We start from the raw sequence: 52978 nt of genomic DNA, 5'->3' as shown, positions 1-52978 counted from the left end.
TTACTATTTAAACGCATAAAAATCCCCCTAAAGTAGTTTTACTTTTTTAAGTGTCTACTTTAGGGGGAGCATATCAAAAGCTACATTAAGAAACCTTTTTTTATAAAAAAATATGTGGTGGGCTTGCAACTAATTTTTCTCCATTATTTTGGAATGAATTCACAATATTAAATGTCCATAGAACCCCATTTCAATTTTTGGGATTGAGTTTCAGGGTAATGGACACTAAACATTGTAATAGTTGCTAAACAGCTGATTTTTTTCCGCAATGTACATAAACGAATATAAAGATCTCCATTAGTTTTTTGTTTTCAAAAGAATTACCCCAAGCTTTCCCATGCTGCGTGCATTCCAGCTACTCTTCCAGTGACAAGGGCTGCCGTAATGTTATATCCACCTGTATAACCGTGGATATCTAAAACCTCTCCACAAAAATAAAGTCCATTCATTAGCTTTGATTGCATGGTACTAGGGACAATTTCTTTAATGGAGACACCTCCACCTGTAACGAATGCTTTTTCAAGAGGTAGACTCCCATGTACATCAAACCGAAAATCTTTCAGATCATTTACTATGGAAATTACCATTTCCCGGGAAATGTTACCAGTATTCAACTGTGGTTCAAGGTTATTTTTGTTTAAGATAAAATCTAAATATCTTTCTGGCACAATACCTTTTAGCAAATTTTTAACACTTCTTTTAGGGTTTTCTTGAATTTTTAAGAGAATTTCATTAAGTAATTTTTCTTTGCCTTCTTCAGGAATAGCATCAATCGATACTTGAACTTTTTCTAAGCCAGATCGGAGTAGTTTTACAATAAATTGTGAACATCTTAAAGTAGCCGGACCTGAAATTCCAAAATGGGTAAACAGCATATCCATTTGGTGTGAGATCACCTTCTTTCTATTAGCATCATATACAGATAACTCTACATTTCTCAAGGAGAGTCCTTGTAGAGTTTTGGATCGTATAAATGACTCATTAGAAAGAATAGGGACTTCAGTCGGATACAAATCTGTTACCGTATGTCCAGCTTTTTTAGCCCAAGGAAATGCATCTCCTGTCGAACCGGTATGTGGAACTGCCTTTCCACCTGCAGCAATGACTATAGACTTTGTTTCGATTTTCTCCCCATTTTCTAAAATAACTCGATGGTTGGAATCTCCATAATCTATCGCTTGAACAGCCGTTTTCTTGCGTATAGTCACTTCGTATTTTCGTAATTCGTTTAGTAGCGCATTGACGACGTCCATTGCTTTATTACTGACAGGAAACATCCTTCCATGGTCTTCCTCTTTTAATGCAACACCTAAGCCTTCAAAATATTCAATAATGTCATAATTATCGAAAATAGAGAAAGGACTATATAAGAATTTTCCGTTACCTGGAATATGTTTAATCACTTCTTCTTTTGGTAGCCGGTTTGTAACATTGCACCTGCCCCCACCAGAGATAGCCAGTTTTTTCCCTAACTTATTTCCTTTTTCAATTAATAAGGTGCTTGCTCCCTGTTCAGCTGCAGCAATTGCTGCCATTAAGCCGGAAGGACCTCCACCAATAACGGTAACCTGATATGTCATACAAGATAACCTACTTTCTAATGTGAATCTCATTACCTAATCATAAACTAATTTACTTCAGTAGTAAATGTCAACTTCTTATAGAGCTAAACCATTACTAATGCCTTATTTCGTCATGAATCGATACCATTCACTAAGTAGTTTATGATAGAATAAAAATGTTAGACGAATTTGTAGAATTTAGGTGAAAAAATGTCAAGCTCGAATTTTATACGAGGAACGATGTTGTTAACTGCAGCAAGTTTTCTCTCTAAATTTTTAGGGATGATTTATGTTATACCCTTCACTAACATTGTTGGAGAAACGGGAATGACTTTATATGGATTTGCGTATACACCATATAGCATATTAATTAGTGTATCGACAGTTGGGGTACCTTTAGCTGTTTCTAAGTTTGTATCGAAATATAATTCATTAGATGATTATTATACAAGTATGCGAATATTTAAACTTGGTACGGTATTAATGTTCATAACAGGTATAGTAGCCTTCTTCATTATGTACTTTGGTGCGGATGTCATTGCTAAATTATTTTTAGCTGAAGAAAAAAAGGAAATTTCTTTAGAAGATGCAGCCCATGTTATACAAATGGTAAGCTTTGCTTTAATTATAATCCCGAGCATGTCGATCATGCGGGGCTTTTTTCAAGGGAATCAGTCCATGGGACCGACTGCTGTATCACAAGTAATTGAACAGATTGCAAGAATTACCTTTTTACTAATTGGTGTATTTTTAATTAAGGTGGTATGGGATGGTTCTAATTCTACCGCTGTCGGGTTGGCGACATTTTCCGCCTTTGTAGGTGCCATTGCTTCATGGGTCGTATTATTAATGTACTGGAAAAATAGAAAAAGATTTCTATCTGAAAAACTAGATCAACAAAAGAAAAAAGTAAGGATACCTAGATCAAAGCTATTAAAGGAATTATTCCAGTATGCTGGACCATTTGTTTTAGTCGGAATTGCAACCTCACTGTATCAATTGGTCGATTTAATTACTTTCGATAAGGCAATGGTTGCTATTGGAAAAGGGGATATTTCCACAATCGCTTATTCTGTTTTCAATGTGCAAGGTCATAAAGTAATTTTAATTCCTGTAACCATTGCTACAGGACTTTCATTGGCATTGATTCCTGAAATAACTAAATCCTTTAATCTAAACCAGGTCGATCGGTTAAATAAACAGATTAATCAATCATTGCAAATAATTATGTTCTTTGTCTTACCAGCGGTTGCAGGGTTAGTCATTTTATCACATGAAATCTATGGGGGATTGTTTGGCATTGATAATATTTCGATTGCTGGACCTTTATTTGCTTGGTATGCCCCGACTGCATTAACCTTTGCCTTCTTCACCGTAACCTGTTCTATTTTACAAGGAATTGAACAACAAAAATTCACATTGATTAGTCTATCAGCAGGTATATTAATAAAAATCCTTTTAAACTCTTTAATGATTCAATTACTTGCTGAAAAAGGAGCAGTTATTACGACATTACTGGCAACAAGTGTTGCTGTTTTCTTAAACTTGTGGAGAATCAAAACTTCACTCAAATTCAGCTATCGAAGATTTCGAAAATTATCGCTATTAATGCTAATCTTTACCATTGTTATGGCGATATTGTTATTGCTTGTAAAATGGTTGTTTGGATTCTTTATTTCCTACAATGATGGGCAATTGATTGCTTTTGTCATTACAATAATTGCCGTATTTATAGGTGGAACATTCTATATGTACTTCGGTTATATGTCTACGCTTTTTGAACGAATAGTCGGTAAACGAATACCGATCTTAGATCGAATCTTCAGACGATGATTATATTGGGGGACAATTAAAATGCGTCTTGATAAGCTATTGGCTAATATGGGGATTGGAAGTAGAAAAGAAGTGAAAGAGCTGATCAAGAAGAAATCAGTCTCTGTTAATGGGAAAATAATAAAATCAAATCTTTCGATTGACCCAGAATTTGATAGAATTGAATGTAATGGTCAGGTAGTGGAGTACCAAAAATATGTTTATTTTATGCTCCATAAGCCTTCAGGTTACCTCTCAGCTACAAGAGATCAAGAACAAAAGACAGTGTTAGACCTTTTGAAGACAGAGGACCAGGCCCGTTCACCATTTCCAGTTGGTAGGTTGGACAAGAATACGGAAGGATTATTATTATTAACAAATGATGGGCAATTGGCTCATGAGCTCTTATCACCAAAAAAACATGTAGACAAAACCTATTTTGCGAAAATCTCTGGATTTGTCACAGAAAATGATGTAGCAGAATTTTTACAAGGAGTGGATATTGGTGATTATATTACAAAGCCAGCCAAACTGAAGATTCTTAAGGCAAAAGAAGTTTCGGAAATAGAAGTTACGATAACAGAAGGAAAGTTTCACCAAGTAAAACGAATGTTTGAAGCTGTTGGTAAAGAAGTGTTGTATTTAAAAAGGTTAACGATGGGATCACTGGAACTTGACTCAACCTTAAAATTGGGGCAGTATCGTGCTCTCACTGATCAGGAGATACAAAATATTTTAGAGGAAACGAAGGGATAGGTTAGTAGTATTCAATTAATGTAGATCGGTCATCCCTGATTGAATGCTGCTTACGACCATTGATTTAGCATGATGATAAAAAAACCAGCATTCTTTATATGCTGGTTTAAAATTGAATTTTATTATATATATATTTAAAATTTTACGATATCTTTACTTTTTTCTTTGTGATTTCCCAACGTCCCCGATTTGGGCTATTGACAAGCCCGTTATAAGCTAATAAGTGTAAATCTCGCTGTACAGTACGGTCTGTAATACCAAACTCTTCTGCTATTTCGTTTGTGGTTACACATCCATTCTCTTTAATAAAAAGATAGACTGATTTAACACGAGATAGCATACGGGTGGTTGATTGACTCAAAGAATCACTCCTTAAAAGTTATCGAATCCAATTACTATCATTCTATTCATGTTGCCTAACCTTATTTTACACTTATCGAAGAAATATTTCTAGCGTAATTGTGAATATTTACAGATAATTAAAAGATGAAAGGTGGTTGCACGATGTATTTAATAAGAAAATTTTTAACGAAGGTTGTTCATATCTCAAATTTAGCCATTTTCATCGTTAGCTTGCTACTTATTGTTTCGACAGCTTGGTTAATTATGCTAGTCGAGCGTGAAACCTTTCCGACCTTTTTTGACGGGCTATGGTGGGTGATGACGACTGTTACAACAGTTGGCTATGGAGATTTTTATCCAGTGTCGATTGGAGGTCGACTTATTGGGGTATTTTTGTACCTTTTTGGTATCGCACTTATAGGATTGGTATTAGGGAAGATTATCGAAGCATTTGCAATCTACCGTAAAAGAAGAGAAGAAGGTGAAATAATGTATAAAGGAAAGAATCATTATATTATTATCGGATGGTCTCAAAAAGCAAAATATGCGATAAGAGAAATGATTAATACAGACAAAAATATTGAAATTATTATCATTGATGAACTGGAAAAAGCACCGATATTAGATCACAATATTCATTATATTCAGGGGAATGCTTCTGAAAGAAACGTCTTAGAAAAGCCAATATAAAAGAAGCGAATACAGTCTTAGTTTTTGCAGATGATAAAATCGAAAACGGCCAATTAGCAGATGGAAAAACACTCTTGATTGCTTCTACCATTGAGTCGATAGCGCCAGAGGTATATACGATAGTGGAAATTATGGAAGAAATTCATATGAAAAATTTTAAATATATGAATGTGGATGAATTTATCCTTTCACATGAAACGATTTCTTCTTTATTTGTTAGGTCCGCCTTTAGAAAAGGAATATCTAATATTTTTTCTCAACTATTAAAACACGCTGAAGGTGACGACTTATACTATATTCCCACTCATTCTAAATGGAAAACCTATCGAGATGCGTTTGATGCATTACTTGAAAAAGGTGCGACTTTAGTAGCAGATCGTGACCAGTTAAACATAAATCGAATGCTCGATCATACTATTCCTAAAGATGCAGAGCTATATGTAATTTGTGATTCAGAATCACATCAACGGATTCTGGAGGAGGTGTAATATGTCTTTCCATTATTTTATTGCAATGAAGCTGGATCATTCCACTAAAGAATGGCTCGATTCATGGAAACCCGATATCAATAAATATCATCTGCCTTATAAAACATGGGTACATAAGCAAGATTATCATATTACACTTCAATTTTTGGGGGGAATCAAGGAAGAAAAGCGGAACCAATTGATGGACCTTCTAAATCGCGTTGAAAAGCTACCAGCATTCGCTACGCAAATTACAGGTTTGGACTATTTTGGACGTGAGGATAGACCGAAAGTTTTATACGCAAGTGTTGATAAAGCACAAGAATTAGAAAAACTATATTTAGCCATAAAGGCGATTTGTAAAGAGATCGAAATCCCAGTAGATAGTAGAGAGTATCATCCACATATCACTATAGCGAAAAAGTGGACAGGAAAGACCGAAAAGATAGATAAGAATATATTTAATCTTAAACTGAACAAATTAATTTATCTTTCTGAAGTCGCCTTATATCAGATAAATCCACAAAAAGAGATAAAATATCAACCTATAAAGGTCATCCCATTACAGAGAGGGTGTTGAACTTGGCGCAATTAATTAAATTAAAAAACTATATTTCTCGATACGAAAAAGATATGTACCATTATCCTAGTCAATACAGTCGTCTAAAAATGGAAAATTGGAATCGACTAAGGGAGCTTTGGCAGGAACAAAAGAATGATCAACCAGTGGAGATTTTAGAGGAGAAAGAGAAACACAATACCAAATGGCCTACTCTTTTTAAAGGGAAGGAAGAGGAAATGGTTAAGGAGGAACAGGCTCGGAAATTGGACCTACCAGAGGGTGAAAAGGAATTGAAGCAATATTTCCTTGATAAGTTATTGCCATTTCAACTAAAATGGGCATCTTCTACTACACATGAAATGTCATTCTTGGAGAAGGATTTTTACCATGATGAACGATTGAAATACTTTCTACAACGGATACCTGATACCTTTTTAATCCTTTATTCCCCCATTTTTAAATTGAAAAATCATTTATTGGATGGGGAAATTATCTTGATTAGTCCTGTTGGAATTGAGGTGATCACACTTTTAGAAAAATCCTACGATAGAAGAATTACAGCAAAGGATAATCGTTTTTGGTACATAGAGGAGAATAATGTTCAGGCAAAGATGCTAAGTCCACTCATTTCCTTGCAAAGAATGGAAAGAATTATTCGAGCAATTTTAGCAAAGCATGACGTTGAATTTCCGATAAAAAAAGTCGTCCTCTCTAGAACGAATGTATTCGAATACCTCACAGAGCCTTATCAAACAGAATATGTAGGTAAAGAGGAACATGAGGATTGGTTAATAGCAAAACAGAAGTTCATTTCACCCTTTAAGCATAATCAATTGAAAGCTGCTGATTTAATTGTAAAATATTGCGAAACAAAATCGTTTAAAAGACCGGAGTGGCAGCAGGAAGAAGAAAAAAATAATGACATGAACAGACATAATTTCTTATAAATTTAGAAAAAATCTCATTTTTTACTTGAAAAGTTGTCTACTTTTGCGGTAATCTATTATTACTATTCCCTATTTTTCGGAATAATAAATAGACAGATTTTTGTGAGAGGAATTGAGGGTGACTGCTGTGGAACATATATTGGGAGAAAACTGGAAAATCGTATCTGCAGGTGGTTCTACTGGTGCAGCATACTACGCTCATTCGGAACAAAAGCAATTGTTTCTTAAACGCAACTCATCCCCATTTTTAGCAGTATTGTCAGCACAAGGCATTGTCCCGAAGCTTGTCTGGACAAAGCGTTTAGAAAATGGAGATGTTGTTACGGCACAGCAATGGTTAGACGGTAAAGCATTAAATAATGAAGAAATGCAACACCCTAAAGTAGCCAAATTGCTTAGTAAAATACATCATTCCTCTGAATTATTGGATATGCTTTTAAGGATTGAAAAAACAGAAGTAACCCCTGAAAATAGTCTGAAAACAGTGAAAGAACTTATTCAAAATAATTCAATTCAAACATTAGTCCTTTATAAGGCATATAAATACTTAGAAAGCCGCCTACCTTATATTCATATCGATCATCAAGTTGTTTGTCACTGCGATTTAGATCATCACAATTGGATGCTTTCTGAGAACGGAGAGCTCTATTTAATTGATTGGGACAATGCGCGTGTTGGTGATCCAGCAATGGACATTGGTCGAATTCTCCAGTCCTATATTCCGATGGAGGATTGGAACCAATGGTTAGCTTATTATGGTGTAGAAAATAGTACACATTTGATGCAACGGATGCATTGGTACCTTATAATTGATGCAATTATCGGTTACGTTTGGAATTATCAGCATCGAAAAGAAAAAGAAGCCCATCAACATTTAATGGAACTAAATCAGCTTCTTTATCAAGTTAATAATTGGAATCTTTAATCGTTTCTAACCATCCCTGAATAGATGTTTGATTGTTTATGATGTGCTGATCTAAATCTTCTGAATTGGCACCATCTGTACCGTATTGATAAATACCGGTGAAGTTTTCCATTAGTTTAGAATGTGGTAGGTCTGTTTTTTGCTGGAGTGATTCCACTAATCGAGCGATTTGCTCACATTCGGAAGAACTACCACAGCCTTCTTCGGCATGTAGGCTTAATAAATCATGCAATAAATCCAATTGATGTTGTGTATTTAACGTCATAAATATCCCACCTTTATCCTTAGCTTATACAAAAGTTATGGATTTATTCTATCGATAGAATAGCTTTTTTTTAAAGGAGAACACTTAAATGAGAGCAAGACATAAGCCTTGGGCGGATGAATATTTGAACAAGAATAAAGATATCATCGAGCCTGAACCAAAACAATTCAAAGGAAACTGGAAAAGTTTATTTGAAAGTGAGAAGCCTATTCATTTAGAAATAGGTACAGGAAAAGGTCAATTTATTGTAGGAATGGCAAAACAATATCCGGAAATTAATTTTATCGGATTAGAAGTAGTCAAAAGTATTATTGTGTCTGCTGTTGAAAAGGTAAAAGAAACTGATATTCATAATGTTCGTTTATTAAATGAAAATGCTGAAAACTTATCCGAGTTGTTTGCAGAAGGCGAGATTGACACACTATATTTGAATTTCTCTGATCCTTGGCCGAAAAATCGTCATGAAAAACGTCGATTAACGTTTCCAGCTTTTTTAGAACAATATAAAGCTATTATGAAAAAAAGTGGCCAGATTATATTAAAAACAGACAACAGAGGGTTGTTTGAATATTCACTAACTAGCTTTTCAAAATTCGGCTTTGTGTTAGAGGATGTTACGTTAGATCTTCATGCAGAAGATGATCCAAATAATATAAAAACAGAGTATGAAGAGAAATTTTCAGCAAAAGGACTACCGATTTATCGTTGTGTCGCTAAACTTAAGAGCTAGATGTCCGTACATTACTTTAAATAAAAAAAGAGCTAAGCTTAGACTTAGCTCTTTTTTTTGATCTAACTGCGCTCTTCGCACCTAGGAGATGTCCGTGTGGTCGAATATACTCACTCTGTTTTTGTTTGAATAACTGATCCTGTTTTAGCATCGACAAAAAACTCTAAAGAAATATGTTGCCCGTCTACATGCTTGGTAATTCCACCATGGTATACATCATAGGTTAGCCCATGGATTTGATATTGCTCAGGTTTCATATAAATCCACGAACCACTTACATCATATTGTTGCTGAAATTTTTGTTTGGCCATTTTAAGAGCATTTTCTGGCTTAATCCACTGATTAGTTTTCTTCTGAATGGTATAACCTAGTATAAACCCAACTACAACTGCCAGTATCCATTTATTTGTTTTCACAGTATCCTCCTACATTATGACAATGATAGATGTTTGCACTTTCCTTTAGTGTAAATAGAAATATTAAAAAAATGCAAGTATTTTAATGAAAATAAAAAAAGTGTTATAGTTAAGAAAATGATAAAAGAGGGTGCTTGTTTGTGAATCAAGAAACAATACAATTATTTCGTGAATTAACAGAGTTACCTGGAGCATCGGGTAATGAACACCAAGTGCGTGATTTTATGCGCAAAGAGCTTGAAAAATATGCGGATGAAATTATCCAAGATAAATTGGGCGGTATATTTGGTCTGAAGCATGGTAAGGGACCTAAGGTTATGGTTGCAGGTCATATGGATGAAGTAGCCTTTATGGTGACACAAATAACCGAAAATGGGATGATTAGATTTCAACCACTTGGTGGGTGGTGGTCCCAGGTTTTATTATCTCAAAGAGTAGAAATTATGACAGAGCATGATAAAGTAGTTGGGGTAGTTGGATCGATTCCACCACATCTCCTCACAGCAGAAGAAAGAAAAAAACCGATGGAACAGAAAAACATGTTAATTGATGTCGGAGCAGATGACAAAGAAGATGCTAAAAAAATGGGAATTAAACCAGGACAATCGATCATACCTGTATCTTCTTTTACCCCGATGGCTAATCGTAAAAAAATATTAGCCAAGGCTTGGGATAATCGCTATGGCTGTGGTTTAGCGATTGAGCTATTAAAGGAATTAAAGGGAGAAAGTTTACCAAATCAGCTTTATTCGGGAGCAACTGTCCAAGAAGAGGTAGGACTAAGAGGTGCAAAAGTAGCAGCGAATATGATCGAACCAGATATTTTTTATGCACTAGATGCATCGCCTGCAAATGATATGTCAGGTGATAAAAAAGAATTTGGTCAGCTAGGAAAGGGGGCTTTACTTAGAATCTTCGATCGTTCCATGATTACACATAAAGGAATTCGTGAGTTTGTTTTAGATACTGCAGAATCACATAACATTCCATATCAGTATTTTGTATCACAAGGTGGGACAGATGCTGGTGCGGTACATTTGTCTAATCAAGGTGTACCATCCGCTGTTATTGGCATTTGTTCACGCTATATTCATACACATGCTTCCATCATTCACGTAGATGATTATCAAGCAGCGAAAGAATTACTCGTTCATCTCGTTAAAACAACAAACCAAAATACAGTAGACCAAATAAGGAAGTATTAAAAAAAATGAACATGATTGTTGGTTCTTTTAATAAAGCAAAAGTAAATGCAGTAAAACGAGTTTTTACAGAAGCTAGCGTGGAAAGTAAAGAGGTTTCCTCACAGGTTAGTGGACAGCCTAGGAGCGAGGAAGAAACATTAGAAGGGGCGATTAATCGAGCAAGAGCGTGTCGGAATGATACATCATTTGGGATCGGATTAGAAGGTGGCGTTACTTATCTTAACAACCAGCTTTTTCTTTGCAATTGGGGTGCATTAGTAACACCATCAGATGAATTATTTATAGCCAGTGGGGCTAAAATACCCTTACCGGAAATAATAGAACAAAAATTAGTAAAGGGTTTGGAGTTAAGTGAAATAATGGCTAATCTAACACACGAAGAAGATATTCGTCATCATTTAGGTGCAATCGGTGTGTTTACAAATGGAGAGGTATCAAGAGAAGAGATGTTTGTACATGTATCCTTACTTTTGAAAGGACAGTATCAATCATCGCATATAGGAAAAAAGAATTAAAAAATTCCTCTTGTTTAGATAAAGAAAAAAAAGTATGATTATAATGGGGAATATAGGACTATATGATCAGGAGGATCTCTATGAAGGTAAATGCGCCAGGATTGGCAGTAATTTGTGTATTACTAGTTTGTGTCGTAGCAATTAGTATCTTGAGCATAGAGCCAACAGAGGAAGTCTTATCAGAGGCAATTAAGGTAGCGGAAGAGAATTTTGATAATACAACTGTTGAGCCCAATGAGGAAACAGATCGTTTTTCCTTTTATTTACCGGAAGAATATGACATTGAAAAACAAACGAAAAATAACCTTATTTTAATTAGGGATGATCAAACGTACATTTTGTTTTACAATGCCTTAGAGGATAGAATGAGCCGTTTAAATTATGAGGCTGCGAAGGAAAGCGATTATACAGTGCTCGAATCGTTTGAAAAAAAGGATCGTTTCGGTTATATTCATATTTTAGAGGATGAAGAAGAGATGCTACAGCTCCAGATTGGAGTAGGTGGTGTCAAAATTACTACAATTAGTGAGAAGGGTCGGTTAGCGGAGGATGCTAAACAAATGATGCTTATCGCTAATTCCATTGCCTATGAAAATCATCAATAATTGGAGGTTTATACATTGCAGCCATTACAATCAGAACAACAATTTAACGAATTGATCCAAGGGGAAAGAGTCATCTTTCTATTTACAGCTGGTTGGTGCCCAGATTGTCGTATCATCGAACCAGTCTTACCGGAAATAGAAGAAAAATTTAATACGTATCAATTTGTTTCCGTTGATCGAGATCAATTTATCGATATTTGTGCAGAATATGATATATTCGGCATTCCAAGCTTTTTAGCATTCGACAAAGGTCAAGAAGTTGATCGGTTCGTAAGTAAAGATCGCAAAACACAGGAAGAAATTGAAACTTTTTTAACAGATTTATTTTAATTAATCGATGAAAAGGGCTTATCATAAAGATAGGCTCTTTTTATGTCTAATGAAATCTTAACGGAAATTAGCAGTGGTGTACTTGCTAGAATCTTAAGCAGATCAATCATTCGCTCATTTTCTTGATTCCATGAAGTTCTACATGCTAAAATGAAGATTGGTTGTTTTCTTCCTAGAAGGAGGATGCTAAAAATGAAGATGACTACATTAAAAATGAAAAAAAAATTAGACGAGCTTTTTATAAATGAAGCATGGCGTGTATCCTTTTTAAGAGATAAAGATATTTATCGAGTAGAGTGGAAGGACACGAAGCAAGGTGTTTCGATCCAAATTCCCAATGTGATTACAAAATATGAACAAAGAGGAAACAAAGCATTAGACGAGCTTCAGTTTCATGTATCGGAATCTTTAAAAATGATGCATGAAGAGCATGAGTTAGATGGAAAGGAAAAGAATATCTTTCCAGTAATTCGTGCAACTTCATTTCCAAAGAAGACAAAGGCGGGTATCAAGTTAGTTTATTCCGAACATACTGCGGAAACGAATATTTATTATGCCCTTGATCTTGGAACAACCTACCAACTAATTGATGAAAAAATGTTAGAGGAACAAGGCTGGACGAAGGAAAGGTTAAGAGAGATATCGATATTTAATCTACGATCTTTAGACATAGATAGTAAAAAAGACACAGTTGCTGGAAATGATTATTACTTTATTGCAACTCAAGATGGCTATGATGCCAGCCGTATATTAAATGAATCCTACTTGGAGGAAATGAAAGCTAACGCACTTGGGGAATTAGTTGTCGCCGTTCCTCATCAGGATGTACTGATTGTTGCAGATATCCAAAACGAAACCGGTTATGATATTATCGCACAGATGAATATGAAATTCTTTGCTGAAGGACGAGTTCCTATTACTTCATTGCCATTCGTTTATGACAACAAGCATTTAGAACCTATATTTATTCTGGCAAAAAACAAACCAAAAAAATAAACCGAAGGGAAGAACGAAGAAATGTATGCTTTTTATAATAAACAAGGTATTGGAGATGTGTTACTTTTTCCGATTAAATCAACCAATGACAAAATTGATTTTGAAAGAAAACAAGACATTGTGAAAATAATGGATAGAGAAACTAATCAAATTATTGGCTATAATATTTTCCAAGCATCCACTTATTTTGCTTCTTTGGAACAAGGAAAATTAAAAGTAACTGAATCTCTTTTAAGTGAAATAAAACATGCATTTCAACAAAATGGAGTGGAGGATGATTTAGAGCTTGATCTTTCCCCTAAATTTGTGGTGGGGCATGTTCAATCGACTGCACTACATGAAAATGCCGATAAACTAAAGGTATGTAAAGTAGATGTTGGTACGGAAACACTACAAATCGTATGTGGTGCCCCCAACGTGCAGGAAGGACAAAAAGTAGTCGTAGCAAAGGTTGGGGCGATTATGCCTAGCGGTATGGAAATTAAGGAGTCAAATCTTAGAGGAATAGATTCATTTGGTATGATCTGTTCTCAGAAAGAATTGGGCATTCCTAACGCTCCAAAAGAAAAAGGAATCTACGTATTAAATGAAAACATGAAAATAGGAGAAGAATTTCAGCTATAAGCCTTTGTCCATGAACAAAGGTTTTCTTTTTCCTTATAATTTATGGAGAAAAATTCTTGAAGTTATGGAGGATTTTAGAATTTTTCAATCTTTTGAAAAGTTAAGTTTCATCAGCTGCTATTCATTAACAATGATTCATGCTAAAATAGTTAGGATGGAAACTTATCGTACCAATTTGAGGAAGTGAGTGAACGTACGATGTGGAAGGAATTTAAGAATAAGTGGAATAATTTGTTCGATGAGGAATTAGAGAAAACCGAAAAAAATACCGATCATCGACAGATAAGAAGCTTTGGACATAAAACAATAGAATCAAAAATATCTTATCAATATCCTAAAAATAAGCATAATCAACCGAAGGCTATAGAACCAAATACAAAAAAGGTACAAAAAACAAAAGAGCATAACGAGGAAAGAGATAAACCGTTTCAAGAGAGAACACAGCCATTTAAAGCAAGTGATGTTCCTTCTCCAGTCCATGGCTTCCGTGGTTATAAGCAAACGGAGCCAAGCACGATAGATAGAAGAGATGTGCCAAAGGAAATGGGAAAGGAGGAGCCTAAAGCCAATGCACCTGCTCAAGAAGTACATACTAAGGCTATACAAGAGCTACAGACAGAGAAGGTTTTAGAGAATACTCATCGAGCCCTTGGAACAGATGAGATGCCGAACGAAAACAAACAAGATGAATCTGTTAGTAGGTCATTCGATGAAAGAGAAACTCATTTATCTAATCATCAGCCTGAAAGAACGATCGAAGCACAACCCTTATCACACCAGAAATTAAACAAGGAAAGGTCATTTTCGAAAAAGCCAATCAATGTCATGATGACACCGAGAGATAAAAAGGTGTTAGCCGATAGACAGAGGAATATGCCGAATAGACCAAATCAGATGTCAAATAATATCGTGAAAAAGGTACCATTACATTTACTGAATGATGCTTCTGATCATGAAGAGGTGAATCATGAGGAATGGGTGAGGAAGCAGGCGGAAATTTTACAAACAACATTACGGTATTTTCATATCAAGGCGAAGGTAGTAGGTGCTACACAAGGACCTTCTGTTACGAGATTTGAAATTCAACCAGAGCCTGGCGTGAAGGTAAGTAAAATAAAGAATTTATCGGATGACATCAAATTAAATCTTGCAGCAAAGGATATTCGAATGGAAGCTCCCATTCCAGGTAAAAATACCATCGGAATTGAGGTGCCTAATGCAAAGTCTGAACCAGTATTCCTACAACGCATGCTAGAATCGAAAGAATTTCAGGATCAACCCTCTCCACTTACGGTTGCACTAGGGGCTGATATCGAGGGGAATGCGGTAGTAACAGATTTGCAGAAAATGCCACACGGCCTGATTGCAGGGGCTACGGGTTCAGGAAAAAGTGTTTGTATTAACACGATATTAATTAGTATGCTTTACAAGGCGAATCATGAAGAAGTGAAATTTTTATTAATAGATCCGAAAATGGTAGAGCTGACACCATATAATGAGATTCCCCATTTAGTAGCACCAGTAATTACTGATGTAAAAGCGGCAACTTCCTCGCTTAAATGGGCTGTTAGTGAGATGGAGAACCGGTATCAATTGTTTGTCGAAGAACGGGTACGGGATTTAACACGATATAATGAAAAAATGGTCCAGCAAAATCGCACCACTGAAAAATTACCTTATATTGTCATTGTAATAGATGAGCTTGCTGATCTAATGATGACATCACCTCAGGATGTAGAAGATGCTATTTGTCGAATTGCGCAAAAAGCTAGAGCGTGTGGAATACATTTATTAATCGCTACTCAAAGACCTTCGGTGGATGTCATCACTGGTTTGATTAAAGCCAATATACCGACGAGAATAGCTTTTAGTGTTTCATCACAAGTTGATTCGAGAACGATTCTAGATGTAGCTGGAGCCGAGAAGCTACTTGGAAAAGGGGACATGTTATTTATTGAAAATGGCTCTGGTGAAACAAGGAGAATACAAGGCGCTTTCGTATCTGACGAGGAAATTGAAAGAATTACTCACTATGTTAAACAAATGGCATCACCTAATTATCTATTCGAACAGGAGCAATTGATTCAACAAATTGATTCATCTGAGGAGCGTGATGAATTGTATTCGGAAGCGATAGAATTTGTTTTGGATCATAATGGCGCTAGTGCTTCATTACTTCAACGGCGTTTTAAAATTGGTTACAACAGAGCGGCACGTTTGATTGACTCGCTAGAACAGGACGGCATAATTTCTGGACAAAATGGTAGTAAGCCCCGAGAAGTGTTAGTGAGTAAAAGTGAAATCTTTGAGCAATAGATGCATTGAATAAGGAAAGACTTGTCGAATAGATGGGATTGTTTTATGATAGATCTATTGGATTTTTAGTCTAGATGAACGTCAGCTAGGCAAATTGTATATAATATGACAACAGACAAATGAAACATAACGATGCCCTTACTATTTAATGAATTTATACGTAAGGATTTCATAAATAATAAGATAACAAAAAATTAATCCATTTATTCGACTGGGCGTTTTCGAAAAGCCATTCTAGGTTTCGCAGTCAAATAACAAGAAGAGAATTCTCTTCGCCATTGAAGGAAGAAGGGAAAAATTAAGAAGGTCAGTTTGTCTGAATGATCAGCCGAACTTACGAGAGATTACAGATGTTGGAGGTTCATTTTATGGGAATTTACCATTTTGTTGGTATAAAAGGAACTGGTATGAGTTCACTTGCGCAAATTTTATCTGATACAGGGATGCAAGTACAAGGTTCTGATATTGATCAATATATTTTTACACAAGACCAATTAGAAAAAAGAGATATACCAATCCTGTCTTTTTCAAAAGAAAATATTAAAGAAGGACTTATTATTATTGCAGGTAATGCATTTAAAGAGGATCATGAGGAAATCAAAGAGGCAAAACGGCTGGGTTTACCCTTTTATCGTTATCATGAATTTTTGGGAGAATGGCTCGGGAAATATACGAGTATTGCAGTTACTGGAGCTCACGGCAAAACCTCTACCACAGGTTTATTAGCACACGTATTGGAAGCATCCTTCCCTATCTCTTATTTAATTGGTGATGGTACAGGTAAGGGAGCACCTGAAAGTAAGTATTTTGTTTTTGAAGCTTGTGAGTATAGACGCCATTTCTTGGCGTATCAGCCAGATTACGCAATTATGACAAATATTGATTTTGACCATCCGGACTATTTTAAGGATATTGAGGATGTCTATTCTGCTTTTCAAGAGATGGCAGAAAACGTCAAAAAAGGAATTATCGCTTGTGGTGATGATGAATATCTTCAATCTATTCAAGCAAAAGTTCCCGTATTATATTATGGTTTAAACGATAACAATGATTTTCAAGCAAAAAGTATTCGAATAGAGAATCAAAGAACAGTTTTTGATGTCTATGTTCGAAATACTTTTTATGATACCTTTGAAATTAATACATTCGGTACACATAATATTTTAAATGCATTAGCTGTGATTGCAATTTGTCATTATGAAGAGATGAATCCAGCACAAATTAAAGAGATAGTGTCTTTCACTGGTGTTAAAAGGCGCTTTTCAGAAAAAAAATGGAACAAACAAGTATTGGTGGATGATTATGCCCATCATCCGAAAGAAATTGAAGCAACAATCGAAGCAGCAAGAAAAAAATATCCAGACAAAGAAATTGTCGCTATTTTTCAACCACATACGTTCTCAAGAACAAAGACATTCTTAAAAGAATTTGGAGATTCTTTATCTGCGGCAGACGCTATTTATCTTTGCGATATTTTTGGCTCAGCAAGAGAAACAAAGGCTGATTTAAGTATTGAAGATTTAAAGGAGCTTATCCCAAATAGTAAAGTATTGGAATTAGATGAAGTAGAAAAACTCAATAATCATGCTAGTGGAGTATTAGTATTTATGGGGGCAGGAGATATTCAAAAATATCAAGATGCTTATGAAAGAATTTTCATTTAAAAAAAAGCAGGAAAATGAATAATTCTTGTAGAATAAAGTAAGGAAAGAAGATTTTTTTCGCTTCTTTCTTTCTTTTTTGTTTAGAAATCTTGTCTTCGGGTATACCATAATTATAATAAACTTTCTAACTAATCGATAATTACATAAAGAGGAGTGAGCTTATGGAAATACTAGGATACCTTGCTGCGATTATAGCTGCAATTGCCTTTGCTGTTCTTGTTGTTTACCTTGTAAAAGTTTTAAAAGAAACACAAAGGACGATGGCAAATGTTGCAGATACTTTAGAAGGCCTAGAGAAACAGATGGAAGGTATTACACTCGAAACAACTGCTTTATTAAACAAAACCAATAAATTGGCAGAGGATATTAATGACAAGGCAACTAGACTAAATACCCTTGTCGATGGAGTAAAGAACATTGGTGACAGTGTAAAAGAATTTACACAGTCGATTAAAAATGTTTCCAAATCAGTGAACCGAGTAGCTGAGGAGAATAAAGAAACGACTGCACAAGCTATTAAGTGGAGTACTGTAGTATTAGAGATGTTTAAAAAAAATAAAACTAGATAATATAGGAGGAATTGGAAATGACAAATCAATCAAACAATTATGAAGACAACAAAAACATTAATAGTAAGGATTTTTTAATTGGCTCTCTGATTGGGGGAATTGTCGGAGCATCATTAGCACTAATTTTTGCACCGAAATCAGGTAAAGAGCTACGTGGGGATTTAAATCAAGGTGCGCATTATGTAAAAGAACGTGCAAACGAATTAAAAGGTGTAGCCTATGAAAAAGGAAATGAATGGAAGAGTTATGCAAAAGATCAATCAGAGAGTATAGGAAGAGTAGTATCTGAGAAGTCACAAGACATTACGAAAAAATTAAAAGAAACAAAAGCTACGATCCAAGATAAAATGAAAAATGAAGATGATCCAGAAAAAGCTGCTGAAGAGGTAGCTCAAGCTATTGATGAAGCAGCGCGAGAAATAGAATCAGAAGAGAATGCAACAAACATTTAAGAAATAGACTTTTATAAATAGTTACCCGGACTTTATCTAAGTCCGGGATATTTTTTGGTTTATACGTTAGTGCAGTAAGTAATGTGATGATGTGAAAATTTTGAGTCTAAAGTATAAGAAAAGCTAACGCATCCGCTAAAGGAGGAGCGAATGGAAGAAGTTCTATCCTGATTAGTCCAATATTATTTCTATTTCATCATTGGCTTTTAATTCATCTAAAAAGGAAACTTTTTCTCCATTTTTTCTCAATATGACTTTGCCTTTTACATTGGCTAAGTCAAGGGATATGTGGCGGAAAATATCTTGAAATAGAAAGGGCTCTTCCTTTAATTCTGTAACTTCTAACTTGTCTTGATCATTTATCCTAGCATTTTTTTCAATTGCCTTTCCATTTCGACTCACTTTAATGAACGATTTCGTTAGAACCAGAGGCTCATGATTATAAGTAACAGTAATCGTTTTCTCTGTTGGAATATTTAATTTCAAGAGAATATCCTCTAACAGTGGATGATCGTTAGAGATCAAATCGATTCGATCACCATTTTTAATCGATTGCTCTTTACTAGCAGGCTTTCCATTAATAACTAGCTTCTTACTATAATCTTTTAAGAGCATTTGTTCATTATTCACCCAAATAATGAAGGAATTATTAATGTCTTTGTCTATCCTATTATCCTTTAGGACATCTTGTACCTTAAACTGTTGTTTGAAACTCACTTGATCCCCATCCTGGAGCAGATAATCCGCACCAACTTTTTTCTGATTTACAAAGATTCGCGGGGATAGGTGTTGTTCTTTCTGATTGAAATAAATAGTGATAGGAGTTGGTTGGCCAATAAACTCGCCTATTGTCATTTCAGGGCTTGTCCCGTCCACTCCCTTTGTTATCGTAATATTGTCACCATCATGGATGATCGTATCAATGGTTGCTTTCTGTTGATTAACATAAATAGTTGGGCCTTGTCCAAAGCTTCCCGGTAGCGTCATCTGTTTGCCGTTAAAATCAATCATATATGCCATTCCTGGTCGACCGTAAAGTTTTTGAACCTGAATGCCTGCAGCAAGTAAGGAATCTGCGACAGTTAATTGCTTCATCTCAAAAAGCCGTATGGTACGATCATTTACTGTAAGAGTAACATAATGAACTGGGTTCTGTTTAGCTGCGATCGCTATGCCGATTGGCGTAATAAATTCAGGGCCAATCGGCATATCATCATTTTGTTTTAGTAGAGTAATCGCATCTACTCCTCTAATTGCTACTCGATTGGAAGGGAGCTTCAATTTATTGGCTAGTCGAATAGCAAGCTCCGGCGTCTGACTTCCACCACCGACAAGCATAACAGCCTTAGGTGGCGTTCCGTTTAATGTGAGCATTTCTTCCGCTAGTGCATTTGTCAGATTGTCTACAGCAGGACTTATAACCTCTGCTAAATCTTTGTAGCTTACCTCTTGTTCAAAGCCTAGAATATCTTGTACCTTTGCCGTTTTATGCTTCGTTATTTCCTTTTTGAAAACTTCTGCCTGGTTGAAATCGAGCAAATAATGATCACTAATCGCTTCCGTGATTTCATCACCAGCCTTTGGAACCATGCCATAAGCGGTAACTGCACCTTCAGACGTAAGAGCAATATCACTTGTCCCTGCGCCAATATCCACCAATGCTACATTTAATCGACGCATTGACGGAGGGATTAACACATGTATGGCAGCGATTGGCTCTAGAGTTAAAGCCTCTAATTGAAGATTAGCGCGATGCAATGCAGAAAGCAATGATTCCACCACAATTCTCGGTAAAAATGTAGCAATAATTTCTACCATTGCCTCATCGCCTTGTTGATCAATTAAGGAGCCAATCTCTTCTTGATCAATGTAATATTTCAAAACAGAATAACCGACACAATAGTAATCATTTTCTTTATCCGTAGACTTTTCCTCTGCTAATTGATATTGAGCCTTTTGAACCGCATCGAGTTCTAAAAATAATACATCCTCTTCATTTAATAAAGGCTGTTTCACAATATTTTTTGTGGTATGTGTTCTTTTTGTTTTTAAGGCTCTTCCGGCTGCGGCAACACAAGCCTTGTTTAGTGTTATACCATGCTTTTGTTCCAGGTGTGATTTTACTCGTTGTATGACATTAGATACAGATACGATATCATGGATTTGGCCATCTAGCATGGACCGTTCTTCATGTTCAATGACATAATAATCTAGTAATTGGTATTGATTATCCACTTTCTCCATCAATAATCCAACTACAGATCTTGTTCCAATATCAAGTGCAAACATTTGATCAGACATAGACGTTTTTCCTCTCTGTTATGTAAAAAATTTTAAATTATCTAAAAATATTATAACTAACTGGTGACAAGACGAAAAATTTTAGCTATAATTATCCCTAATTATATAAAAATTATAACATAGTAATTTATAATAGAAGTAGGGGGATTTATAATGAGTAATGAACAATTGGATCAGCTGCGAACAAAGCTTGATGAAATAAACTTAGAAATACTAGAGTTAATTAATAAACGTGCTGAACTAGTGAAAGAAACTGGTCAAGTAAAGGAAAAACAAGGGGCAAATCGTAGCTATGACCCAGTCCGTGAGCGAGATATGCTAAATCTAATTACTAAAAATAATAATGGACCATTTGAAAATTCAACAATTGTTCATTTGTTCAAAGAGATCTTTAAAGCTGGTTTAGAATTACAAGAGGATGACCATTCAAAGGCATTGCTTGTTTCCCGTAAAAAGAAAGCAGAAGATACTGTTATTGATATAAATGGCGACAAATTTGGTGATGGTAATCAACATTTCATCTTCGGACCATGTGCGGTAGAAAGCTACGAACAAGTTGCGGAAGTAGCTAGCGCCATTAAAGAAGAGGGTTTGAAGTTGATCCGAGGTGGAGCATTTAAACCTAGAACCTCCCCATATGATTTCCAAGGGTTAGGATTTGAGGGCTTAGAAATATTAAAACGCGTATCAGACGAATATGGTTTAGCGGTCGTAAGTGAAATTGTCAATCCTGCTCATATCGAAGAAGCCATTAATTATATTGACGTAATTCAAATTGGTGCTCGTAACATGCAAAACTTTGAATTATTGAAAGCGGCAGGAGAGACCAATAAGCCCGTATTATTAAAACGCGGAATGTCCGCTACGATTTCTGATTTTATTAATGCTGCGGAATATATTAATTCTAAAGGGAATGGACAAATTATTCTTTGTGAGCGTGGTATAAGAACATATGAAAAAGCAACAAGAAATACTTTAGATATAACAGCAGTACCTATTCTAAAACAAGAGACACATTTACCAGTAATGGTGGATGTTACACACTCTACAGGTAGAAGAGACTTATTGCTGCCAGCAGCAAAAGCAGCGCTTGCGATTGGTGCTGATGGTGTGATGGCAGAGGTGCATCCTGATCCTGCTGTTGCTCTATCTGATTCCGCACAGCAAATGGATATTCCAACATTCCATAACTTTATGAATGAGTTATTGCAAAGAAAATAAACGATTTGCATCTGCATGAAAAAGTTCATCTTCTATTTACGTGATACTTGAATTTAAGACAGAGCAAAACCTCTTGCATGAATAAGACTGCAAGAGGTTTTTCAATGCATGTAAAGTATAAAAGCTTTAAGCATTGTAGTTAAAGATACGAATGTTGGTAGGAAGCTAAGTATATAACAATAATGACATATATTTGCGTATTTTGATACTTATTGTCGTATAGTTTGGATAGGATCGTGTATACTGGAAATTAACAGTATATCCTTTAAAATTTTTGCATTCATAGGTTTTGATAACGAGCTTTAGGGAAATAATTTATTTATAGGATACTTGTTTTTTTGAGAAATTCATCATACTTTAAGCTAGAATAATATGAAAAAAAATCGAATTTTATGCGAAATATTGTAAATTAATCTATGAGTTTTGTTATAATAGTAATGATATACTATCCTTTTTGGACTGGTTTTAATTCGTGGAATAAATACTAGTAATGGATGATGAAAAAATATACTAATGAAACTAATAATTTTTGGAGGTTTAGAAAATGAATGTAACCATTTATGATGTAGCAAGAGAAGCAAATGTGTCTATGGCTACAGTATCAAGAGTAGTGAATGGTAATCCGAATGTGAAACCGGCTACTCGTAAAAAAGTATTGAATACGATTGAACGGCTAGGATATCGTCCAAATGCCGTAGCAAGAGGTTTAGCAAGTAAAAAGACAACAACGGTTGGAGTTATTATCCCTGACATCTCAAGTATCTTTTTCTCTGAGTTAGCACGAGGAATTGATGATATTGCTACAATGTACAAGTATAATATTATTTTAAGTAACTCTGACCAAAATAAAGATAAAGAGCTTCGATTAATCAATACAATGTTTGAAAAACAAGTAGATGGTCTCATATATATGGGAGCAACCATTTCAGAAGAGCATGTGCAACAACTAAAAACATCACCTGTTCCAGTTGCTCTTGCGGCTACAATTGATGCGACAGAGACTATTCCATCGGTTAATATTGATTATGAACAAGCGGCATTTGAAGCGACATCCCACTTAATCAATAATGGGACAAAGCATCCTATTTACGTAACTGGGGAGGAAGAATCGGTCGTTAATGAGCTTAAATATAAAGGTTATGAACGAGCGATTACCGAAGCAAAACAAGCGGTTAATGAAGATTATGTAATAAAAGGTGAATTTTCTTATGAATTTGGAGTACAAGCAGCAAACCAAATTATTCAATTAAAGGATTATCCAAAGGCTGTTTTTGCGGCAACTGATGAGATTGCTTTAGGAATTATACACGGGTTACAAGACAATGGGGTAAAAGTCCCAGAGGATGTAGAAGTATTTGGTTTTGATAATACGAGACTTGCGACAATGGTTCGACCAACATTAACAACAGTTGTTCAGCCAATGTATGATATCGGTGCTGTTGCTATGCGTTTACTTACTAAATTTATGAACAAAGAAAATGTAGATGAACAAAATGTCGTTTTACCACATCAAATTGTCAAAAGAAACTCAACAAAACAAAATTAATGCCGATACTATTGGTGTAATGTAATTTTCCTTTTTTAGTGAGATATTTTAATGCTTTTCATAGTTTAGGGAGAGAAAAAAATGAAAAAGAGAGACATTTTTACACCAATTGGTATTACGGTAGGATTTATGATGATCATGTTCGGAATTGTATCAAGTGGAGGAATGGGAGGCTTTGTTGGTTTTATTCACGGGTCTTCCGTTCTTATCGTTCTTGGAGGATTAGTTGCTGCACTTTTGGTTAATTTTAATATTAAACAAATCAAAACAACGAAAGATGTTCTTCAAGAAACCTTCAGACGAAATGACCATGATCTTGCAGAATTAATTACACTATTTGAAAGATTGTCAGAAAGAGCTAGAAGAGAAGGGCTTCTAGCATTAGAAAATGAATTAGAAGAAGTAGAAGATCCATTTATTAAAAAAGGGGTTCTACTAGCGATTGATGGAATTGAGCCAGAAGTGATCAATGACATTATGAATGCAGAAATTGATGCAATGGAAGATAGACATTATCGTGGAAGATTAATCATTGAAAAGGCGGGCGAATACGCGCCAGCATGGGGAATGATTGGTACATTAATTGGCTTAATTTTAATGCTACAAAATTTACAAGACCCAGAAACCCTTGGCCCGAGCATGGCAGTTTCCCTTATTACGACTTTCTATGGATCTGTATTAGCTAATCTTGTATTTTTGCCAATGGCAGGTAAATTAGAAGAAAAGACAAATGAAGAAGTTTTTATCAAACAGGTGATCATCGAAGGTGTTATCGGTGTCCAATCTGGACAGAATCCTAGAATTTTAAATGAGAAATTGAGTGCATTTCTATCTGATAAAGTAAAAAATAAAAAAGAAGATGTGGAAGAGTTAGTAGAGGAGTCTTTCAATGAGGCGTAATAGAGAAAGACGTAAATCTGTTGACAAAGGTGCCCCAAAATGGATGGTTACGTATTCTGATATGGTCACTTTAATTCTAGTCTTCTTTATCTTATTATTTACTATGTCCCAAATTGATGCTGAAAAATTCAAAAAGGTTGCCGAAGCATTAAGAGCTGAAAATATTTTTGATTCCATGCCATCCATTGTTGAAAAAGAAAATGCGATGAATGAGGTTAAAGGTCTAAATGATGAAATGGAAGAAAAGAATGATGTGACCGATCAACCGAAGGAAACACCAGAGGTACATAATGCAGAGATAACGGAAAATAAAGATACATTAGATGAATTGTTAGCTGAGGTCGAGAGATTCTTAAATGAAAACAATTTGAATGATGTTATTTCCGCTTCTAGAACAGATCAAGGTGTTGTTCTTGTTCTACAGGAGAATGTGTTGTTCGAAACAGGGGAAGCAGATGTTCTTGAGCCTGCCAAACCTTTTCTCGATAAAGTTTCTACCTTAATTTCCAATATTCCTAACGAAGTAAGAGTGGAGGGTCATACGGATGATCGACCTATCTCTAACTATCGTTACCCTTCTAACTGGGAATTATCGGTTGCAAGGGCAAGTAGTGTAATACGCTATATCTTAGCGAATAATAACTTTGACTCCTCTCGATTTATCGCAGCCGGTTTTGGTGACACTCGCCCTGTTGTTCCAAATAATTCTCCAGAGAATTGGAGTAAAAATAGAAGGGTAGAAATGGTGATCTTAGAATTAGATGCGAAAGAGTAAGGATGCTTAGAGCATCCTTTTTTAGTTTTTGGCGTTTTCCACAAATTTCAAGACTTGCTCTAACACTTGTCGATTAAATTCGCTAATTTCCTTTCTTCGTGGAATTGCTTTATAATTCTCCAATGAGTCATGCCAAGTAGTAGGTAAAGTGACTGGACTTTCTTTTTGCCATTCTTCAATCCAATCAGATGAGATGGCACCAGAAAATGAAGTGTTTGTCTGCATAATATTCCATAGCTGTGCCCAAGCTCGTGGAACAACTCGCCAAATATCATACCCTCCACCACCAAGCGCTACCCACTTCCCACCACAATATTGTTGAGCAAGCTGATGGATTTTTTTCGGTATTGTTTCATAGATTTTCATAGTAGTATGCATATGTGTTAAAGGATCTAGATAATGAGTATCTGTTCCGTGCTGACTCACGATAATATCAGGCTGAAAATAACTAGCAATTTTGTCGATCGATTCGTTAAACGTATGTAAATAGGAATCATCTTCTGTGAATGCATCTAATGGAAAATTAAAGCTATATCCAAAGCCTTTTTTTATCCCACGTTCACTAATCTTCCCTGTCCCTGGATATAAATATCTGCCAGTTTCGTGAAAGGAAACGGTACAGACGTTAGGATCATCATAGAAACAGTGCTGTACCCCGTCACCGTGATGGGCGTCTATATCAATATATAAAACTTTAAGGTGATAATGTTGACGAATATATTGAATGGTGATAGCAATATCATTTAATATACAAAATCCAGATGCATGTGTCGGAAAGCCATGGTGAAGTCCTCCCGCTAAATTCAAGGCATGATCTACTTGGTTTGTTAGAACAAGGTTAGCAGCTTCTATACTACCACCAACTATTCGTCTAGCGGCATCATACATATTCTGAAACATAGGGGTATCTGTTGTCCCTATTCCATAAATCTCTTGATTAGCTACAGGCTCGAGTTTACTAGCATGTTTCACTGCATGGATATATTCTGGAGAATGAATGGATAAAATGTCTTCTTCCTCTGCCACAGGAGGAGTAATCACTTGATCTATAGTAAGGGCATGGTGATTTTCTAATAATTTTTTGGTCAAGAGAATTCTCTTTTGATTAAAGGGATGATTTTCATGGAAAGAATAGGCTAGAAAATCATCTGAGTAAACAAATGCTGCCTTACAAGCGTTCATTCGTTATCCTCCCTCATTGGTGTCACAACTTCAAATTCCTTACTCTGTTTGATATCATGGATCACATTCATTGGGTTCATTGTTTGAATCCGAAACACCAGTATTTTAAAGCCCGATTGCTGTGGAGTAGGATAGGTGTACACAGAAACAATTTTAATATTGCGCTTGGAGAAGAAAGTGCTTACATCTGAAAGTATACCCACTCGATCCGGTACCCTTATTTCTAAACGTGTACTTGGTCCTTGTGTTCCGGTTAATTGTATAAAGGCATAGAGCAAGTCTTTTTCTGTGACCATTCCAATTAATTTCTTTTGATGGACAACTGGGACACACGCAAATTCCTTTTCGTAAAAAATATTTGCCACCTCTTCAAACAGTTCATCAGGGTGTGTGGTAACAACAGGTGATGACATAATTTGATCAATGGTGTGGTCTAATAATGCTTGATTAATCTCAGAGTCAAGTATAGAGGGACTAGCATCACGGATATCACGATCTGATACGATTCCTATCAAATGTTGATCGTCATCTACGATTGGAATATGACGAATGTGATGCTTGTGTAATAAAGACAATGCATCTGCAATGGTATTATGCTTCTTGAGACTGATTACCTTTTTCTTCATAATTTCTTTGACAAACATGGCTACCATCCTTTCTATGCATTTAAAAATCTTAATTGATCGAATAGCTTCCTATCTTTTTCTGTTACGTTTTTTCCAATACGAACCATTAAACAGTTGGCAGGATGTGCCATGATTTCTGGATCATTAGTAGGGGCCGGGGTTAGCCCACCAGCAAACATCATTTTCTCCATAATCTTACGATAATCCCACACACTTAGCTTTGAATTGTTCAAATCCCAATGCCAATAATATTCTGTGGAAATAATGATGTAATTTTCCATAAATGGATCAGTAACAGATAGCTCAATTAGCTTGGATCCCAATCCTATTCCACGATAAGAAGGAGCTATTTCAATCGCTCCTAATTCTAATAAATTTTCCATATAAAAGGTAGACCATCTTTCAATAGGGTCGGGGTGTAAAAATGTCACATAACCAATAATTACTTTTTCCGATATGGCAACGTTCACTCGGCCTTCCTCAAGATTAGCAATTTCGATGAGTGCTTGATGCTGTTGATTAGCCTTACGAAAGGAATCAAGTCGTGAATGCAATGGGTATTGCTTCAATTCTTCTTCTGTCATTGGTCCTTTTAGCTGAATTTCTCCTAATGATGTTGATAAATGGCTGGAGAATGTTTTTTTGGAATGGATCAATGGAAGTATCACCTCTTTGTACTCTAGTACCTTTATTATACAAAAGAAACCCCTGATCATCAAAAGTCGATCAGGGGCAGGATGGATCATTCTTCTTGTTTCTTGTCTTCTTTTTTCGCAGATTCTTTTTTCTCTTCTTTCTTTACATCCTTTGAAGAGCTTGTCTCTTTTTCACTTTTTCCTTCTTCTTTTTTCTTCTTTTCTTCCACTTTCGTATCACCATAGACGACACTTTTAGATGGTCGTGATTCTAGACCTGAATAATCAACTGCTCGTATGTGATATACCGCATTATTGTCAGGAACTTTAAAGCTAGTGGACGTTGTGCTACCAACCCGTTGAAATTTATCACTGGAGCTACTTGAGCGATAAATTCGGTAGCCAACAACGTCACTGCTACTTGAGTCATTCCACTTTAATGTTTGACCTGAAACCTGAAGTGTAGATGGTGGGTTAGGATTTTCCCCATTTGTTTTTAACGTTCCACTATTAGGGAAGGTTAGTTTTAACCATCCACCAGATGCGTTTCTAGGTATCAATTGCTTGATATTTGATAATTTGTCATAACCCTTTTCTTTCAACCATTCAGGGTTAAAAATGGCACCTTCCTCTTTCGTAAATTCACTTGGTGTCTTATCACTTGCTAGTACAGCCTTGTCACCAACCATTACATAATTTTCGCGAATTAAACTGTTATCCTTTTCAGTAGGTACGTATTTCGCATTGTAAATATCCGTTCGGACAAGACCTAAATCTTTACATACATCTGATGGCAGATCTCCTGATGTTGCACAATAGCTTCTAGAAACAATACCATCAGGTCGTTCAAATGATTGGGATGGCGCCATTAATTCAGGACGAACCTCCGTAGCCGCATTGACAAGCTTGCCCCAAAAGATATTATTTCGACTACTATAACCTTGCGAATCTAACTGCTGGTTATAGTCATAGCCCATCCATGTACCGATCGTTACATTCGGATTCGTTGCTACAAACCATGTATCTTGGAAGTCGTTTGACGTACCCGTCTTTCCGGCCCAGTCCACACTTTTGTTAGTTAAAGTTGCTCTAGCTGCTGTACCTGTACCACGAGTTAATACGTCACGCATCATATCAATGGTCAAATAGCTTGTTTGAGGGCTAAAGACTTCTTCTGATTCACCTTTATGTTCATATACAACCTTGCCATCTTTTGTTTCAATTTTTTCAATCATGTAAGCATCCACGAAATTTCCCATGTTTCCAAATGTAGCATAAGCATTGACATTCTCCTCGACAGTAACCCCATTGTAGGGACTACCTAGTGTTAAGGAGAGATTTTCATAATCACTATGTCCTTGAACCTCTGTTAATCCGTCAAAGCCCATCTTATCTAAAAATAGCTTGGCTGGATTTTGATCTAAGATTTTGTCATAAACCTGCAATGCTGAAATGTTATGAGATTTGTATAATGCTTCCCTTACAGAAACTAATCCATAATACCCTCCAGTGTAGTTAGTAGGAGGTCGATTATAGCCTCTAAAGTTCTTGGCAACATCGGCGACGACTGAGCCTGGCTGTACAACTCCTAATTCCATAGCTGGTGCATATGCTGCTAATGGCTTCATGGTACTACCATTAGGGTTTCTCGTTTCTGTTGCATGATTGTATTGAGATGTTTCAAAGTCACGACCACCGACAAAGCTTAATATTCTACCAGTACTGTTTTCAATTAAAATACTTCCCACTTGTACTGGCTGTAGTCCTAACTGTTCCATTTCACCAGTTTCAGGATTTTCTACCATAATTGGTTCATTCGTATTTTCATTTACTGCTAATTTATCTCTTCCATAATTATCATAGCTTTTTGCCACTTGTTGAAAAACATCATAGAGCTTTTTATCGATGGTAGAATGGATACGGTAACCGTTACTTCCAAGCTCTCGTTCTGCTCTAATTTGGTACTCTTCTTGAAGAACATCACTAGATGCTAAATCCTCAGCGGTGTATCCATCTTGCTCTGCTAACACATTAGTGAGGATATCAATAGATCGCTCTTTTAATTCTTTCACAAGCCAAGGGTATTCCTCCAGCATCGAATCCTCTGGTTTTTTAAAATCTGCCACGATATCATAGTTAACTGCTTCGTCATATTGCTTTTTATCAATATAACCAGCATCTAGCATCCGTGACAATACAGTTTTCATTTTGGTTAGACCAGGTTCTAAGCCAGCTTGATCCTTTAATCCACCATTATTAACAAAAGGTGTGTAATAAGAAGGACTTTGAGGCAAACCGGCGATATAAGCAGATTGTGCTAAGTTAAGATCAGCCGCATTTACACCGAAAATTCCCTGAGCAGCTGTTTGTACTCCTGCAATGTTTTGACCAGATGCATTTCTACCAAATGGTACGATATTTAAATAGGCCTCAAGAATCTCATCTTTTTCAAAGAATTTCTCCAATCTTAAGGCTAATAACATTTCCTTTGCTTTTCGTTCAAAAGAAACTTCATTGGTTAGCAGCTGGTTTTTAATAATTTGTTGTGTAAGTGTACTCCCACCTGTTTTCGTCTGAGCGTTCGTCACCTCTTGGAATACAGCACGTAAAATAGCTTTCGGGACAACACCATTGTGTGTTTCGAAATACTCGTCCTCTGTAGCAATAATTGCTTTCTTAACAAATTCGCTTACTTTGTCTAAGGAGACTTCATCCCTTTGTAAATCTGTTTGAACATCTGATAGGAATTGATTCTCGGCAAAATATAATTCAGAAGTCTCTTCATAATTATAAATAGCTGTAGACATTTCCTCTTTTGTTTGGATTTCCTCATCAGACACTAGGGAAGCAAAATAGCCTGCACCTAGCCCACCGACAAAAAAGAAACCAATGATAGCGAGAGTTATAAAAAATAACATTATATTCCAAATGATGTGATAACTTATTCTTGCAGATCTTTGAATCTTGTTTTTCTTCCAAAGTTCCCAAAAAGAGTGCCAGCCTTTTTGTATGTATTGCCAGCATATATGAAAGAAGTTTTTATTATTCATTCAACAAACCTCCATTTCCCCAATCATTATTATAGCATAATCGTCAATGTAAAATGCTTTCTTTTTTTGATTTGAATGGTGTCTATGAGTGAGGATCATGACGTTTTCTTTGCGAATGATAAAAATATTAAATTTTTATTGCATTTCATTTAGATATATGCTAAAAATGTAATAATAACTTTATAAGCTAAACGTTGATTGATTGCAGTAAGGACATGATTCCCTTATGAAGAGAGCTAACGGTCGGTGGAAGTTAGTAATAATCATGGAATGAATTACGATCAGGAGTTTCTTCATGAAGATGAAGACGGTGTATCCAGCATCGATATTTGTTAAGTGGCAATACTTTTTTATTGCAACAAGGGTGGTACCGCGATAATCTCGTCCCTTATTTAGAGGGAGGAGTTTTTTTATTGAATAAAAATAGGAGGAATGAAATACATGCATATTTTGGATGATCTGAAACAAAGGGACTTAATTCAACAAACAACAGATGATGAGGGACTTCGCCAACATTTAGAAGATAATATCGTTACCCTCTACTGTGGGTTTGATCCTACAGCTGATAGTCTTCATATTGGACATTTGCTACCGATTCTAATGCTCAAAAGATTTCAACAAGCTGGACATCGCCCTATTGCATTAATCGGTGGGGGAACAGGCTTAATTGGCGATCCAAGTGGGAGATCGACAGAACGTTCGTTAAACAGTGAAGAGGTTGTAAAAGGATTCAGTGATAAGATTAAAGAACAGCTAGCAGGTATTCTTAATTTTGACAATGGAAAAAACAGTGCCGTTGCTCGGAATAACCATGAATGGCTTCATTCTATGACATTTATAGAAGTATTGCGTGATGTCGGTAAACATTTTGGGATTAATTATATGCTAGCAAAAGACTCTGTCGATTCAAGGATCGAAAATGGGATTTCATTCACAGAATTCAGTTATATGATTTTACAATCCATTGATTTTATGAACCTATATGAAAAAGAAAATTGCACATTGCAAATCGGTGGTAGTGACCAATGGGGTAATATTACTGCAGGTATGGAGCTAATAAGACGTACAAGATCTGAAAAAAATCAAGAAGAAGCGAAGGTTTTCGGATTAACGGTCCCACTGATCACCAAAAGTGATGGGACAAAATTTGGAAAAACAGCAGGTGGAGCGGTTTGGTTAGATTCTGATAAAACTTCTCCATATGAATTTTACCAATTCTGGATCAATACAGACGACCGTGATGTGATTCGTTTTATCAAATATTTCACCTTCCTTGATATGGACGAAATAAAAGCTCTTGAGCAAGAATTAGAAACAGCGCCTGAAAAACGGGTGCCACATAAACGGTTGGCAGAAGAGATGACAAAACTTGTTCATGGTGAAGAAGCATTGAGCCAAGCGATAAAAATTACCGATGCTTTGTTTAGTGGAGAACTAAAAAGTCTCAATGCTGCTGAAATAGAACAAGGCTTTAAGGATGTGCCTTCAGTCGCCATAGAAGATAAAGAGATCGGTTTAATCGATTTACTCGTAACAGCTGGAATCTCTTCCTCTAAACGCCAAGCTCGTGAGGACATTAAGAATGGGGCAGTTTATATAAATGGAGAAAGAAACCAAGATCTAGAGCACCAAATTTCTGCCTCAGATCGAATCGAAGAGAAATTCACCATTATAAGAAGAGGGAAGAAGAAATATTTCCTCATTCGTTATAAATAAAAGCAAGAGGACTTTCTATTAGAAGGTCCTCTAGTCTTTACTCACAAACCAAAAGGAAAAAATCATCGAAATCACTATGACGATAAACGGAGCGTAAAAATGTATAAAATCATCCATGTAAGACCACCCCTTCCACTACTTAATTTTTCCTTGAACATAATTTTTGTTAAATAAGAATAATCGAAGTAATAGATATAAAGAAGGTAACAATAAGCAAAATCCAGCAATGAATGCGATAATTAATGCTATAGCCATTCCTTCATTTGTAAAGCCCTCTGCAATAGTTAGGTAAGGATAAAGCAAATATGGATAATGGGAGATACCATAAGCAAAGAACGCGATCAAGAATTGACCAATTAATAACAAAAAAGCAACCCCGTAATTTCTTTTTTTCCAGATCAGATATACAGTTGCAGCAAATAAAATTCCAGATAGCAGAAACATCCACCACACATTGAGCATGTTTTGAAAATGCAGTTCATTATGGACACGGAGTTCTACTATAATTCCACCTGCTGTAATAATCGCAGGAAATGCCCAAATAAGCGCATATTTTCTTAATAATGCAGTTGCCTGCTCATCCTTAGCTTCATTGGCATACCAAGTGAGAAAGACAGCCGATATATACAGGACAGAGGTTAAGCTTAATGTGACAATACTCCAAGTTAGTGGACTGAAAAATAGTGCCACATAATCTAGAGATAACCCTGCTGACGTGTTGTCAATAAATCCTCCTTCAGAAATAGTGAGAACGATTGATAAGGAGGCAGGAATTAATAAACCTGAAAATCCATATAAATAGGTCCAAAAGTGACTCTTTAACTTTCCGTAGGTCGTAAAAGCATAGTACGAGCCCCTAATAGCAAGTAATATAATTCCTAAGCTTGCAGGTACGAGTAAAACAGTTCCATAATAATAAGCCGTGGATGGGAAAAAACCGACGATACCGACAAAGAAAAAAACAAGAAAAACATTGGTAACCTCCCATACAGGGGATAGATATCTTTGGATAATATTACTGATGATATGATTTTTTCTCGTTAATAAACTATAGGCATTAAAAAAACCTGCACCAAAGTCGATCGAAGCAATAATAATATACCCGAATAAGAAAAGCCACAAAACAGATATTCCAATTAATTCATATGACATGGTTACTCCCCACCTTCTCGATCTCTTAATTCACGTTCGATTGGGTTTGCTTTAAACATACGGATAAGTACAATGACACTCGCAATCCCTAATAGAAGGTATAAGCCGATAAAGAGATATAGCATGATGTCGACATCATTACTCGTTGTAGCCGCATCCTCTGTTCTAAGTATTCCTCTTAGTACCCAAGGCTGTCTTCCTACTTCTGCAAGCCACCAGCCAGCCTCGATCGCGAGCATACATAATGGCCCTGTCGTGACTAGTGTCCATAAAAAGAATTTTTTGTAAACAAATTTCTTCCTTAGCCAATTTCCGACGATATAGATTAGGGCAACTAGTGCAACGAACATGCCGATCATGACCATAATGTTAAATAGATAATGTATATAGAGCGGTGGAACATCTTCCTTTGGGAATTGATCCAATCCAAGCACTTTGGAGGTTGGATTCCCATGTGCCAAAATGCTTAGGGCATAAGGGATTTCAATAGAATACTTGATCTCATCACCATTAGTTAAGACGCCAAATAGAGTAAGAGAAGCCTCTTCTTCTGTTTCGAAGTGCCACTCCATAGCGGCTAGCTTTTCTGGTTGGTAGGCTGCTAAATATTTTCCTGAGAAATCCCCGATAATTGCAGAAGCAATGGCAAATACGAGACCGACCTTTATCGTTAGTAAGAGGGCCTTCTTATGGTAGATATGATTGGAGCCTTTGATAATGCGATAAGCACCAATAGAAGCTAGTATAAAGGCAGCTGTCATATAGGCAGTTGCAAGCACATGAGCAACCTTTGTCGGCATTGCGGGATTAAACATGGCAACTAATGGTTGAACATTAATGAATTCACCATTCATCATTTCAAATCCCTGAGGTGCATTCATAAAAGAATTCACCATTGTGATAAAAACAGCAGAACAAGATGCCCCGATCGCAACAGGAATTAATAAAAGCATATGCTTCTTCTGATCCTTAAAACGATCCCATGTATACAAATAAATACCAAGGAAAATAGCCTCAAAGAAGAAGGCGAAGGTTTCCATAAATAAGGGTAATGCAATTGCCTTACCTGCAAGCTGCATAAAGGTTGGCCAAAGCAAATTCAACTGTAAGCCAATAGCTGTTCCTGTGACAACTCCTACAGCAACTGTAATAATATATCCTCTTGTCCACCTTCTTGCCATGAGAATATAATGCTCATCCTGCTTTTTAATCCCCATCCATTGAGCCATAAAGATGAATAGAGGAATGCCAACTCCTATCGTTGCATAGATAATATGAAAGGTGAGGGTTAGTTCCGTTAATACGCGACTATAAAATACACTGTCCATGAATAAAACTCCCTTTATCCCATTAAAATTCTTCTCAGAAGTGCAATACCTAGTAGAATAGCGATGACGACTAGTAAAATGACTAATTTCCGCTCATGCTTTTGGTACATGTAAAAACCTCTTTTCATTTCCCGTGCTTCTTATTCATTTTCAGCTTAAAAGATAATATTATACGTCTTAATTGAATAGGATACCTTTAAGTGAGGATATCAAATCAGATATCCCTTTTCAAGATTTGGTAATAATACCATTCTTTCTTATTGAAATCGTAACGGTCTATTGGTAATGTTATATGGGTGAAAAAAATTCTCTTTTGACGTTTTATGATATTTTTAATGGAAATAGGGTATATATTGGAGAGAAAAGAAGGGAAGGTGTTGGAAAATGAGTATGATAGAAGAAATACTCAACAAGATAGTAGAATGGGGAAACCTCATATTATGGGATTATGTCCTTATTTATTTATTAATAGGTGCAGGATTATTTTTTACACTTAGAACAAAATTTATCCAATTTCGTTTGTTTGGAGAAATGTTTAAGGTTATTCGTGAGGAGGCAGTAGAGCAAAGTGGTAAGCGAGGAACAAATGCCTTTCAAGCATTTAGTATCTCGATCGCCTCAAGGGTTGGTACTGGTAACTTAGCAGGTGTAGCATTAGCAGTTGCTATTGGTGGACCTGGAGCTGTATTTTGGATGTGGGTTGTCGCACTAATCGGTATGGCAACAGCATTTGTGGAAAGTACACTTGCTCAAGTATATAAGGTGCCTGATCGAGACGGATTTCGTGGCGGACCAGCTTATTATATGGAAAAAGCATTAGGACAAAAATGGATGGGTATTTTATTTTCCATTTTAATTACAATTACATTCGGCTTTGTCTTTAATGCAGTGCAAGCGAATACAATATCTGGTGCTGTGGATGAGGCATTCAATGTTGATCCAATCTGGACTGGTATCATTCTAGTCGTTTTAGCTGCCATTATTATATTTGGAGGAATTAAGCGAATTGCGTCTATAGCTGGAGTCATTGTACCATTCATGGCAATCATCTACATAGTAGTTGGTTTATATGTAATGATCACAAATATTACGGCTCTACCTGATGTTTTCATGATGATAATCAAGAATGCATTTGGACTGGAGGAAGCTATCGGTGGAACAATGGGTGCAGCTATGATGTACGGGATAAAAAGAGGGTTATTTTCTAACGAGGCTGGTATGGGTAGTGCGCCGAATGCAGCCGCTTCTGCTGGTGTCAATCACCCAGTAAAGCAGGGGCTTGTACAATCATTAGCTGTTTTCTTTGATACGATCGTGATTTGTAGTATTACCGCATTTATCATTGTGTTATATGATGGCTTTTATCAAGCATCAGAGGATGGTATTCAACTGACACAGGTCGCTGTAAGCTCACATGTAGGTGAATGGGCATCCATTTTTGTAGCGATAACGATTTTCTTATTTGCGTTTAGTTCCGTAATCGGAAATTATTACTATGGGGAAACAAACATTGCCTATCTAAGAGAAAGCAAGACATTACTAACAATCTATCGTCTTATTGTTTTAGCAATGGTGATGTTCGGCTCCTTAGCTTCGATCCAAATTGTATGGAGTATGGCAGATTTATTCATGGCAATGATGGCTGTCGTTAACCTTGTGGCAATCCTATTCCTAACAAAAATAACGATCAATGTACTTAATGATTATATTAGTCAGAAAAAGGAAGGCAAAGATCCTGTATTCCATTATAAAAATATTAAAGGTTTGAAAAACGTCTCATGGTGGGGAGCACAGGATAACCAAAAAGGAACGAAATAATGGTATAGTAGAAAGAAGGCTTTTGTAATGGAAGCCTTCTTTTTTACTAGAACAAAGAGAGAGAAGGAATATGAAATGAATGAAGCGGCACAGAGTTATTGGATTCACTATACCTTATCAAAATCAACATACCGTAACAGCCTGGCAATTTGGAGGAAACCCTGATTATTTAGCACAGCTCGTTATGGAAGGTATAAAAACAGCAACCTGCTCAGCAAAAATTTTATACGATAAAGAAGAGGAAAAGCTACCAGCAGTGGGTGATTATAGCATTATTTTAAACAGTAAAGACGAGCCAGTGGCAATTATTAGAACAACAGAAGTAGAAATCATGCCGATGAATCAAGTGTCAGAGGAATTTGCCATAGCAGAAGGAGAGGGAGATAGAACCTACGATTATTGGAAAAGGGTTCATATAGAGTTCTTTACAGAAGAATTAAGTCGATATGATCTTGAATTTTCTGAGGATATCATGCTTGTTTGTGAACGGTTTGAATTGGTCAATGTAAAAGGTGAATGATGGATTGGCATTATTATTTTTAAAATTTCGGTGGACTAACAAACCCTAAGATTATCTCGAAATAGCGCTACTGTTCATATCTGGCGTAACATATGGTATCAGTGGTAGTACAATGGTTGGGACATTACAAAAGCTTATCAATACAAAAGTTGATAAGTATCTCGGACCACAACCTATTAGTACGTTGCAAAATTACTTAGATACACCTATTGATCGGAAGGTTAGTAAACCCTCTTTAATGGTTACGGAAATGCAAAAACGTTTGAATGCAGGTACGTTTGTAAAATAAGATAGTATATACAATATATTGATGATGTTTTAAAACTATGGGATAGCCCTCACGAGTGTCGGGGCGTCTCTTTTTTATGCTTCTTATAATGTGGACATTTTAAAATTCATCATGTCATTTTAATTACTCATAACTACAATTTGCTCTAGAAAAATGACTTAACTTTGCAAAGAAATCTTCGAGAATAAATCGTGAATTAATTGTTTCATACACTTTAATCGGTCGAAATTTACCGGAATGAAAATAATTCATGTTCTGATCAAAAACTGGTGCAGGTTTCCATGTCCATTTACCACAATCCGAATATATCATTACACCAACAGCTGGGGAATCACCAAGTATTCGGTATTCTGCAGGTCTCGATATACTTTGATTATTAAAATAAATAACCTCCTCTGCCAGGTATTTGCCGATTTCACCATGCGGGTATACTCTTTCAATAAGCTCTGCATAGCCGACAGGCATCATACGATATACATTTCTTGGTATTTGCCACACTTCAAGGTTAGACTTAAATACTACATTTGCGGAATGAATATCGTTTGATAAATTATATTCCTGCCCCCCAGATGGCCACTCACCACCACCAATCCAAATTACCTTTATGTCTTTGTCAGCAATTTTTGGTTCAATTAGTAATGCAGAGGCCATATCAGTAAGCGGGCCATAGAATGCTACATGAAGAGGTCGATTATCATCCTTCATTGCTTCTTCTATAATTAATCTTGCTCCTGGAGAATCTACGGGCGTTACTTCATCCGGCATAGCATTTGTTGCACCATCTTCAATACGGAATTCCTTCTGCAAACCCATTAATTCTAGAAGCAACATTGTTTCGTCATGACTATCTTGTAAACTTGTCTTTGATTTACGATCGCCGAAATGAGCAGGTATAATTCCATGAAGATTAAACGAAGAACTTAGTACCGCATGTACAATTGCAAACTGATCATCTACTTCATTCTTGGCATCAGTATTAATAATTACCCTTATTTTTTTGTCCTCTGGTATAAAATAGTCCATTTTCATAAACCCCCGTTAGTTCATTTTAATTACAAGTCAAAATAAATAAATCCTGCAAAAAGTTTTTAAAATTTAGATAAACATTTTCCACTATAAAAGGGAATCAAAAATGAAAAGAAAGGATTTATTAAATGTGCTAAATGTAATAGTGATGTGTATTTAACCTATATGTTAAGGTGAATGGAAAGTCAATTCCAAAAAGTTATATAAAAGTTAAAGGAGCACCTCAGAAAAAGTGCTCCTTTTCTATTTAAATTAAAAATTCAGCTAAAGCATCCGATACTTCAATAAGAATTTCACTAACGAATAAACGCCAAATCTCTATTAGCAAGTGCATCCTGTAACCATTGAGGATGCATTTTCAATAAGTCTTGCGGTAGGTTTTGTTGTTCAAAAAACTTAATTTCTAGCGATTCAGAAGAGTTACATCGTAGTTCACCACCAGTAATTTCAGCAAGAAAACAAGTTGTTATAAAATGTACTATCTTCTCATTTGGATAGGCAAACACCTGTGAATTCGGGTCAGAGTAAACACCAATAAGTTTTTTAATTTTTATATCTAAATTTGTTTCCTCTTTTACTTCTCTGATAGCTGCCTCAGAAACTGTTTCCCCTATTTCTATATGTCCTGAAGGAATACCCCAAAGTCTTACATCTGACCTTTTCTGTAACAAAACTTGTTTTTCCTCATTCAAAATTATAACTGCAACTCCAGCTTTTAAGTCATCAATTCTTTTCATAAAATATACCTCCCTTAAAGTAATGAAAAGGTCAAAAGAGAAAGATTTCAACGCATCACAAATACGCTGAACCTTTCCCCTCGGACCTTTTATGTCAATAGGTGCCTTTTACATATTGTAAAAGATGTAGCCCTTGGTCACTGACCTATATAGATAGCGGAACCCTAGCTACAATTTTCCAGTTCATTTTTATTTTACAACTAATACTCGGAATATGGAAGATATTCCTTCCCTTCACTAAACTGCCCGTTCATTTAAGATCACTATTTCACAATTAATAATTAAATTGTAGAGGCTAGTTATGTCCCTCTTTCATTTCAATCCTTAACTATCTACTCACGTATTTTTAGCCCCAATTTAAATTAATTATATGCATTATTTTGCAAAGTTCATATAAAAAAAAGCCTTGAAATATTGATATAACAACATTTCTAAGGCTTTTTTGCATTTCTTATTCACTCTATCCCGATTAACGAGAGTAGAACTCAACAATAAGCGCTTCGTTAATCTCAGCAGGTAGCTCAGAACGCTCTGGTAGGCGAGTAAACGTACCTTCTAATTTGTCTGCATCGAAAGAAACGTATTCTGGTGTGAAAGTGTTAGCCTCAATAGCTTCTGCGAGGATATCTAGCTTTTGAGATTTTTCACGAACACCGATTACTTGACCAGGCTTTACTTGATAAGAAGGAATGTCTACACGACTTCCGTCTACAAGAATATGACCATGGTTTACTAATTGACGAGCTTGTCTACGAGTACGAGCAAGTCCTAAACGGTAAACAAGGTTATCTAAACGAGATTCCAAAAGAATCATGAAGTTTTCACCATGGATACCTTTCATTTTACCAGCACGCTCGAATAAGTTACGGAATTGACGTTCGTTCACTCCGTACATGAAACGTAGCTTTTGTTTTTCTTGTAACTGTAAACCATATTCAGATAGTTTACGACGTTGATTAGGTCCATGTTGACCTGGTGCGTAAGGGCGTTTGTCTAACTCCTTACCAGTACCTGTTAATGAGATACCAAGACGACGAGACTTTTTCCATACAGAACCTGTATAGCGAGCCATTGTACATCTTCTCCTTTATATAGTAGATTTGCATAAAATAAGACAGTGTGTTCCTACATTCGTCAGCCATTTTGTTTTCATGTACCTTCGCCCTAGTAGCAGAGAGTTACGTGATACACCTCATTTCCACAGGAAGTGGTGGCTTCAACGTTCACCACAGGACGTGGTGGTACTTAGTTGAAGATCCGCTGTAAGGAACAAAATGGTCAGCCGGCGGTTCACATAGGCTACCTTTTTTACACAAAGTCCATTATATGATTTTAGACAGATAAAGTCAATACTAGAATGCTTGAATTTCTGTAAGATCATTGCTTTACCCAAAGCTATTAACAAAAAAACATCAAAAACAAAAAATATTGTTTTTGATGCCCTAGAGAAATTAAATATATTTTTCCAGTGTTTTTACAAACTGTTCTAGGTACTTTTGGTCAATTCCATCAAAGCGATTCGTTGTAGGACTATCTATATCTAAAACACCGAAGATATCTCCATCCTTAAGGATAGGTACAACGATTTCCGACTGACTTGCTGCATCACATGCAATGTGGCCTGGGAATTGATTTACATCGGCTACAAGCTGTGTTTTTATCTCGGAAATGGCTGTTCCACAAACACCTTTTCCACTTTTAATCCTTACACAAGCAGGTAAGCCTTGAAATGGTCCAAGTACTAATTCATCTTCCTTCCAAATATAAAATCCAACCCAATTGATATTATCTAAAAATTGATTTAATAGTGCGGAAGCATTGGATAAGTTGGCGATCACATCTGGCTCGCCTTGAAGCAGTGCATCTAACTGTTTGATTACTAGTGAGTAGTCCTTTTCTTTGTCTCCATTATAGAGGGATGCTTGAAACATGCAGTCTCCACTCCTTTATGCAAATAGTTTTAATCATCATACAATATTCGCCTTTAAGTGACAAATAAATCGTTTCAAAGTGCTGTTAATTTTGTAGCCGAAAAGTTCTGGTCTATCCGAAATAGGTCAAAAAATAAAATATTCTAGAGAATTTTGTTAAAATTTTCGCCAAACCATGGGGAAACATGATATTATTTACATATACAAAAGTTTTGAAAAGGATACATACAAAAGTCTTGAAATAATCATTAAATAATTTTATTTATGTTACTATATAGACAGGGTTCATTGGGAGGGTATCGTATGGAGTATTTAATCGGGTTTATACTTTTAATAATCGCACTATTAATTCTAGGATTAATTCTTCGAAGGAAGATATATGACCATGTCGATCGGTTAGAGGAATGGAAAATTGACATCATGAATAGAAACGTGACAGAAGAACTAAGTCGTGTAAAAAAACTAAATTTACTAGGAGAAACACAACAAAAATTCGAGGCATGGAAAAATAACTGGGATCTTATTGTAACAGAAACCCTTCCTGATATGGAAGAAGATTTAATGGATGTCGAGGAAGCAGCCAATCGTTTTCAAATAATGACGGCTAAAAAAAGACTGCAATACATAGAGGAAAAGCTACAGTCAATCGAGGCAAACATAGAAGAGATTTTCAAGGATTTAAACCATCTAATGGATTCCGAAAAATATACGCGCCAACAAATCGAAATTGTTAGTCCTAAATTAAAAGAGTTAAAAAAATATCTTCTCCATAATCGAACACAATTCGGAAGAGCGGAAATAATGTTTGAAGCAACCTTAACAGAAATGGAAAAAGAGCTTCAATCGTTTAGTGAATTAGAGGAAGGCGGAAATTATTTAGCTGCCCAGCAAAAAATTGATCAAATAAAAGAAGAGTTAGAAGAGATAGAACAACGTATCAGTGCATTTCCTAGTATTTACCGAAAATGCAGAAAGGAAATTCCTGATCAAATGAATGAGCTTATTCGAGATATGGAAGAAATGGAAGCAGAAGGATATCGAGTGGAGCAATTCGGCTTTGAAAAAGAATTAAAACAATATGAGCTTGTTTTAAAAAACAGTATGCGTGAATTAGAAAAAGCGGAAACTGCGGAAATTAATGAGACATTAGAGCAAATAGAAGAGCGTTTAAATGAAATGGAACTTTTGCTTGAACAAGAAGAAAAATCAAAATCAATTGTGGAGAATCAATTGCCGAAAGCAAAGCAAAAAACAATGGAGCTTGAAGAAAATTTCTTAAAGATGAAAGAAGAGGTAAATGAATTACAACAAACCTATTTTATTGAATCTTCTGATTTAGAAATGTTTTTAAGTGTGGAAAAATGGCTGGAAAAGATTACAAATCAATTTCATCAAGTGGAAAAGGATTATGAGGAACAAACAAGTCATCATGTCGAAATTAAAGAAAGACTAGACCTCTTTGAAGAGGAAGTAGACGAGCTTGAAAAAGCCCAGATTGAATTTAAAGAAAAGGTTCGAGATCTAAGAAAAGATGAAATCGAAGCAAAGGATGATATTGCTAGTATTAAACAAAAATTAATCCAAACGAATAAGCGATTAGATAAAAGTAATATCCCTGGTGTTCCTTCCAGTATTCTCAACATGCTAGAAGAGGCAACAGAAAAATGTGAATTTGTAATTCAGCATTTACAAAAACACCCATTAGATATGGGGAAAGTCCAGCATGCGTTAGAAGAAGCAAATAAATCTGTTAATAATTTTGTCAATCAGACGAATCAAATACTTGATAAAGCAAGATTAGTCGAAATTGCGATCCAATATGGTAATCGATATCGAAGAAAACACCCCGAACTTGCCTCTCAACTATCGGAAGCAGAAGCAATGTTCCGTAACTATAAATACGAAAGTGCCTTCGAATTGACCATTAAAGCACTGGAACAGGTGGATACAAATGCTATGGAAAAAATAGAAGAGCTAGATGAGCGGTATCAAGAAATGTTAGGTTAAAGAGAATGGCATAAAGAACTTCATATTTGGTATAGGGAGAAGATATTCCTGAAACGTTAGGGATATCTTTTCTATTTGTATCATTTGATGAATCTTCTATCTATAAATGATAAAGGAATTATGATAAAATAAGGTCAATTTTGTAGGAAAAGAGTACAAAAAAGAAAGAGAAGCAAAATAAGAATACGCATATTGATAAATGAGGGATTGAGAAATGATTTATTTGGACAACAGTGCGACAACCAAACCAAAAGAAGAAGTAGTCCAAAGCTTCCAACAAGCTGCATTACAATATTTTGGAAATTCATCCTCCATTCATGGCCTCGGTATGGATGCCGAAAGATTACTGCGCATGTCTAGAGAGCAGGCAGCATCCATTTTACAAGTCGATTCGAGAGAAATAATTTTCACTTCTGGAGGAACAGAAGGAAATAATGTTGCGATAAAAGGGGTAGCACTAGAGCATCAAAATAGAGGGAAACATATTATTACAACACAAATAGAGCATCCTTCCGTACTGGAGACATGTCGATCATTAGAAAAGCATGGTTTTGAAATCAGTTATTTGCCAGTTGATCAAGATGGAAGAGTATGCGTAGAAGACTTAAGAGCTTCATTAAGGGAAGACACCATCTTAGTTTCGATTATGCATGTCAATAATGAGATCGGAACTATTCAACCAATCGAACGATTCGGAGAAGTATTAAAAAAATATCCAAAAGCGTTATTCCATGTGGACCATGTACAAGGATTTGGCAAGGTTCCTTTAAATATTAAACAAAGCGGGATTGATTTATTAACGATTTCAGGTCATAAAATACACGGACTTAAGGGAACTGGTTTATTATACGTTAAAGGTGGCACGAAATTATTCTCTTTACATCATGGTGGAGGACAAGAAGCAAACCTCCGCTCAGGAACGGAAAATTTACCAGGTATTGTAGCACTAGTGAAAGCAATGAGATTAGTAAATAATGACAGAGAACAGCATTTAAATCATCTAGAACGGCTTAAAATGTTTTTATATAAAAAAATAAGCAATCTAGAATCTTGTGTTCTGAACACACCAGAAGAAAACAGTGCCCCACATATCATTCATTTTTCTGTACCAGGATTAAAGCCAGAAGTGGTGATCCATGCGCTAGAGGAAGCAGAAATATATATATCTACAAAGTCTGCATGCTCGTCTAAAAGTGCAGACGAGAGTGCTGTTCTTGTGGCTTGTGGTAAAGCAAATAATATTAGCACGTCAGGACTTCGTGTAAGCTTATCCTATGAAACAACTCAACAAGAACTTGATTTTTTTGTAGAGAAATTGCAAGAGGTATTGGAAAAACTAAGTAAAGTAATGAGGTAGATATTATGCAATATGATCACATTGTTATTAGATATGGAGAATTGTCTCTTAAAGGTAGAAATCGAAAACTTTTTACTTCACAGCTAATGAAGAATGTCCGAGTAGCTTTACGAGCATTCCCCAACATTCATATTCAGACAAAACGAGATAGAATGTATATTGTTTTAAATGGGGAAGATCAGGAAGCGATTATAGAGCGGTGCAGTAAAATTTTTGGTATCCAGAATATGAGTTTGGCGATAAAAGTGGCAAGTGAAGAAAAAGCAATAAAGGAAGAGGCATTAGCCCTTTTAAAAAATAGTAATGCTAAGACATTTAAAATTTCAACGAAGCGGTCGAATAAAGATTTTCCGATTGGATCACAGGATTTTAATCAATTATTAGGTGCCCATTTATTAATTAATACAGAGAATATATCAGTAGATGTTCATCATCCAGATCTGGAAATTACAGTTGACATTCGAGATGAAGCAACTTACTTAACCTCAGAAAAAGTGGTTGGAGCAGGAGGTCTACCAGTAGGTACTGCAGGTAAATCTTTATTATTATTGTCTGGCGGTATTGACAGTCCAGTAGCTGGTTATCAAGCAATGAAACGTGGAGTGGAACTGGAGGCTATCCATTTTCACTCACCACCATATACAAGTGAAAGAGCAAAGGAAAAAGTGTTAGACCTAGCTGAAAAGCTTGCTTTTTATGGTCGTAATATTAAAGTGCATGTTATTCCATTTACAGCATTGCAACAAAAAATTCATCGTGAAATTCCACATGGGTATTCCATGACCATTATGCGTAGAATGATGATGCGAATAAGTGAAGCAGTTGCAAAAAAAGAAGAGATACTTTCGCTCATAACAGGTGAAAGCTTAGGACAAGTGGCCAGTCAAACAATGGAAAGTATGCACGCTATTAATGCTGTTACTTCTTATCCAGTCATTCGACCGCTTATTGCAATGGACAAGGATGAGATTATTCACATCTCAGAAAAAATCGAGATGTACCCCATTTCGATTCGACCATATGAAGATTGTTGTACTGTTTTTGTTCCAAAATCACCGAAAACAAAACCAAGATTAGAAAAAGTAGAACAATTTGAAAGCCAATTAGATTTTAAACAAGATATAGAAGAAATCCTTGAGAACGTAGAAACTATTACGATAGCAGCGAATAATCATCACCAAGATTCCATGAGTGATCTATTATAATATGTATAACTATTTTGAATTAATTAACAACAAATACCAGTAAAAATTGTGCATGATTTCATCTCACTCCGAGCAAGATACTATTGTACAAGAGGAGGTGAACAACATGGCAAATAACAACAGCTCTAATCAATTAGTAGTACCTGGAGTAAGTCAAGCACTTGATCAAATGAAATACGAGATTGCACAAGAATTTGGCGTAAGCTTAGGTGCTGATACTACTTCACGTGCAAATGGTTCAGTTGGTGGTGAGATCACTAAGCGTCTTGTCCAAATGGCTGAGCAACAACTAGGTGGACAAGCAAATCAATAATCGTATTACATGATGATAAAGGATAGTGTTTTTAAAGCACTATCCTTTTCTTTCTATCTAGACTTTGCTATCGTAGTATATTATAAACTCAGACTTTTGTTCGTACGTGGTAGGTGAGAAAATGGGGAAATTATGGTACGGAGGAAAAATATATACATTAACGGAGCCAAATGCAACTGTTGAAGCTATTTATACGGAAAACGGATCTATCGTAGAAATCGGCAATAAAGTGTCATTAGAAAGACGCTATAAAAATAAAATAGAAGCTAGCTATAATCTTATTGGAGATACAATGTATCCGGGATTTGTAGATAGCCATTTACATATTATCGGACATGGGGAAAAGCTTACTCGTTTAGATCTATCACCAATGACTTCCGCCAATCAAGTTTTAGAAGCTGTAAGAAATAAACAACATCAATTAGAACACGGGGAATGGCTGATTGCTGAAGGATGGAATGAAAATCAATGGACGAATGCAAAGATTATTAGTAGATGGGATTTGGATAAAGCTTGTCCCAAAAATCCAGTATTATTAACAAGAATCTGTCGCCATGCTGTCATTGTAAATTCGAAGGCACTAGAGCTCGCATGTATTACAAAAGAGACCAAGGATCCCCAGGGCGGTAAGATTGTTCGCAATGAAATGGGAGAACCAACTGGTTATTTACTGGATAAAGCACAAGACCTTATCAAGCAAATTTTATCACCTATTTCGAACAGCCAATTGGAAAAAACAACAGAAGTAGCGATCAAGGATCTATTATCTAAAGGTTTAGTAGGCGGACATACCGAAGATCTTTCCTACTATGGCGGGTTTGAAAGAACATTACAAGCATATCAACATATCCTACCAGCAAAATATAAATTTAGAGCCCATTTGTTAGTTCATCATCTCGTATTTGATGATATGATCGAAAGCGGATTATCTTATGGTGATGGAGGACCATTCACAACACTAGGTGCGATGAAAATTTTTTCTGACGGTGCGTTAGGTGGGAGAACGGCATGGTTAACGGATGTCTATACAGATGACCAAGATAATTACGGAATTCCAATTCACGAATCGGACAGGCTAGAAGAATTGGTGAGAAAGGCAAGAAAATACGATCATCCGATAGCTGTTCATGCGATTGGAGATAAAGCAGTAGAAGAAGTTGCAAAATTAATTAAAAAATATCCACTTAAAAATGGAAAGCGAGATCGAATTATCCATGCACAGATCATCAATAAAAACGTTTTGTCGTTATTAAAAGAGATTAACGTCGTCTTAGATATTCAACCATCCTTTGTATCATCGGATTTCCCTTGGGTGCTAGAAAGGATAGGGGATGAACGAGCACCTTTAGCGTATGCATGGAGGACTTTCATCGAGGAAGGAATAGCTTGTGCCGCAGGATCAGATGCACCTATTGAGGAAGTAAACCCATTAAATGGAATCAAGGCAGCAGTGAGTCGCCAATCAGATTTAGATCAACAAGCATATGGAGAAACACAAAAATTATCGATGTACGAGGCTGTTTCGCTCTATACGAAAGGTAGTGCCTTTGTTATTAATCATGAACACGACAGAGGATTAATCCAGCCAGGCTATGTCGCGGATTTTACTATTTTATCACATGATCTATTTTCGATAGAGAATTACGAAACAATCGACGAGGTTACAGTAAAAGGTACGATAGTCGATGGAGAATGGATGTATAAGGCTTAGTGTAGTGCCGGGTGAATCGCCCGGATTTTTATTATACGCTAGGAAACAGCATGAAATATTTGCAGGAAGTAAAACGACGAAATCAAAATTTTGATGACAAAAGTATAAGAAAAGCTAACTCATTTGCTAAAAGACGAGCGAATGTGAGTTTTTCTAATCGGAAAAATACAAAATGCAAAAGCTGTATCTTGGAAATAGTGCTTAGTCAAAGCTAGATAACCAAGAGAAAAGGCTATATCTTAGTAAAGTTGTTTTAGTGAAGCCAGATAGCCAAGATAAACAATTATATTTTTTTAATAAGACATGAGAAAAGCTAAATAACCAAGATATAAACGAATAAAACCATCTGCCGAATAAATGATTTATTTGGCAGATGGCATGACATTACAAAAATGTTCGTTTAACACGATCCCAATATGAATTATTTTTTAATTTAACTGTCTTAATTCGTTTATCACTAAGCCTAATCGTAATTGAATGAATATTCCGAATCGAATAAGCCTCATTATCTAGTCCAATAATTGGGTAATCGTTCCCGTCTTGGAGTACTTCCAATCTTAGTGTTCGGTCTTGATTTAATAGAAAAGAAGAGCCAAGTGTACGATACCTGTTATTATTAAGCGAAGCGAGCTCTGAGACTTGAATACAAGCTAATTTAGGATCAACTACAGCTCCATGTGTAGACTTGTTATAGCCAGTACTTCCTGTCGGTGTTGCAACAATTAATCCATCCCCCCGAAATCTCTCAAAGTGAGTATCGTCTATGTAGACATCCATAACGATTGTTTTGATTATCGCAGAGCGAATGGCAGCCTCATTCAGACAATAAAAGCTCGATTCTCCGTTAATAGTAACTTCGATTACTGGAAAACGACGAACCTCTAGCTCTTCATTTTTCATCGCATGAATCATGTCGACATAATGTCCCAGATGAAAATCACAATAAAGTCCAGCTTCATTTTCTTTTGTAATACCTACATAGAGACTATCTTGTTTAAAGTTGGTATGACGAACCGCCTGTAGAAATTCGCCATCACCACCAACACTAACAATGATATTTGCTTCCTTCGGGTCATCCACGATTTCAAATCCGCTTTTTTCGATATGTTCAAACAATGGGTTTATTTTTTCCTCTAAATCATCACTTTTTGAATAATAAAAGTAGATATATTTTCTTTTTTCCATAGAAAAGCCTCCTGTAAAAAGTAATTCCATCATTATTTTATCACGGTAGCGCTTACCTTACTATTAGGAAAACTCAAAATCTAAAGGAATGCGATACTCCCTTTGATTAATCTACCCAAACTTTGTAAAGAATAATAAGAAATGGTGGTGATCAATGAAATGATTCTCCTAATACTAATTGGAATCTTTTTTATATTAATCCTTGCATTAATCATTATTTTATCCATCGCACGCTTTTATTTTACCTTGTATTGGAGCATAAATGAAGAAGAACAAATGGTCATTCTTTCTGTCCATCTCTTAAAGATCAGAGTTTATTATAAAGAAATAGAACTGGATAGTTTCGATTTTTCGGATAATAAGAAGACATCTACAAATAAGAAAAAAGATCTACGGTTAATTGGGAGCTTGCTGTTGGATCAAGGTAGACTAGAACAGTTTGAAGTAGACGCGATCATAGGAACAGGAGAACCGGATACTACGGCAATCCTTTATGGCCTATGTAAAGGAATAATGGAAGCATTAAAGAATTATTTTTCAACAAAGACAATGACCCCTATTCATTGTAATATCTCTGCGGACTTTGACGAAGAAATTTTAGAGACGGAAGGAATATGTATGATTTCCTTAAAAATGCGAAAAACTATTCGTGCATTGCGGAAAAACAAATAAGAAGGGAGTCCAGTCAACATGGAAGAAAATAATGTGCATCCATTAGAAGGATTCATGTCTTTAACTATGGATAATTTAAAGCAAATGATTGAAGTAGACACAGCTATTGGAAAGCCTATAGATACACCTGATGGAAGCTTGATTATTCCTTTATCTAAGGTGAAGTTTGGATTTGCAGCTGGAGGTAGTGAATTCAATGGCAAGGGGCAGTCCTCTGATAAACAGTCAGATTCGGAGTCAGAATCAGAAGCCATTATTCCGTTCGGAGGAGGTAGTGGTGGTGGTGTAAGCATTACTCCAAGTGCTTTTTTAGTTGCAAATAAACAAGGAGTAGAATTAGTGACATTACACGAATCTACGACTACTCGTGTTTATGAAAAAGTTATGGATAAAGGGCCAGAACTTGTTGATCAAATTATGGAAATGCTTAAGAAAAATAAAGATGATAAAGATAATCATGAAGAACGTAAACGTCGTTAATCATCAGAGTAGACTTCAGCGTCCACTGCCTTCATAATATAAGAGGCAGTGGATTTCAAATTTATCACAGCACAATTGGAGTCACACTTTATTATTCTCGTTTCATGAATCAGGGAGAGAATATTTAATAAATAGAAGAATTGCTTGGAGGAGAAACAATGGAATTTTCAGTAGAAAGAGCATTTGATCTGTTAGATCAATCCATACAATTGATTCAAAATGAAGAGCGAGTAACCTATTTAGATGGATTGGCATTAGCATTAAAAAAATTTAATGCTGGGGTAGAATTGACAGAACCATCTTTACAAGAAATGGCCAAAATGTTGGAAGAAACAGAAGTGACGAATGAGCAAATTCGCAAGGTCATTCAACTAGCCATTATAAAAGGAATGAAAGGCTCCACTCAACAGCAGCATATGATCACTCCGGATTCTATCGCCTTGTTTATTGGTTACTTTCTTCAAAAGTTTTTGAAAAATAAAGAAGAGTTTCGGGTGTTTGACCCTGCAAGTGGCACCGGAAATTTATTAACTGCAGTAATCAATCAAGTGGAGGCTAACGGAATAGGATATGGAAGTGAAATTGACCCAACCCTAATTCAGATCGCAGTAGAAAGTGCCAATCTTCAGGAACAACAAATTGAATTTTTCCATCAGGATAGTTTAACACCTTTATTACTAGAGCCAGTTGATTTCGTCATTGCCGATTTGCCAGTAGGCTATTATCCTGATGATACGCAATCTTTACAATATCAATTAAGGGCGGAAGAAGGTCACTCCTATGCACACCATCTATTTATCGAGCAATCGATAAAATATACGAAAGAGGGAGGGTATTTATTATTTTTGATACCTAATTTCCTCTTTACTAGTGATCAAAGTGAGAAGCTACAAAAATACTTGCGAGAGCATACCCACATTGTCAGCTTAATGCAGTTGCCCTTAACTTTATTTACATCGGAAAAATTTGCAAAGAGTCTTTTTATACTACAAAAGAAAGGACAGGATACTAAGCCACCAAAACAGGCATTAATGGCCCAGTTACCTTCTTTTAAAGATGTACAGGCAACGGATAATATGCTTAAAAAAATAGACAAATGGTTTAAGAACGAAAATTTAGAATAGTCTGAAAATAAAAATATTTCAAAGGAAACGGTAACAAAAGGAATAGCTGTTGCAAACTTGTACTTACGGTGGTTAAATGGAGTTGGGAATGTTTTTAGAATTATAGATCGGAACGAAAGGATGGAAAATGTTGCGTAAAATTTTAGCAATAAATGCTGGAAGTTCTTCCTTAAAATTTCAGCTTATTGAAATGCCAAAAGAAACGGTTTTGGCAAAAGGCTTAATAGAACGTATCGGCATTGACAACTCTGTTTTTACAATTGAGTATAAAGAAACGAAAGATCAAGTTACAGAAGATATAGAAAACCATGAGAAAGCTGTTAAATTGTTACTAGATAAGCTTACAAGTACAGGAGTCATCTCAAGTCTTGATGAAATTGACGGTGTGGGACATCGGGTAGTACATGGTGGAGAAAAGTTCAATGATTCTGTTCTAATTACAGATAAAGTAATCAAAGAGATCGAAGAAGTATCCGATTTGGCACCATTGCATAATCCAGCCAATTTAACTGGAATCCATGCATTTCGTGAGGTTTTACCTCATGTACCGGCAGTTGCAGTCTTTGATACCGCATTTCATCAAACGATGCCAGAGCAAGCTTATTTATATAGTCTTCCTTATGAATATTACCAAGATTATGGGATAAGGAAATATGGTTTTCATGGAACTTCCCATAAGTATGTTTCAGAGAGAGCAGCGGAAATGATGGGTGTACCATTAAATCAGTTACGTTTAATTTCTTGTCACCTAGGAAACGGTGCGAGTATTGCAGCTATCGAAAATGGTAAGTCTATCGATACTTCGATGGGATTCACGCCATTAGCTGGTGTTACGATGGGTACAAGATCTGGCAACATCGACCCTGCATTAATTCCATACATCATGGAAAAAACAGGACAAACCGCAGCAGAAGTGATGAACGTATTGAACAAAAAAAGCGGTATGCTAGCTTTATCAGGATTCTCTAGTGATTTACGAGATATAACAGACCGTGCGAGCGATGGTGATGGACGAGCAGAGCTTGCATTACAAGTATTTGCTGAGCGTATCCACAAATATATTGGATCATATGCAGCAAGAATGCATGGGGTAGATGCCATTATCTTTACGGCAGGTGTAGGGGAAAATAGTGTGACTATTCGAGAACGAGTGTTGCAAGGATTAGAATTTATGGGTGTTTATTGGGACCCTAGCCTCAATAATATTCGTGGAAAAGAAACATTTGTGAACTATCCACATTCACCTGTTAAGGTAATTGTGATTCCAACCAATGAAGAAGTCATGATTGCGAGAGATACAGTTAGATTAACGGAAGATGTCAAAGTATAAAAAACGAGAGGGGAGTGAACTGCCCCCTGTCAAGTAGACAGGTAAATAAACAAAATATTTTGTGCCATGTATGACTTTCATGCATGGCTTT

At 36.0% G+C, this 52978-nt stretch carries 51 protein-coding genes, 1 pseudogene and 1 other annotated feature; of the genes and pseudogenes, 35 read left to right on the top strand and 17 right to left on the bottom strand.

All coding sequences use genetic code 11. The features are described from left to right. Positions 1-320 precede the first annotated feature (320 nt). Positions 321-1580, bottom strand: a complete 1260-nt coding sequence (locus tag DLJ74_RS01315; protein ID WP_109983029.1) for a BaiN/RdsA family NAD(P)/FAD-dependent oxidoreductase — start codon at positions 1578-1580, stop codon at positions 321-323. A gap of 192 nt (positions 1581-1772) precedes the next feature. Here DLJ74_RS01315 and DLJ74_RS01310 point away from each other — a divergent pair, with 192 nt between their 5' ends. Next, the gene (locus tag DLJ74_RS01310) at positions 1773-3395 is read left to right on the top strand and encodes a putative polysaccharide biosynthesis protein (RefSeq protein ID WP_109983028.1); all 1623 of its coding nucleotides are present in this window, start codon (positions 1773-1775) and stop codon (positions 3393-3395) included. Between the two features lie 21 nt (positions 3396-3416). Further along, complete coding sequence (locus DLJ74_RS01305; protein ID WP_109983027.1) at positions 3417-4130, top strand: pseudouridine synthase; 714 nt, start codon at positions 3417-3419, stop codon at positions 4128-4130. 142 nt (positions 4131-4272) lie between these two features. Here the strand turns inward: DLJ74_RS01305 and DLJ74_RS01300 are convergent, their stop codons facing one another. Continuing rightward, positions 4273-4491 carry an HTH domain-containing protein gene (locus DLJ74_RS01300; RefSeq protein WP_109983026.1) on the bottom strand — a complete coding sequence of 73 codons (219 nt, stop codon included), beginning with the start codon at positions 4489-4491 and terminating at the stop codon, positions 4273-4275. A 143-nt stretch (positions 4492-4634) separates the two neighbouring features. Between DLJ74_RS01300 and DLJ74_RS20690 the strand changes: the two genes are divergently transcribed. From DLJ74_RS20690 to DLJ74_RS01280, 5 genes are all read left to right on the top strand, one after another. Next, positions 4635-5162, top strand: a complete 528-nt coding sequence (locus DLJ74_RS20690) for a potassium channel family protein (RefSeq protein ID WP_245902236.1) — start codon at positions 4635-4637, stop codon at positions 5160-5162. A 146-nt stretch (positions 5163-5308) separates the two neighbouring features. After that, the gene (locus DLJ74_RS20685; protein WP_245902235.1) at positions 5309-5650 is read left to right on the top strand and encodes a hypothetical protein; all 342 of its coding nucleotides are present in this window, start codon (positions 5309-5311) and stop codon (positions 5648-5650) included. Between the two features lies 1 nt (position 5651). Beyond that, positions 5652-6209: an RNA 2',3'-cyclic phosphodiesterase gene (gene thpR / locus DLJ74_RS01290; RefSeq protein ID WP_109983025.1), complete on the top strand. Its 558-nt coding sequence runs from the start codon at positions 5652-5654 to the stop codon at positions 6207-6209. 2 nt (positions 6210-6211) lie between these two features. Further along, positions 6212-7138 carry an NERD domain-containing protein gene (locus DLJ74_RS01285; protein WP_109983024.1) on the top strand — a complete coding sequence of 309 codons (927 nt, stop codon included), beginning with the start codon at positions 6212-6214 and terminating at the stop codon, positions 7136-7138. 127 nt (positions 7139-7265) lie between these two features. After that, a complete protein-coding gene (locus DLJ74_RS01280) occupies positions 7266-8063 on the top strand; it encodes a phosphotransferase family protein (RefSeq protein ID WP_054789108.1) in 798 nt (265 codons plus the stop codon). Here the strand turns inward: DLJ74_RS01280 and DLJ74_RS01275 are convergent. After that, complete coding sequence (locus tag DLJ74_RS01275; protein ID WP_109983023.1) at positions 8044-8328, bottom strand: YtzH-like family protein; 285 nt, start codon at positions 8326-8328, stop codon at positions 8044-8046. The two genes, DLJ74_RS01280 and DLJ74_RS01275, sit on opposite strands and share 20 nt — an antisense overlap. A gap of 88 nt (positions 8329-8416) precedes the next feature. Between DLJ74_RS01275 and trmB the strand changes: the two genes are divergently transcribed. Further along, positions 8417-9058, top strand: a complete 642-nt coding sequence (gene trmB, locus DLJ74_RS01270) for a tRNA (guanosine(46)-N7)-methyltransferase TrmB (protein ID WP_109983022.1) — start codon at positions 8417-8419, stop codon at positions 9056-9058. Between the two features lie 110 nt (positions 9059-9168). Here the strand turns inward: trmB and DLJ74_RS01265 are convergent, their stop codons facing one another. Further along, on the bottom strand, positions 9169-9474 hold the full coding sequence (locus DLJ74_RS01265) for a PepSY domain-containing protein (protein WP_245902234.1): 306 nt from the start codon (positions 9472-9474) through the stop codon (positions 9169-9171). Between the two features lie 140 nt (positions 9475-9614). Between DLJ74_RS01265 and DLJ74_RS01260 the strand changes: the two genes are divergently transcribed. The 10 genes from DLJ74_RS01260 to DLJ74_RS01215 all read left to right on the top strand — a co-directional run bounded on the left by DLJ74_RS01260 (position 9615) and on the right by DLJ74_RS01215 (position 18750). After that, positions 9615-10679: a M42 family metallopeptidase gene (locus tag DLJ74_RS01260; protein ID WP_109983021.1), complete on the top strand. Its 1065-nt coding sequence runs from the start codon at positions 9615-9617 to the stop codon at positions 10677-10679. Between the two features lie 5 nt (positions 10680-10684). Continuing rightward, positions 10685-11194 carry a DUF84 family protein gene (locus tag DLJ74_RS01255; RefSeq protein ID WP_109983020.1) on the top strand — a complete coding sequence of 170 codons (510 nt, stop codon included), beginning with the start codon at positions 10685-10687 and terminating at the stop codon, positions 11192-11194. 80 nt (positions 11195-11274) lie between these two features. Further along, the gene (locus tag DLJ74_RS01250; protein ID WP_054861386.1) at positions 11275-11799 is read left to right on the top strand and encodes a hypothetical protein; all 525 of its coding nucleotides are present in this window, start codon (positions 11275-11277) and stop codon (positions 11797-11799) included. A gap of 15 nt (positions 11800-11814) precedes the next feature. Beyond that, on the top strand, positions 11815-12129 hold the full coding sequence (locus DLJ74_RS01245) for a thioredoxin family protein (protein ID WP_109983019.1): 315 nt from the start codon (positions 11815-11817) through the stop codon (positions 12127-12129). 192 nt (positions 12130-12321) lie between these two features. Further along, the gene (locus tag DLJ74_RS01240) at positions 12322-13125 is read left to right on the top strand and encodes a DUF1444 domain-containing protein (RefSeq protein WP_054861388.1); all 804 of its coding nucleotides are present in this window, start codon (positions 12322-12324) and stop codon (positions 13123-13125) included. Between the two features lie 21 nt (positions 13126-13146). Beyond that, positions 13147-13749, top strand: coding sequence for a YtpR family tRNA-binding protein (gene ytpR, locus DLJ74_RS01235; RefSeq protein WP_109983018.1), 603 nt, complete (start codon positions 13147-13149; stop codon positions 13747-13749). 198 nt (positions 13750-13947) lie between these two features. Further along, positions 13948-16065, top strand: coding sequence for a DNA translocase FtsK (locus tag DLJ74_RS01230; protein ID WP_109983017.1), 2118 nt, complete (start codon positions 13948-13950; stop codon positions 16063-16065). 368 nt (positions 16066-16433) lie between these two features. Further along, positions 16434-17729: a UDP-N-acetylmuramate--L-alanine ligase gene (gene murC, locus DLJ74_RS01225; protein WP_109983016.1), complete on the top strand. Its 1296-nt coding sequence runs from the start codon at positions 16434-16436 to the stop codon at positions 17727-17729. 161 nt (positions 17730-17890) lie between these two features. Then, the gene (locus DLJ74_RS01220) at positions 17891-18298 is read left to right on the top strand and encodes a DUF948 domain-containing protein (protein ID WP_054789097.1); all 408 of its coding nucleotides are present in this window, start codon (positions 17891-17893) and stop codon (positions 18296-18298) included. 17 nt (positions 18299-18315) lie between these two features. Continuing rightward, positions 18316-18750 carry a YtxH domain-containing protein gene (locus DLJ74_RS01215; protein ID WP_109983015.1) on the top strand — a complete coding sequence of 145 codons (435 nt, stop codon included), beginning with the start codon at positions 18316-18318 and terminating at the stop codon, positions 18748-18750. A gap of 171 nt (positions 18751-18921) precedes the next feature. On the opposite strand, the gene DLJ74_RS01210 is transcribed toward DLJ74_RS01215, so the two are convergent. Next, positions 18922-21051 (bottom strand): cell division protein FtsA, encoded by a 2130-nt coding sequence (locus DLJ74_RS01210; RefSeq protein WP_109983014.1) that lies wholly within the window; start codon positions 21049-21051, stop codon positions 18922-18924. 153 nt (positions 21052-21204) lie between these two features. On the opposite strand from DLJ74_RS01210, the gene DLJ74_RS01205 reads away from it, so the two are divergent. The 4 genes from DLJ74_RS01205 (at position 21205) to motS (ending at position 25493) form a co-directional block, all read left to right on the top strand. Then, positions 21205-22272, top strand: coding sequence for a bifunctional 3-deoxy-7-phosphoheptulonate synthase/chorismate mutase (locus DLJ74_RS01205; RefSeq protein WP_054789096.1), 1068 nt, complete (start codon positions 21205-21207; stop codon positions 22270-22272). Positions 22273-22816: 544 nt separating this feature from the next. Then, the gene (gene ccpA / locus DLJ74_RS01200) at positions 22817-23818 is read left to right on the top strand and encodes a catabolite control protein A (protein ID WP_109983013.1); all 1002 of its coding nucleotides are present in this window, start codon (positions 22817-22819) and stop codon (positions 23816-23818) included. A gap of 81 nt (positions 23819-23899) precedes the next feature. Then, positions 23900-24718 carry a flagellar motor protein MotP gene (gene motP, locus DLJ74_RS01195; protein WP_109983012.1) on the top strand — a complete coding sequence of 273 codons (819 nt, stop codon included), beginning with the start codon at positions 23900-23902 and terminating at the stop codon, positions 24716-24718. After that, positions 24708-25493 (top strand): flagellar motor protein MotS, encoded by a 786-nt coding sequence (gene motS, locus DLJ74_RS01190; RefSeq protein WP_054789095.1) that lies wholly within the window; start codon positions 24708-24710, stop codon positions 25491-25493. Before motP ends, motS begins: the two co-directional genes overlap by 11 nt. Before the next feature lie 21 nt (positions 25494-25514). On the opposite strand, the gene DLJ74_RS01185 is transcribed toward motS, so the two are convergent. The 4 genes from DLJ74_RS01185 to DLJ74_RS01170 form a co-directional block, all read right to left on the bottom strand. Beyond that, positions 25515-26675, bottom strand: coding sequence for an acetoin utilization protein AcuC (locus DLJ74_RS01185; RefSeq protein WP_109983011.1), 1161 nt, complete (start codon positions 26673-26675; stop codon positions 25515-25517). Next, positions 26672-27319: a CBS and ACT domain-containing protein gene (locus tag DLJ74_RS01180; RefSeq protein ID WP_109983010.1), complete on the bottom strand. Its 648-nt coding sequence runs from the start codon at positions 27317-27319 to the stop codon at positions 26672-26674. Before DLJ74_RS01180 ends, DLJ74_RS01185 begins: the two co-directional genes overlap by 4 nt. A gap of 14 nt (positions 27320-27333) precedes the next feature. Beyond that, a complete protein-coding gene (locus DLJ74_RS01175; RefSeq protein WP_109983009.1) occupies positions 27334-27957 on the bottom strand; it encodes a GNAT family N-acetyltransferase in 624 nt (207 codons plus the stop codon). Between the two features lie 86 nt (positions 27958-28043). Beyond that, positions 28044-30986 (bottom strand): transglycosylase domain-containing protein, encoded by a 2943-nt coding sequence (locus tag DLJ74_RS01170; protein WP_109983008.1) that lies wholly within the window; start codon positions 30984-30986, stop codon positions 28044-28046. A 185-nt stretch (positions 30987-31171) separates the two neighbouring features. Next, positions 31172-31378, top strand: a binding site (T-box leader). Positions 31379-31427: 49 nt separating this feature from the next. Here DLJ74_RS01170 and tyrS point away from each other — a divergent pair. Continuing rightward, positions 31428-32702 carry a tyrosine--tRNA ligase gene (tyrS, locus tag DLJ74_RS01165; RefSeq protein WP_109983007.1) on the top strand — a complete coding sequence of 425 codons (1275 nt, stop codon included), beginning with the start codon at positions 31428-31430 and terminating at the stop codon, positions 32700-32702. Between the two features lie 30 nt (positions 32703-32732). Here tyrS and cydS read toward each other — a convergent pair whose 3' ends face one another. The 3 genes from cydS to DLJ74_RS01155 are packed head-to-tail and all read right to left on the bottom strand — an operon-like array spanning position 32733 to position 35182. Further along, on the bottom strand, positions 32733-32819 hold the full coding sequence (cydS, locus tag DLJ74_RS21005; protein ID WP_425454557.1) for a cytochrome bd oxidase small subunit CydS family protein: 87 nt from the start codon (positions 32817-32819) through the stop codon (positions 32733-32735). Positions 32820-32837: 18 nt separating this feature from the next. Then, the gene (locus DLJ74_RS01160; protein WP_109983006.1) at positions 32838-33854 is read right to left on the bottom strand and encodes a cytochrome d ubiquinol oxidase subunit II; all 1017 of its coding nucleotides are present in this window, start codon (positions 33852-33854) and stop codon (positions 32838-32840) included. Positions 33855-33856: 2 nt separating this feature from the next. Further along, a complete protein-coding gene (locus DLJ74_RS01155; RefSeq protein WP_109983005.1) occupies positions 33857-35182 on the bottom strand; it encodes a cytochrome ubiquinol oxidase subunit I in 1326 nt (441 codons plus the stop codon). Positions 35183-35566: 384 nt separating this feature from the next. On the opposite strand from DLJ74_RS01155, the gene DLJ74_RS01150 reads away from it, so the two are divergent. From DLJ74_RS01150 to DLJ74_RS20330, 3 genes and pseudogenes are all read left to right on the top strand, one after another. Continuing rightward, positions 35567-37000, top strand: a complete 1434-nt coding sequence (locus tag DLJ74_RS01150) for an alanine/glycine:cation symporter family protein (RefSeq protein ID WP_109983004.1) — start codon at positions 35567-35569, stop codon at positions 36998-37000. Positions 37001-37075: 75 nt separating this feature from the next. Further along, positions 37076-37520 (top strand): annotated as a pseudogene (locus DLJ74_RS01145) (ASCH domain-containing protein). 112 nt (positions 37521-37632) lie between these two features. After that, positions 37633-37809, top strand: coding sequence for a hypothetical protein (locus tag DLJ74_RS20330; RefSeq protein ID WP_181397408.1), 177 nt, complete (start codon positions 37633-37635; stop codon positions 37807-37809). Between the two features lie 123 nt (positions 37810-37932). Here the strand turns inward: DLJ74_RS20330 and DLJ74_RS01140 are convergent, their stop codons facing one another. From DLJ74_RS01140 to DLJ74_RS01125, 4 genes are all read right to left on the bottom strand, one after another. Then, a complete protein-coding gene (locus DLJ74_RS01140) occupies positions 37933-38832 on the bottom strand; it encodes a nucleoside hydrolase (protein WP_245902233.1) in 900 nt (299 codons plus the stop codon). A 299-nt stretch (positions 38833-39131) separates the two neighbouring features. Next, positions 39132-39572, bottom strand: coding sequence for an NUDIX domain-containing protein (locus DLJ74_RS01135; RefSeq protein WP_109983001.1), 441 nt, complete (start codon positions 39570-39572; stop codon positions 39132-39134). Positions 39573-40041: 469 nt separating this feature from the next. After that, positions 40042-40644 (bottom strand): 30S ribosomal protein S4, encoded by a 603-nt coding sequence (gene rpsD / locus DLJ74_RS01130; protein WP_054788238.1) that lies wholly within the window; start codon positions 40642-40644, stop codon positions 40042-40044. A gap of 379 nt (positions 40645-41023) precedes the next feature. Beyond that, positions 41024-41503: a GAF domain-containing protein gene (locus tag DLJ74_RS01125; protein ID WP_109983000.1), complete on the bottom strand. Its 480-nt coding sequence runs from the start codon at positions 41501-41503 to the stop codon at positions 41024-41026. A gap of 303 nt (positions 41504-41806) precedes the next feature. On the opposite strand from DLJ74_RS01125, the gene DLJ74_RS01120 reads away from it, so the two are divergent. From DLJ74_RS01120 to DLJ74_RS01100, 5 genes are all read left to right on the top strand, one after another. Then, complete coding sequence (locus DLJ74_RS01120; protein WP_054861399.1) at positions 41807-43510, top strand: septation ring formation regulator EzrA; 1704 nt, start codon at positions 41807-41809, stop codon at positions 43508-43510. Positions 43511-43724: 214 nt separating this feature from the next. Continuing rightward, entirely contained in the window at positions 43725-44867 is a 1143-nt protein-coding gene (locus DLJ74_RS01115) for a cysteine desulfurase family protein (protein ID WP_109982999.1), read from the top strand. 5 nt (positions 44868-44872) lie between these two features. Next, positions 44873-46072, top strand: a complete 1200-nt coding sequence (gene thiI, locus DLJ74_RS01110; protein ID WP_109982998.1) for a tRNA uracil 4-sulfurtransferase ThiI — start codon at positions 44873-44875, stop codon at positions 46070-46072. 106 nt (positions 46073-46178) lie between these two features. Then, on the top strand, positions 46179-46385 hold the full coding sequence (locus DLJ74_RS01105) for an alpha/beta-type small acid-soluble spore protein (protein WP_054788239.1): 207 nt from the start codon (positions 46179-46181) through the stop codon (positions 46383-46385). Positions 46386-46506: 121 nt separating this feature from the next. Continuing rightward, a complete protein-coding gene (locus tag DLJ74_RS01100; RefSeq protein ID WP_109982997.1) occupies positions 46507-48096 on the top strand; it encodes an amidohydrolase in 1590 nt (529 codons plus the stop codon). 384 nt (positions 48097-48480) lie between these two features. On the opposite strand, the gene DLJ74_RS01095 is transcribed toward DLJ74_RS01100, so the two are convergent. Beyond that, positions 48481-49281 (bottom strand): NAD kinase, encoded by an 801-nt coding sequence (locus DLJ74_RS01095; protein WP_054861400.1) that lies wholly within the window; start codon positions 49279-49281, stop codon positions 48481-48483. Positions 49282-49422: 141 nt separating this feature from the next. On the opposite strand from DLJ74_RS01095, the gene DLJ74_RS01090 reads away from it, so the two are divergent. From DLJ74_RS01090 to DLJ74_RS01075, 4 genes are all read left to right on the top strand, one after another. Then, positions 49423-49953 carry a DUF2953 domain-containing protein gene (locus DLJ74_RS01090; protein ID WP_109982996.1) on the top strand — a complete coding sequence of 177 codons (531 nt, stop codon included), beginning with the start codon at positions 49423-49425 and terminating at the stop codon, positions 49951-49953. An 18-nt stretch (positions 49954-49971) separates the two neighbouring features. Further along, complete coding sequence (ytfJ, locus tag DLJ74_RS01085; RefSeq protein WP_109982995.1) at positions 49972-50433, top strand: GerW family sporulation protein; 462 nt, start codon at positions 49972-49974, stop codon at positions 50431-50433. A gap of 158 nt (positions 50434-50591) precedes the next feature. Beyond that, on the top strand, positions 50592-51557 hold the full coding sequence (locus DLJ74_RS01080) for a class I SAM-dependent methyltransferase (RefSeq protein WP_109982994.1): 966 nt from the start codon (positions 50592-50594) through the stop codon (positions 51555-51557). A gap of 130 nt (positions 51558-51687) precedes the next feature. Then, positions 51688-52887: an acetate kinase gene (locus DLJ74_RS01075; RefSeq protein WP_109982993.1), complete on the top strand. Its 1200-nt coding sequence runs from the start codon at positions 51688-51690 to the stop codon at positions 52885-52887. The last annotated feature ends 91 nt before the right edge of the window (positions 52888-52978 follow it).

It is taken from the genome of Gracilibacillus dipsosauri, from assembly GCF_003176895.1.
Classification (GTDB): domain Bacteria; phylum Bacillota; class Bacilli; order Bacillales; family Amphibacillaceae; genus Gracilibacillus; species Gracilibacillus dipsosauri.
Note: the sequence above shows the minus strand (reverse complement) of the source record. Positions and strands in the feature narration are given on the sequence as shown.

Bases quoted from the DNA above. Each gene is read 5' to 3' on its own strand.
- DLJ74_RS01185 (WP_109983011.1), bottom strand. From the start codon at position 26,675: ATGAACGCTTGTAAGGCAGCATTTGTTTACTCAGATGATTTTCTAGCC.
- DLJ74_RS01125 (WP_109983000.1), bottom strand. From the start codon at position 41,503: ATGTTTCAAGCATCCCTCTATAATGGAGACAAAGAAAAGGACTACTCA.
- murC (WP_109983016.1), top strand. From the start codon at position 16,434: ATGGGAATTTACCATTTTGTTGGTATAAAAGGAACTGGTATGAGTTCA.
- DLJ74_RS01080 (WP_109982994.1), top strand. From the start codon at position 50,592: ATGGAATTTTCAGTAGAAAGAGCATTTGATCTGTTAGATCAATCCATA.
- DLJ74_RS01105 (WP_054788239.1), top strand. From the start codon at position 46,179: ATGGCAAATAACAACAGCTCTAATCAATTAGTAGTACCTGGAGTAAGT.
- ytfJ (WP_109982995.1), top strand. From the start codon at position 49,972: ATGGAAGAAAATAATGTGCATCCATTAGAAGGATTCATGTCTTTAACT.
- DLJ74_RS01220 (WP_054789097.1), top strand. From the start codon at position 17,891: ATGGAAATACTAGGATACCTTGCTGCGATTATAGCTGCAATTGCCTTT.
- trmB (WP_109983022.1), top strand. From the start codon at position 8,417: ATGAGAGCAAGACATAAGCCTTGGGCGGATGAATATTTGAACAAGAAT.
- DLJ74_RS01305 (WP_109983027.1), top strand. From the start codon at position 3,417: ATGCGTCTTGATAAGCTATTGGCTAATATGGGGATTGGAAGTAGAAAA.
- DLJ74_RS01135 (WP_109983001.1), bottom strand. From the start codon at position 39,572: ATGAAAAGAATTGATGACTTAAAAGCTGGAGTTGCAGTTATAATTTTG.
- DLJ74_RS01310 (WP_109983028.1), top strand. From the start codon at position 1,773: ATGTCAAGCTCGAATTTTATACGAGGAACGATGTTGTTAACTGCAGCA.
- DLJ74_RS01255 (WP_109983020.1), top strand. From the start codon at position 10,685: ATGAACATGATTGTTGGTTCTTTTAATAAAGCAAAAGTAAATGCAGTA.
- DLJ74_RS20690 (WP_245902236.1), top strand. From the start codon at position 4,635: ATGTATTTAATAAGAAAATTTTTAACGAAGGTTGTTCATATCTCAAAT.
- motP (WP_109983012.1), top strand. From the start codon at position 23,900: ATGAAAAAGAGAGACATTTTTACACCAATTGGTATTACGGTAGGATTT.
- ytpR (WP_109983018.1), top strand. From the start codon at position 13,147: ATGTATGCTTTTTATAATAAACAAGGTATTGGAGATGTGTTACTTTTT.
- DLJ74_RS01180 (WP_109983010.1), bottom strand. From the start codon at position 27,319: ATGTTTGTCAAAGAAATTATGAAGAAAAAGGTAATCAGTCTCAAGAAG.
- DLJ74_RS01275 (WP_109983023.1), bottom strand. From the start codon at position 8,328: ATGACGTTAAATACACAACATCAATTGGATTTATTGCATGATTTATTA.
- DLJ74_RS01090 (WP_109982996.1), top strand. From the start codon at position 49,423: ATGGTGGTGATCAATGAAATGATTCTCCTAATACTAATTGGAATCTTT.
- DLJ74_RS01170 (WP_109983008.1), bottom strand. From the start codon at position 30,986: ATGAATAATAAAAACTTCTTTCATATATGCTGGCAATACATACAAAAA.
- motS (WP_054789095.1), top strand. From the start codon at position 24,708: ATGAGGCGTAATAGAGAAAGACGTAAATCTGTTGACAAAGGTGCCCCA.
- tyrS (WP_109983007.1), top strand. From the start codon at position 31,428: ATGCATATTTTGGATGATCTGAAACAAAGGGACTTAATTCAACAAACA.
- DLJ74_RS20330 (WP_181397408.1), top strand. From the start codon at position 37,633: ATGGTTGGGACATTACAAAAGCTTATCAATACAAAAGTTGATAAGTAT.
- DLJ74_RS01100 (WP_109982997.1), top strand. From the start codon at position 46,507: ATGGGGAAATTATGGTACGGAGGAAAAATATATACATTAACGGAGCCA.
- DLJ74_RS01095 (WP_054861400.1), bottom strand. From the start codon at position 49,281: ATGGAAAAAAGAAAATATATCTACTTTTATTATTCAAAAAGTGATGAT.
- DLJ74_RS01250 (WP_054861386.1), top strand. From the start codon at position 11,275: ATGAAGGTAAATGCGCCAGGATTGGCAGTAATTTGTGTATTACTAGTT.
- cydS (WP_425454557.1), bottom strand. From the start codon at position 32,819: ATGGATGATTTTATACATTTTTACGCTCCGTTTATCGTCATAGTGATT.
- DLJ74_RS01160 (WP_109983006.1), bottom strand. From the start codon at position 33,854: ATGTCATATGAATTAATTGGAATATCTGTTTTGTGGCTTTTCTTATTC.
- DLJ74_RS01140 (WP_245902233.1), bottom strand. From the start codon at position 38,832: ATGGACTATTTTATACCAGAGGACAAAAAAATAAGGGTAATTATTAAT.
- DLJ74_RS01205 (WP_054789096.1), top strand. From the start codon at position 21,205: ATGAGTAATGAACAATTGGATCAGCTGCGAACAAAGCTTGATGAAATA.
- DLJ74_RS01115 (WP_109982999.1), top strand. From the start codon at position 43,725: ATGATTTATTTGGACAACAGTGCGACAACCAAACCAAAAGAAGAAGTA.
- DLJ74_RS01155 (WP_109983005.1), bottom strand. From the start codon at position 35,182: ATGGACAGTGTATTTTATAGTCGCGTATTAACGGAACTAACCCTCACC.
- DLJ74_RS01150 (WP_109983004.1), top strand. From the start codon at position 35,567: ATGAGTATGATAGAAGAAATACTCAACAAGATAGTAGAATGGGGAAAC.
- thpR (WP_109983025.1), top strand. From the start codon at position 5,652: ATGTCTTTCCATTATTTTATTGCAATGAAGCTGGATCATTCCACTAAA.
- DLJ74_RS01210 (WP_109983014.1), bottom strand. From the start codon at position 21,051: ATGTCTGATCAAATGTTTGCACTTGATATTGGAACAAGATCTGTAGTT.
- ccpA (WP_109983013.1), top strand. From the start codon at position 22,817: ATGAATGTAACCATTTATGATGTAGCAAGAGAAGCAAATGTGTCTATG.
- DLJ74_RS01240 (WP_054861388.1), top strand. From the start codon at position 12,322: ATGAAGATGACTACATTAAAAATGAAAAAAAAATTAGACGAGCTTTTT.
- thiI (WP_109982998.1), top strand. From the start codon at position 44,873: ATGCAATATGATCACATTGTTATTAGATATGGAGAATTGTCTCTTAAA.
- DLJ74_RS20685 (WP_245902235.1), top strand. From the start codon at position 5,309: ATGAAAAATTTTAAATATATGAATGTGGATGAATTTATCCTTTCACAT.
- DLJ74_RS01215 (WP_109983015.1), top strand. From the start codon at position 18,316: ATGACAAATCAATCAAACAATTATGAAGACAACAAAAACATTAATAGT.
- DLJ74_RS01120 (WP_054861399.1), top strand. From the start codon at position 41,807: ATGGAGTATTTAATCGGGTTTATACTTTTAATAATCGCACTATTAATT.
- rpsD (WP_054788238.1), bottom strand. From the start codon at position 40,644: ATGGCTCGCTATACAGGTTCTGTATGGAAAAAGTCTCGTCGTCTTGGT.
- DLJ74_RS01230 (WP_109983017.1), top strand. From the start codon at position 13,948: ATGTGGAAGGAATTTAAGAATAAGTGGAATAATTTGTTCGATGAGGAA.
- DLJ74_RS01315 (WP_109983029.1), bottom strand. From the start codon at position 1,580: ATGACATATCAGGTTACCGTTATTGGTGGAGGTCCTTCCGGCTTAATG.